Here is a 57,671-nt window from a genome sequence, read left to right on the forward strand (position 1 = left end):
AAGGTTATGCGCTACCAGCTGCGCTACATCCGCATCACGTTGCAAGGAGAGCGAAGAAGAATCTCAATTGCTCTCTTGCGGTGCGAAAGATACTTTAGCGTGCTTGTGCGATTGATTACAAATTACCAGGTGAACATCTGTATTGTGCCTGTGGGCGTAGGGCTAAAGACCAACCTTTGATGCCTCTGAATCGCAACGATGTCATTTATTCGCTTTCGTGGGTTGGTTACTGGGGGCTATCGAGTCGCTATCGTCATGGAGTTCCATCGGTGGGGTAATAAATCGTCGAACTGCGCAATCGCAAACGCAATGCAACCCAATTAGGGAAACTTCCAAAACGCGTGCTAACTTATTCCGCAGAGCAGCAAAGGCTTAGTGCTTTTCTGTCCGAGTCCCATAGCTCAGTGGAAGAGCGTTCCGTTCACACCGGAAAGGTCGCTGGTTCGAACCCAGTTGGGACTACCATTTAAAACCCCGGTCGACGCATCGTATAAAAACTGCGCGGCCGGGGTTTTGCTGTGTGACCTGAACTATATTCGTCCCTCTCGGGAACTTTTCTGGACTACCATCCGACAATAGGTATAAGGGCAGCGGTCAGACTACTGCTGTTCTTCTCGAACTGTCCCGCTTAAAGGAGTTGAACTGTTCTAGTGAGTCCCCGGGTCGCTTCAGGCGAAACGTTTCGGTTCTCAAAGTCGGGTTTCCGGCGTGCAGTAGCCGCTGCTGCGGCGCTTGTAGTCTTTGCAGGTGCGTCAGTTATTAATGCTGGCCCCGCGCATGCTCACGATTCCGTGCTGTCGTCTAACCCAGGCGACAAGCAGGTTCTCGATGAATTTCCGCACCACGTTTCTCTCAAGTTCTCCGGCAACCCCAAGAACAATTTCAACACCGTTGCAATTAGTGATGCAGATGCCAAGGAAGTCCTGTACTCCCACGAGCCAGAGGTAGTGGGTAATGAGGTCTCTTTGGATATCCCTGAGGATATTAATCCAGGCCCTGGTAACTACATCATTGGTTTCCAAATCACCTCCTCTGATGGTCACTCCACCCGAGGAAAGACCTCTTTTTCAGTGGCTGATCCGGATGCTGCTGGCGCAGCCGAAGCCGGGGCAGAATCTCGTCAGACCGGTGCGCACGCCGAGGAAACGAAGTCAATACCGCTATGGGCTTATGGCCTCGGTGGTGGACTCATCGTCATCATCGCCGCTGTCGTCATCGTTATTAATCGAAAGGCAAAATAGACACATGAAGCTCAATCGCACTGCAACTACACTGATCGCTGGTTCCGCAGCTCTGACCCTTGCTCTGGCAGGATGCTCGTCCGACGATAACACTGCTGCTGAGGTGACTGAGTCCGCAACCTCCGCTGCGACCGAAGCTACCTCTCAGATGGAGAAGAGTGATGCTGCTGTGCAGCTGGCCGATGCCTACATCAAGGAAAAGCCGGCTGACAAGGGCATGACCGCCATCTTCGGTACGCTGACCAACAACACCGATAAGGACATCAAGGTTTCCTCCTTCAAGCTTGAGGGGCTGAAGGAAGGCACGAAGTTCGAGCAGCACGATACCAAGGACGGCAAGATGTTCGAGGTGCCGGAAGGTTTGACGATTCCTGCTAATGGCGAACTCGTTCTCGAACCGGGTAGCACTCACTTCATGATCATGAACAATGATGAAGCTATGGATGTGGGAGCTGAGTACAAGCTCGTCATTGAGCTTTCCGACGGCTCTAGCATTACCCAGGACGTTGAGGTTCGTGTCCAGCCAGCAGGTGAAGAGGACTACGGTAATGACGGTGACCTGAACAACCCAGAGCACATGGGTGGCGGTGAGATGGATCACTCGGGCCACTAATTTTTGTGACAAGTTGATCAAGCAATCGTTCGTCGTAAAGCGGGCGTGAGCTCAGGTACGTCGAGGAATTGACTAGCTGAATCTAATGGTGGCAGAAGCGCTGGAGTTGGCAGGTTATTGCAGCATATGCAACGAACTCCGGCGCTTTTCTTTTTCCGAAAAAGGTTTTCGATACGGTCGAATTGGATAGGCCAGTGGTTGCGTTGAAGCTATTGAAAAGTTGGCGGATCCCCAGCCATCTCATGTGTTCCAGTTCGAAGTAATCAGAAAGGTAAGAGTGCACAAAATGTCCGAAGGCTTTTCCAGAAGGCGTTTTCTTGGCGGGCTCGGCACCGCCGCAGGAGCCTCAGCGCTCGCCCTGGGGGCGCCGGAAGCCCAGGCGATTGGGTTGGAACGTCCACAGGAAGAGCCACCGAAACCGCCTTTGCAGACAGCAACCGTACCTTTTGATGGCGCTCACCAGGCGGGGATTGCGACGCCCGCACAGGCGAATCTATGGCTAATAGCCTTCAACGTGAAGAAGGGGGTCGATCGCAATCGCCTCCAAAACCTCATGCGTGCCTGGACGGATGACGCCCGCCGAATGACAGCCGGCAAGGCTACTCGAACGGATTTGGAACCCGAGCTCATGGGGAGTCCGGCCAATCTGACTATCACAGTTGGATATGGGGAGAATTTCTTCACAATCATCGATAGGGAAGACCAGAAGCCTGAGTGGCTGGGAGATCTGCCAAAGTACGTTAACGATGAGCTCCGCCCGGAGTGGAACGGCGGAGACCTGTGCCTGCAGATTTGTGCGGACGACCCAGTAATGGTCTCCCATGCGGCCCGAATGATGATCCGAAATGCAGGTTCTTATTTGGATGTTCACTGGGTGCAAGCTGGTTTCCAGCACGCCAATGGTTCTACGCAGGAAGGCGAGACCCCGCGCAATCTCTTCGGTCAGAAGGACGGTACGGTCAACCCGCGCACTCGTGAAGAATTCGACAAGCAGGTGTGGATTGATAGTGGTCCGGATTGGTTGCGGGGCGGTACAGCGATGGTTGTCCGCCGTATCGAAATGGATATTCCAGGCTGGGATGTGTTGGACCGCGAAAGCCGCACTGTTATTACCGGCCGAGATATCGGCACCGGCGCGCCAATTGGAGGTAAGGACGAGTTTGAGACCGTCGACCTGGCGAAGACTGATGAATATGGTCTGCCTCTGACGGATCCGAACAGCCATGTTGCGCTGTCAATGCCTCCGAAAGAGAAACCTAATCAGCGGATTCTGCGACGGGTCTACAACTATGACCTGCCACCGGAACCGAATGGTCGATTCGAGACCAACACCGGCCTGGTATTCATTTGTTTCCAGAAGGACCCGTTGGAGCAGTTCAATCCGATCCAAGAGCGGCTGTCCAAGAACGACCGTCTCAATCAGTGGATTTTCCACATTGGATCCGCCGTGTTTGTTATGCCACGAGGAACTTCTGAGGAGGAGTACTGGGCCCAGGACCTTTTCGAGGCCTGAGTTTTGACCGTGCGGTAAAGTGTGTGAACGACTGACGAAGGTCACCAGGTATGTGATTTTCGAAGACACTTTGAAAAGGAGTACACGCACGCCGTGTCAGAAGAATTTGCAACCCCAGCACCGTTTTCCGTGCCCGCAGGAGTTTCTGCGGGCGAGGCGATGAGAGACCTGGGTTTCCCGAACAAGGGCGTTGACGCCATCGTTTGTGTCCGCGACCCTGAAGGCAATTTGAAGGATCTGTCCTTTAAGCCAGAAGTGGAAACCGTCTTCGAGCCCGTTCCGGCGAATACTCCGGACGGTCGCGATGTCATCCGCCACTCTGCGACTCACGTGATGGCTCAGGCCGTGCAGTTGGAGTTCCCTGGGACGAAGCTGGGCATTGGCCCTGCCATCGACAATGGTTTCTACTACGACTTCCGTGTCGATGAGCCTTTCTCGCCGGAGGATCTCAAGCGCATCGAAAAGCGTATGAAGAAGATCATCAAGTCTGGTCAGCGATTCGAGCGCTTCGCGTTCGAGTCTGCCGATCAGGCGCAGGAAGCGCTTGCCGACGAGCCGTATAAGCTCGAGCTGATTGTTGAAAAGTCGGCCGGCAAGGTGGCCGAAGATGATGAGGCCAATGTCGACGTCGGTGGTGCAGGCACGACCTTGACCGGCTACCGCAACGTCAATCCGCGTACCGGTGAGACCGAGTGGTTTGATCTTTGCCGCGGCCCGCACGTGCCGACCACCCGCTACATCCCTGCTTTTAAGATCATGCGTTCTTCCGCTGCGTACTGGCGGGGTGACCAATCTCGAGATAACCTGCAGCGTGTTTACGGCACTGCGTGGGAGTCCAAGGAAGCGTTAGACGAGTACCTCGACCGCATGCTCGAGGCTGAGAAGCGCGATCACCGCCGTTTGGGCTCCGAGCTGGATTTGTTCAGCTTCCCGGATGAGATTGGTTCTGGTTTCCCGGTATTCCATGTCAAGGGTGGCATCATCCGCAACGAGATGGAGCAGCACTCCCGTCGCCGTCATATCGAAGCGGGCTATGACTTTGTGAACACGCCGCACGTAACTAAGGGTGACTTGTTCAAGAAGTCTGGTCACCTGGACTTCTACGCGGATGGCATGTTCCCGCCGATGCAGCTCGACGGCGAATATGACGAACACGGCAACTGCACCAAGGCTCCGCAGGACTACTACGTCAAGCCGATGAACTGCCCGATGCACAACCTCATTTTCGCATCGCGTGGTCGCAGCTACCGTGAACTTCCGATTCGTATGTTCGAGTTCGGCACCGTCTACCGCTACGAGAAATCAGGCGTTATCCACGGTCTTACCCGAGCCCGTGGCTTTACGCAGGACGATGCCCACATCTACTGCACCGAGGATCAGCTGGAAGAAGAGCTCACTAATGTCCTCGACTTCATCATTTCGCTTCTGCGTGACTACGGCCTGGATGACTTCTACCTGGAGCTGTCTACGAAGGACGAAAAGAAGTTCGTCGGCTCGGATGAAATTTGGGAGAAGTCCACAGCTATTCTTCAGCGCGTTGCAGATGCTTCTGGCCTCGAGCTCGTTCCTGATCCGGGCGGAGCCGCTTTCTATGGTCCGAAGATTTCCGTCCAAGCCCGCGATGCCATCGGCCGTACTTGGCAGATGTCGACGGTACAGCTCGACTTCAACCTGCCGGAGCGCTTCGAGCTCGAGTACACCGCACCTGACGGAACCAAGAAGCGCCCGATTATGATTCACCGTGCGCTTTTCGGCTCCATCGAACGTTTCTTTGGCGTCCTATTGGAGCACTACGCAGGTGCTTTCCCGGCTTGGCTGGCTCCGGAACAGGTTGTTGGTATTCCGGTTGCGGATGACTGTATCCCACACCTGGAGGACTTTGCTGTACAGCTGAAGTCTCGTGGCATCCGCGTCCACGTGGATACGTCCGATGACCGCATGCAGAAGAAGATTCGCAACCACACCCAGGCCAAGGTTCCGTTCATGATTCTGGCTGGTGCCCGCGACATTGAGGCAGGCGCCGTCAGCTTCCGGTTCCTCGATGGTACCCAGATTAACGGGGTGGCAGTTGAGAAGGCTGTGGACATCATCTGTGATTGGGTTGCTTCGCGGAATAACGAACAGCCGAACAAGGAGAATGTCTCTGCTCTCTAGAGGTCGTTAACGCTCTCTAATTCGACCGCGTTGTTTTAACTGGTGAACCACGCGTGGTAATCCAAAGAAGTTGACCGCGAGGTCGTAAACTACAGCAGAGAAATATATGTGGTCGGGGCTCGAATGGGGTCCCGGCCACGCAACGAAGGGGATGGCAGTGAATCAGTCGGGAAGTGAAGAGTTGCCTCCGCAGCAGCAGGGCAATGCCGGCCAGCAGGAATCGTCTGATGGCGTATACGTCGACAGCGGTTACGGCGAACCGGATCGGCTCACGCGCTTATGGGCACCCTACCGGCTGGACTACATCGTCAAGCGTGGTGTGCATAACTCCAAGCCATCTCGTAACCCCTTCGTTGATTTGCCGAAGCAAAGCGATGAGGAAGCACTCATTATCGCTCGCGGCGAGTGGGTGTACGCCGTTTTGAATCTGTTCCCGTACAACCCAGGGCACCTCATGGTGGTTCCATATCGCGAAGTCGCCAACCTTGAGGACTTGACCGACGAAGAAACAGCCGAGATGATGCGATTTGCCAAGCATGCGGTTCGTACTCTCAAATCGGTTTCGCGCCCGCACGCCGTCAATGTAGGTTTCAACTTAGGCAAGGCCTCCGGCGGTTCGGTCGCCGATCACCTGCATATGCACGTCGTACCGCGCTGGTCGGGTGACAGCAATTTTATGACCGTGATCGATGGCACCAAAGTGTTACCGCAGGCTCTTCGTCAGACTCGCGAGTTGCTTGCCGACGGCTGGCGTGCCCTTAATCAAGAGGATGGGGCAGCATGCTGAGTGTCCGTGGCAGGGCTCCAATCCGCCCAGTAGTTGAACCGATTGCCGCTGCACTTTTGCGGGTCGGCATTAGCCCGAACACGGTCACCCTGGTGGGAACGGTAGTTTCCGTTCTGCTTGCGGTAATCCTGATTCCTACCAACCATCTTTTCGCAGCTGCGGTGTCAATCGCTATTTTCACTGCTTTTGACCTGCTCGATGGCACGATGGCCAGACTTCGAGGGCAGGGAACGAAATACGGAGCGACGCTGGATGCTTCCTGTGACCGCATTACGGATGCTGCACTGTTCGGGGCGATAGCGTATTGGGTGGTGTATCACCATGACGCGGATTCAGTGCTGCTTATTCTGACACTGATCACTATGGGATCTTCCCAGGTCATTTCCTACGTTAAGGCTCGGGCAGAAGCTAGCGGCCTCAAGGTCAACGGCGGTCTCGTCGAACGTGCGGAGCGCCTGATTATCGGTCTAATCGGCATTGGGCTTCAGGGGCTTGGCGTGGACTATGCCCTCTACGTCGCAATGTGGCTCCTGGCGATTGGGTCGGTATTCACCGTCATTCAGCGCTTGTACATGGTGGCTAAGCAGCCAGGAGCGTTGGATCCCATCGCCCCGCCAGAAGGCGCAGCTGATAGTTCATCTATCAACCCTGACTCTGCTACGAAGTCCACGGGTTCGGCTGATTCCAACAACTAAAGGAGGATACGATGACTAGTTTCTTCCTGCCTCGCTCGAAAGATGATTTCGTTGCGCTCGGCTATATGGCCGGGTGGAAGATTTTTGGTCTGCTGCCGGAACGCGTGGCCTACCGCATCGGCAACATAGCTGCCGATCGGGTAGCAGCAAATCCCACGACGACCCGCCAGCTTCGCAAGAACCTGGCTCGCGTTATGGGCTGTCCGCCTGAGGAAGTGCCGCAAGGGCTTATTCGGGCTTCCATGCGTTCCTATCTACGCTATTGGGTGGAGGCATTCCGGTTGCCCTCCATCGCCTCTCCAGAGCTGGCAGACACGGTCGAATCCACCAGCGATGGGCTCGAACGAGTTGCTGAGGCCCTCGAGGCCGGAGATTCCATCGTCATCCCACTGCCGCATTCTGGTAACTGGGATATGGCAGGTATGTGGCTCGTTTCCCGCCATGGCCGGTTCAGTACCGTGGCGGAACGGCTGAAGCCAGAGGTGCTTTACGACGCTTTCGTGGAGTACCGCGAATCCCTCGGATTCCACATTCTCCCGCTTACCGGTGGCAAACCCGCGATGCCGGAACTGCAGAAGCGATTGGAAGACGGTGGCGTTGTGTGCCTGCTGTCTGATCGTGACTTCGGCGGCCACGGGGTCCCGGTCACTTTTTTCGGCGAGCAGACGACAATGCCGGTCGGCGCGGCAAAGCTGGCACAGGACACGGGCGCTCGGCTTATGCCCGCGGGCCTGTCCTACACGCGCGATGGTTGGCGCTTTGTAGCGCATCCATTCGTGCCGACTGAGGGGCGCAATCTAGCTGACATTGTCCAAGACATCGCTACTGTTTTTGAATCTGATATTGCTCAGCATCCAGCGGATTGGCACATGATGCAGCCACTGTGGCCAGCGGATAAGAAGAGGTCAAAGTAGCCGTGCGAATCGGAATGGTGTGCCCGTACTCGTTCGATGTCCCAGGAGGGGTTCAAGCTCACGCGATTGACTTGTGTGAGGAGTTTATCCGTCGCGGCCACGAGGTCAGTCTTATCGGCCCAGCTAGCGCGCAGGCGGACGTGCCGGATTTCGTTGTTCGAGGTGGTGCCGCCATCCCGATTCCGTATAACGGCTCGGTCGCTCGGCTATCTTTTGGTCCCCGCACCAGCCGTCGAGTCCGCACATGGATTGAGGAGGGTAGCTTCGACATTCTTCATATCCATGAGCCGAATTCGCCCAGTTTTTCAATGCTGTCGTTAGTAAACTCGGTCGGGCCGATTGTCGCGACCTATCACTCTGCGGCGACGGACTCCCTAGCATTGAAGTTGGCCACGCCATTTTTGCGGAAGTACCTTGAACGCATTCGGGGAGGCATCGCTGTCTCGGAAGTGGCTCGTCGCTGGCAGGTTGAGCAACTCGGCGGCGACCCGGTTCTCATTCCCAATGGTGTCCGTGTTGGAGATTTCGAGTCCTGCCCGGCCGCCTCATCGTTGCCTGAGATTCCGCCACGGCGTGAAGGGGTCTATCGGCTTGTCTTCCTCGGACGCTTCGACGAATCTCGTAAGGGCTTTGACGTCTTGCTCGACGCGTTGCCAACAATACGTGCGGAGATTCCACAGCTTGAGGTCTGTGTCGTTGGTGATGGTGATATCGCGGCAGCTCGTCGTAAAGCGGGCAGAAACGCAGATGTCCTGCATTTCGTCGGCAGACTGTCGGAGGATGCTAAGGCGTCAATACTCGCCGATGCGGATGCGTACATTGCCCCGCAGCGTGGTGGGGAGAGTTTCGGCATCGTGCTGGTAGAGGCGATGGCGGCGGGTGCGCCGGTGATCTCCAGCGACATCGATGCGTTCAAACTCGTGCTTGACGACGGCCATTACGGGCTTCACTTTGAAAACGGTAACTCCGCAGACCTTGCGGATGCAGTCGTACGCCTTTTGACGCAGCCAAAGTTGGGGGAGGAGCTTCGCGCACTCGGGCATAAGCGGGCTTGGGAGTATGACTGGTCGCAGGTCGCCGACGGCGTTCTGCGTGTGTACGATACGGTGCGCATGGATGGCGAAAAGGTCGTCATTGCGCCATAGAGATTTCCGTCGTGGCAGCTGATTAAACGCAGCGGAGTGAAAGTGGGTTTTCGGTGGACGTAACCGTTCCAATCTGGGTCGTTGTCCTAGTCATTGCGCTGATTGTCGTACTCGTTGGCGGTTTGGTGGCTTCATCGACAGCGACGCGTTTGAACCGTATGCACATTCGCACGGACTTGGCGCGTTCTTCACTGGAAGCGGCGTTGGGGCGAAGGGCCGCAGTCGCTCGTGCCGCCTACCCGGAACTCGCCGGCGTAGTGACGAAGGTGGAAGCCACACCACTTAGAGCCAACAACACTGGACAGCGCGCAGACGTGGAAAACGAACTGACTAGGAAAATTGTGGCGCTCTATGAGGAACAGCCCGTGGACCGAACGATGGCAATTGAGCTTTCTGACGCCCACACGCGGCTCGAGCTCGCCCGCCGTTTCTACAATGATGCGGTGACGGATACGAAAGCACTGCGAGCCAGGCCGCTAGTACGCGCGCTGCGGCTGGCGGGCACTGCACCCGAACCGGAATATTTCGATGTTGCAGACGGACTGACAACTGCTTAATTGTGGGAAAATTCGCTGTTGTGCTGGAAGTTCGCCGTGTTTTGTGACTCAATGAACAGCACTGTCTAGTTCAGGCGTTATAGTGTTAAACGACTACAAACGGTCACATTCACCAGTTTTATTAGGGAAGTAGGGTTCGTTGAGCACGGTTGAGAACAACTCCGGGCAGGGCACCGCACGCGTGAAGCGCGGTTTCGCTGAGATGATGAAGGGCGGCGTCATTATGGACGTCGTTACGCCGGAGCAGGCCAAGATCGCTGAAGATGCCGGCGCAACTGCCGTGATGGCGCTGGAGCGTGTCCCCGCCGATATTCGCGCAGAGGGTGGCGTGTCGCGTATGTCTGACCCGGACATGATCGAGGGCATTATCAATGCCGTCTCCATTCCGGTTATGGCCAAGGCCCGAATCGGCCACTTTGTTGAGGCACAGGTTCTGCAGTCCCTCGGTGTTGACTTCATTGACGAGTCCGAGGTTCTGACCCCGGCCGATTACTCGAACCACATCGACAAGTTCGAATTCACCGTGCCTTTCGTCTGTGGTGCGACCAACCTGGGTGAGGCTCTGCGCCGCATCAACGAGGGCGCTGCCATGATTCGCTCCAAGGGCGAGGCCGGTACCGGTGATGTCTCCAACGCTGTGACTCACATGCGCACCATCCGCGCTGAAATTAACCGTCTGCGTTCTATGGCTCCGGACGAGCTCTATGTTGCCGCCAAGGAGCTGCAGGCACCGTACGAGCTGGTACGCGAGGTCGCTGAGACCGGTAAGTTGCCAGTCGTGCTGTTCACCGCAGGAGGCATTGCAACTCCGGCTGACGCTGCAATGATGATGCAGCTCGGTGCCGAGGGTGTCTTTGTTGGTTCCGGTATCTTCAAGTCCGGTGATCCGGAGAAGCGCGCCAAGGCTATCGTCCAGGCAACCCAGCACTACGATGATCCGAAGGTCATCGCTGATGTCTCCCGCGGTCTCGGCGAGGCAATGGTCGGCATCAACGTCGACGAGATTCCGCAGCCGCACCGACTCGCTGAGCGTGGCTGGTAAAAATGGCTAACATCCGCGAGGTATTAGATCTGGAGCAGATTGACCGGGACATTTTCCGTGGCCCAGTCATTAAGTCAATCCTGCAGCGCACTTTCGGTGGCCAAGTTGCCGGCCAGTCCCTCGTCGCGGCGACGCGCACGGTGGGTAATACCTTCGCGGTGAACTCCCTCCACGCCTACTTTGTAGGCCCGGGCCGCCCCCATATCCCGACGGTGTACATGGTCAAGCGTATTCGCGACGGCCGGTCTTTCTGCCACCGATCCGTCGAAGCTGTGCAAGATGGCCGTACGATTTTCGTCATGCAGGTCAGCTTCCACCGCAAGGGGGATGAGGGACTCGAGCACTCTGACGTGATGCGCAAGGTGCCAAATCCTGAAGATGTGGTCACCGACACCTCTGAGATGACGAACACCCGCCGCCTGCTTATGCGCGAGTGGGCGGATTGGGATATCCGGGTAGTGCCGGATGATCAGTTCGAACACAACAAGTACACCCCGTCCCAGCAGTTGGTGTGGTTCCGGTGCAAGGATCGCCTGCCGGATAACGAGACCTTCCATGTCTGCACGCTGGCGTACATGTCGGATATGACGTTGCTGTCATCGGCACTCGTTCCACATCCAGGCGTTGAGGTCCAGGAAGCCAGCCTCGACCACGCTATGTGGTTTATGCGTCCGTTCCGTGCGGATGAATGGCTGCTCTACGACCAGATTTCGCCATCGGCGCACGCGGGTCGCGCATTGACTCACGGTCGCATCTTTAACCAAAAGGGCGAGCTCGTGGCCGTCGTCACGCAGGAAGGGCTGACCCGAAGCCTGGCCCCGGGTGTCGAGCCCGTGCCAGTGGCGACGAACTTCGATGCTCGCAGTGAGAACCTAGATTAATGACACAGGAAACAATCGGTATCCTCGCTCTTCAGGGCAACGTTGCCGAACACGGATATGTTCTCGACCAGCTCGGCGTGCCGCACCGAAAGGTGCGCTTGCCGCGCGATCTCGAAGGGCTTAATGGCCTTATTTTGCCCGGCGGCGAATCAACGACCATGAGCAAGTTGATGGTCTTCAATGAGCTTGAAGATCCGCTGCGGGAAGCCCTCCGCGATGGCCTTCCGGCATACGGCACCTGCGCAGGCATGATTTTGCTTGCCGACGAAGTGCTCGATACCCGTCCGGATGCCGTTAGCCTGGGAGCGATTGACATCACCGTCCGTCGTAACGCATTTGGGCGGCAAGTGGATTCCTTCGAAACTGACTTGGATATTCCGCAGCTGGCGATTGGCGGTGACCAGCCGCCTGTGCACGCCGCCTTTATTCGTGCTCCGTGGGTCGAGCGTGTCGGTGATGATGTTGAGGTGCTAGCGCGGGTGCCAGAATCGGCTGGAGAGACCGCAGGTACAGTGGTCGGAGTACGGCAGGGGTCTGCGATGGCCACCAGCTTTCACCCGGAGTCGACGGGGGAGACGCGGCTCCACGAGTTCTTTTTGCGAGAGCTTGTCGGCATTTAAATCCCCGGTTTGTATAATGAACACTTGACGAATTCCCATCTACATGGGTATTGACGAGAGGAATGGTAGGAACTAGCACATGGCGGGTCATTCAAAATGGGCAACCACAAAGCACAAGAAGGCTGCTAATGACGCCAAGCGCGCCAAAGAGTGGGCAAAGATGATCAAGAACATCGAGGTCGCGGCTCGTACCGGCGGCGGTGATCCTGCTGGTAACCCCACCCTCGATGACATGATTAAGAAGGCCAAGAAGGCCTCGGTTCCCAACGACAACATTGAGCGTGCCCGCAAGCGTGGTTCCGGCGAGGAGTCCGGCGGTGCTGACTGGGAGACCATTGTCTACGAAGGCTATGCACCTGGTGGCGTCGCTTTGATTGTGGAGTGCCTGACGGATAACCGTAACCGTGCTGCTTCCGATGTGCGCTCGGCGTTCAACAAGAACAACGGCAACATGGCGGACAACGGCGCCGTGGCGTACCTCTTCGAAAAGAAGGGTGTCGTCGAGTTGCCGAAGGGCGAGCTGACCGAGGATGACCTGCTCATGGCGGTTCTCGATGCCGGTGCAGAGGAAGTCAACGACCTGGGTGAAAAGTTCGAGGTTGTCTCCGCCTTTACCGATCTGATGAATGTCCGCACCGCTCTTGTCGATGCCGAAATGGAGTACGACTCCGCAGATCAGGACTACCGCGCTTCTACCACAGTCGCTCTCGATGCTGACGGCGCACGCAAGCTCTTCCGTCTGATTGACGCTCTCGAAGAGTCCGACGACGTGCAGAACGTCTACTCGAACGCCGACATCAGCGACGAGGTTATCGCCGAACTCGAAGACTAGGCGTTTGCTTGGCGACGGTTCCGCTGACCGGCTTCCCGGCGTTAAAGGATGCTCGTGCAGGGTAGTCTGCAGCGCTGAATTGCGCGGCGAGCTGGTGTGAATGGAAGATCCCCATCGGAGAGTCGTCCGATGGGGATTTTTTTGGGGGGAGAGAGACAGACAGAGTCAAAGAGTGTGTCTGATCCTCAGGATAGCGACTGGTCAGAGCCCGCCTGCGGGTAGCTCCACACCCTGGGGTTAAGGAGAAAAACTGACAACCCGACACACTGGCAACCTCAAAAAATTACGGGCTGCGCGTGTGAATACGGCTGCAAATGTGAAACTGTGCAGGTTTATGTCACTTTCAGACGATTTTTCAGGTCATTTTTGTCATAAACGCAGTCAGTAACTCGCATTGGGGTAAGTAGCGAAGGGTGCCCGCCCGCCGACGCGCCGGTCGACACGCCAGGCGGACATATTTTTGTCTATTAAACCGATTTTGGTTTCTGAAAGTTTTAGTTGAACCGTTTTAGGAGAACCACTGAGTCGGAGGTCCGGCCATCAGCAACAGTGTGAAGACCACGACGAGAACAATGAGGATGACGAATGCCGAGATAAACGGGCGGCGAATAATCATCGCGAGTGCCCACTCGAAAATGTCCTGTGGCTCCTCGGATTCGTCGGTAAAGCGCCAGGGCCGATCCAAGAGGCCTGCCTTCAGGGTGTTTCGTTCAAACGGATAGGTTGCGAATGGAATGATAGAAGAGGCGAGGCCGATGACACCGCGGCCAAAGCTCCACTGCTGGTTGATCCACACCATGATGGTGGTGACTACGTAGCACAGGAACGTAAAACCGTGGATGCCGCCGAAGATGGTGGTGGCGATGTCAGTGACTTTGAACAGGTACTTCAGTGCCAGCCCCAAGAGCAGCAGAGCCCACGTGACCATTTCAGCTGCAGCGAGAACGCCGTAGAGCTTCTTCGGTGAATTCATGGTGTTAAACCTATCAGAATCAACGGTTGGTACCCCGTGTAGCTACGATACAAACAGCTGTTCGAAATGTGGTATTAGTGGAGAGGTGAATTATCGAGCTGGATCTCTGCGGGTGATGGGTATCGACCCTGGCCTTACTCGTTGTGGTCTCTCCATTGCGGAAGGTGCTCAGGGCAGGAAAGTCATTCCCATTGCGGTGGGGGTCGCCCGCACACCAACCACGGCATCGTTGGAGGATCGTCTTCTACGGCTTTCCAATGCCGTGGAGCAGTGGATGGATGAGTACGAGCCGGACGTGGTTGCGATGGAACGGGTATTCGAGCGCGGCAATGTGTCCACCGTAATGCAGACTGCGCACGCGGTTGGTGTCCTTGTCCTCGCTGCGGCGAGACGCGGTTTGGAAGTGCATATGTACACGCCGTCGGAGGTAAAGAAGGCGCTTACCGGCAACGGTCGGGCTGATAAGAAGCAGATGACCATGATGGTGACGAGAATCCTCGGGTTGGAAACTCCGCCAAAACCTGCGGACGCAGCGGATGCGTTGGCCATCGCTATCTGCCACTGTTGGCGTGGTCCGGTTCTGCAACGCCAGCGCGACACCTTGGCTGCGCTTGCTAAGCAACACGAGGAGCGGGAGTTGGAGCTTTCTCGCCGTGAGAATCCCTCGCGGTAGGGGAGCCTGCTAGAGCACACTTGTGAGTTCGGCGTTTATCTCGGTGTCTTTCGGGAAGCCGTAGTGAAAGGAATTGTGAGAAGTGATTGCATCTCTACGCGGTGAGGTTATCGATCTCGGTGCGGACTATTGCGTTATCGAGTGCGGTGGTGTCGGGCATTTGGTCACCATTACGGGCAGGTTAGCTTCTCAGTTGGTGAGGCATGAGCAGACTTTCATGTTGACCACAATGGCGGTTCGTGAAGATGCGATTACGCTTTTTGGTTTTGCCAACTCGCAGGAACGTGAGATGTTTGCGCTCTTGCGCACTGTCTCAACAGTGGGGCCAAAAGTAGCGATGTCTGTTCTATCGGTACTGTCGCCGGCCGAGATTGCCAATGCGGTTGCCTCAAAGAATGCCAAGGCCCTCCAGGCGGCTAACGGCGTCGGCAAGCGATTGGCGGAGCGCCTGTTGGTTGAGTTGAAGGATAAGGTCGAGGTTTTCGCGGATAGGGCGGTATCCCAGCCGGAGGAAGCTGCAAGCGGAGCAGCGCCTGGCATTGTTTTGAAGGCAGATCTGGATCAGGTCGTTGGTGCTTTGGTCGGGCTTGGGTTCCCGGAAGCTGATGCGAATGAGGCAGCGGAGACTGTTGTTCGGATTGATCCGACCTTGGATACATCAATGGCGCTGAAGGCGGCGCTAAAGACATTGGGCGAAAAGTAAATCCAGGTCGAGGACCTGCAGCTACATTGATGATGAAAAATGGCAGTGCACTAGGATGAGGGGACTATGAGCGATATCGAGCGCACGGAGTTTAACGTGTCGGGCAATCCCTTCAGGGACTCTTTAGATGGAGCAGCCAACGACCATTTTGGCGGTGGGGGAAATGGTGCACAACGTGATGTCGATGCCCGCGCTCAGGTCGAGGAAGTCGATGCGGAATCGAACCTGCGACCAAAGTCGTTAGGGGAGTTTATCGGCCAACCCAAGGTCCGCGAGCAGCTGGATTTGGTGCTCTCCGGGGCACGGGGACGAAATGTGACTCCGGACCACATTCTGCTGTCGGGACCTCCCGGCCTGGGTAAGACCACCATGGCCATGATTATTGCGCAGGAGATGGGGTCGTCCCTGCGAATGACGTCCGGTCCGGCGCTTATTCGCGCTGGCGATTTGGCAGCAATGCTATCGAACCTGCTCGAGGGCGATGTACTCTTCATTGACGAGATCCACCGCATTGCCAGGCCCGTGGAGGAAATGCTCTACATGGCAATGGAAGATTTCCGTATTGATGTCATCGTGGGCAAGGGGCCTGGAGCTACGTCAATTCCACTCGAGATTCCACCTTTTACGCTGGTAGGCGCAACGACGCGCTCGGGTATGCTGACTGGCCCACTGCGTGACCGTTTCGGTTTCACTGCGCAGATGGAGTTCTACGAGGTCGAGGATCTGACAAAGGTGGTTACCCGTGCCGCTGGGATCCTCGGGGTGGATATCAGCCCAGAGGCTGCAGTGGAGATTGCCTCGCGTTCGCGAGGTACCCCGCGAATTGCCAACCGCCTACTGCGTCGCGTTCGCGATTTCGCAGATGTTCACTCCGGTGGCGTTATTGATCTTGGTGCGGCCAAGGCGGCGTTGATTGTCTTCGATGTCGATGAGCTTGGGCTGGACCGCTTGGACCGCGCAGTGCTGACTGCCCTGGTCAAGGGGCACGGTGGCGGCCCGGTGGGCGTGAATTCCCTGGCGCTGGCAGTCGGTGAGGAGCCCTCGACTGTGGAAGAAGTGTGCGAGCCCTACTTGGTCCGTGCCGGGATGATTGCGCGTACATCGCGCGGACGTGTTGCAACTGCCCGAGCATGGCGGCACTTGGGGTTGCAGCCTCCGGAGGGAACTATCGGAGAATAGCTTTCTCATCGACCTGGCCGGGGCAGTGTGGAATTGCTAGCTGGCAATTCGTTAAACTCGGCAGACATGGATCAAACTATTCTCCTCCTACTTATTTTCTTGTTCCTGGCGCTGCCAATTTGGCAGATCATCAAGCAGAACAAGCAGGTGCGCACCATTCGGGACATGCAGGATAAGTTGGCCCCGGGCGCAGAGGTCATCACCGGTTCCGGTATGCATGGTGTGGTCGTTGATACGACCGAAACAACCGTCGACCTGATTATCGCTGACGGCATCGTGACCCGTTGGGAAAAGGGCGCCATTGCCCGCAACCTCACCACCGGTACCGGAGCTAGCTACGCTCACCGTGATCGACGTGGCCGTGTTTCCGATGCGCCAGATGACCACGTCGGCGATGTCCAAGAAATCACCGGCCACGGTCCGGATGACAATGCCGCTTCGGACATCAATGAGCAGGTCGAGAACCCGAATACTCCGAGTAACTCGGATAACACGGGTACAGACGGTTCCACTTCCACCGAAAAGCAGTAGCAGTTTTTTGCACGCCCACGCCCTGCTGGTTTGCATGCATCCAAGCTGTAGCGTGCGCCGTGGGGTTAGCGGGCGCGTCCCAGGTTTCGCCGTCGGCAAGCGTGGGCAAGATTTTCACTAAATAGGTACAAGTCAAAACCGGCGCACTACGCTAAATCGGTTATTCTCTAGCGGTTGGTGTTTATAGCTTTGCTTAGCGACGCCCGCAATGCCTCTTCCTGGTATCGCGCGATTTCGCGGTGCGGTTATAGACCTGCGTTTCTACCCGAAGCGCTTAAGTACCTAAACGTCACGATTCAGGAGACTTTGCTTTGAACAGCAAATCCAGATCCGGTGCGAATACATTCAAGAGGAACTGGCCGCAGTGGCTGTTGGCACTGTTTGTTGGCTTCCTCATCCTTACGTACGCACTCGTCTTTTTCACCGGCGGCGGATCAGCCAAGCCAAAGTTGGGCATCGACTTGCAGGGTGGTACCCGAGTAACCTTGGTGCCGCAGGGCGAAAAGCCGACGCGCGATCAGCTGGACCAGGCTCGCAAGATTCTGGAGAACCGCGTAAACGGCATGGGCGTCAGCGGCGCTCAAGTTGTCACCGACGGTGACACGCTGGTCATTACCGTGCCGGGTGAAGACTCACAGGAGGCGCGTACGCTCGGCCAGACTTCGCAGCTCTTCTTCCGTCCGGTAGAACAGCCCACCCAGGGCCCTGATGAAGCTGCCTTTGGCGAGGTAGTTAAGAAGACTGCTGAAGATTGGGTGTCAGTCGGTGTCCTGTCGAAGGAGGACGCCGCCAAGCGTGTTGATGACCTCTACAAGGACATGAACGAAACGCAGAAGCGTGCAATTGATGCCTTCAAGGAACAGAACCCAGATCAGCCGGTTCCCGAGGAGCTGTCCAAGTCGCTGGGCGAGGCCCCGAAGTTGGACGCAACAGCTCCGGCAAAGCCGGCGAACTCAATTGAAGCGGCCGAGCTGCGTACGAAGGTTCGTGACGTGCTGTTGGCGACTCGCCAGTCCGAAGACCCAACGACACAGTTTGCAGCCGCTGCGCTGATGACCTGCGATAACCGCGATGCAGTTGATCCGCTACAGGGTGCCGATGACCCGGCCAAGCCGCTGGTGACCTGTGCGCCCGAAGGCGGTAAAGCCATCTTCCTGGGCAAGGCTCCGCTGTTGATTGGGCAGGAGGACGAGGCCAAGGGCCAGCGTCTGTCCGGCGACGCTATTGATACCAATGCGCCGATTAACGGTGGTTACGATCAGCAGTCTGGTCAGATTCAGGTCTCCTTTAGCTTCAAGTCCGGGAAGAATGACACCGGCGCTCGCACATGGACCAAGTTGACCAATGACTACCTGCAGCGGCAGGTCGCTATCGTGTTGGACTCGAAGGTCATTTCCGCCCCGGTGATTCAGGAGGCAACCCCAGTTGGTTCTGCCACCCGCATCACGGGCGACTTCTCAATCGACGAGGCACAGGGGCTGGCCAATAACCTGCGTTATGGTGCACTGCCGCTGTCGTTCGCAGGTGAGGACGGCGAGCCGGGCGGCACCACCACGACTATCCCGGCCATGCTTGGTTCGGCTTCCTTGGAAGCCGGTCTGCTTGCCGGCATTATCGGTATCGCCCTGATTGTCGTCTACGCGATTGCTCTCTACCGCGGCCTGGGCGTGATTTCGCTGGTTTCGCTGGCAGCAGCTGGAGCGATGGTCTACGGCGTCCTTGTCCTTCTTGGTCGTTGGATTGGCTACTCGCTCGATCTCGCTGGCATCGCCGGTATCATCATCTCCATCGGTGTAACGGCTGACTCCTTCATCGTCTTCTTCGAACGCATTAAGGACGAAATCCGCGCGGGTAGAACTTTCCGCTCCGCGGTTCCGCACGCTTGGCGACGAGCACGGCGCACCATCCTTTCGGGTAACTTTGTGTCCATCATTGCGGCTGTGGTTCTTTACATCCTGGCCGTTGGCGATGTCCGCGGTTTCGCATTCACACTTGGTCTCTCCACAGCATTCGACATTGTGACGGCTTTCCTCGTGACTGCGCCGTTGGTCATCCTGGCTACTCGTAAGTGGCCAGCTTTGTCCAAGCCGTCGATGAACGGCTTCGGCTCGGTCATGGAGATTGCACAGAGGAATAAGACTGTAGCTGCCGGTAAGAAGGCCGGAGCCTCCGATGCCTCCGCCAGTACGGCTGCCGACACCGGTGCAGCTCACTCCAGCGCGAATGAGGGGAAGTAGGAATCCATGAATACTACTCAGACGAATCCGGCGCTAATCACTGAGCCAGAAAGCGTGAAAGACGACTCCTTCTTCCGCCGCCTCTACACCGGCGAGGGTGGAATCAACATCGTCGGCAAGCGGAAGCGCTGGTACCAGATTGCCGTCGCCATCATCGTTGTTGCTTTCGCAGCGATGCTGATTCGCGGGTTCAGCTTCGGTATCGACTTCGAGGGCGGTACCAAGATGACTATGCCGCCGGCCTCAGTGACAACTGAGCAGGCCGAGGAGGTTTTCACTGAGGCGACCGGCGTGAAGCCGGAGCTGGTGCAAATTATCGGTTCTGGTGAGGGCCGAATCCTGGAGATCACCTCTGAGAAGCTGACTCAGGACGAGATTAATAGTGCTCGTATCGCGTTGAATGATGCATTCAAGCCCGTCGATGTACAGGGGCAGCAGACCCCGGATGCCATTGGTGACTCGACCGTGTCGGAGTCGTGGGGCTCTTCGATTACCAACCGAATGCTGCTGGCTGCAGTGGTGTTCCTGGGTCTGGTGTTCATCTACATCACCATTCACTTCGAGCGCGACATGGCCATTGCCGCAATTCTCGCCCTGGTTGTGGATGCAATCGTGATTATGGGCATCTACGCGCTCATTGGTCTTGACGTCACCCCGGCAACCATTATCGGCTTGCTGACAGTGCTGTCGTTCTCCCTGTACGACACCGTCGTGGTTTTCGACAAGGTCGACGAGAACACGGCAGGCTATCGTTCATCGACCCGTAGAAGTTACGCCGAGTTGGTGAACCTGGCGGTCAACCAAACCATCATGCGTTCTATCAACACCACGGTGTCGACGCTCCTGCCAATCCTGGCACTGATGGTCATCGCCGTGGGCATGCTAGGGGTCGGAACGCTGAAGGACCTTGCACTCGTTCAGCTCATCGGCATTATTCAAGGTACGTTCTCTTCGATCTTCCTGGCTTCGTCGCTGTTGGTGTCTCTTAAGTCGCGGCAGCGTGAATACCGCAAGCATGAAGAGGCGGTACTGTCTGCCCGCGCAAAGGCATCTGAGGGAGCCGGTTCGGGCACCGATTCCGCCACCACTGATGTTGCGGAGGACTCGGGCTCGAAGGAGCCGTCGGCAAGCGAGATGGAGCAGTCGACGCCGAAACGAACGGTGACGACTCCGAAGCTTGAGGGCGATGAAGACAAGCCGCTGTCCTGGCGTCCGGGGCAGTAGGAGGTAGCGCCTCCCAGTGGTTCGGGTGAAACTACTTTAAAAGCGCATTGTGCGGGTATCGTTGACAGGTACCCGCACTTTTTCTTTTCGCCGAAAAGGAGCTTAAACCTGTGTCGTATGCACACGCGCGTGAGGCATTAGCCGATCAGATTCGGTTCGTGCCCGATTTTCCAGTTGAGGGCGTACTCTTCGAGGACCTGACGCCGGCGCTTGCCGACGCCACGACGTTCGCCCTGATTGTGGACGAGATTTCCGCCAAGGTGGAAGAGTTCGGGGCTGATGTTATAGGCAGCCTAGATGCGCGTGGATTCCTGCTGGGTTCTGCGGTGGCGTACAAGCTTGGACTGGGAGTGCTCGCTATTCGTAAGAAGGGTAAGCTACCACCGCCTGTGCTGACCGAGACCTATGAACTGGAATATGGTACGGCCGCGCTTGAGATTCCGGCTAGTGGGTTTGAGCTGAAGGGCAAGAAGGCCGTACTTGTCGACGATGTGTTGGCAACTGGTGGCACCCTGTGTGCAGCTCGCGCCCTGCTGGAGACCGCTGGTGTCGAGGTAACCGGGCTGTGCACCGTGCTGGAGGTTGAAGGCCTGGGAGCTCGGGAGAAGCTTGCTGATCTGCCTTTGTACGTGGTTAATAAGGGGTGAATGAGTCATGGCTGAAGGGCCCGCACGCCGTTATGGTGCCCGCCTAGCGCGAAGCCTTACCGGCAACAGAACGAAAATCCGCCCGGTGCTAGATCCCCTTGTCGCGGTGCATCGACAGGTGCATCCGCGCGCAGATTTGGCTGTGCTTCAGCGTGCCTACGATACCGCCGAGCGCCTTCACGACGGCGTGTACCGGAAATCCGGCGAGCCATACATCACTCACCCGCTTGCAGTCGCCACTATTGCCGCCGAGATCGGCATGGATACCACCACGCTGGTGGCAGCGCTGCTACATGACACGGTCGAAGATACCGATTACACGCTGGAGGACCTGGAGCGGGACTTCGGCCCAGAAGTCGCACGACTGGTCGACGGTGTGACCAAATTGGATAAGGTCGCGTTGGGCTCCGCCGCCGAGGCAGAGACCGTGCGAAAGATGATTATCGCCATGAGCCAGGACCCGCGCGTGCTGGTTATCAAGGTGGCTGACCGGCTGCATAACATGCGCACAATGCGCTTCCTGCCGCCGGAAAAGCAGGCTAAGAAGGCCCGTGAGACCCTCGAGGTGATTGCACCGCTGGCGCATCGTTTGGGAATGGCCAGCGTGAAGTGGGAGTTGGAAGATCTCTCCTTCGCCATTTTGTACCCGAAGAAGTACGACGAGATTGTGCGTTTGGTCGCAGATCGAGCGCCGCAGCGGGACCGGTACATCCAGGAAGTCTCCGAGATGATTCAGAAGGATCTGAAGGAGTCTCACATTGCTGCTGAGGTACAGGGCAGGCCGAAGCACTACTGGTCGATTTATCAGAAGATGATTGTCCGCGGCCATGAGTTCGACGAGATTTTTGACCTGGTCGGACTTCGAGTTCTGGTGGACACGACCAAGGATTGCTATGCCGCGATGGGTGCCGTCCACTCGCTGTTCAAACCTATGCCGGGGCGATTCAAGGACTATATTTCCGCGCCGCGTTTCGGGGTTTACCAGTCGTTGCACACAACGGTCATCGGTCCAGGTGGCTCCCCGCTAGAAGTGCAGATTCGCACCCATGAGATGCACTACAACGCTGAGTACGGCATTGCCGCACACTGGCGCTACAAGGAAACCAAGGGCTCTCACAAGGGAGATTCCGCCGAAGTCGATCAGATGGCGTGGATGCGTCAGCTGCTGGATTGGCAGCGGGAGGCCGCAGATCCTAACGAGTTCCTGGACTCCCTGCGCTATGACCTCTCAGTCACTGAAATTTTTGCGTTCACACCTAAGGGCGATGTCATCACATTGCCTGCGGACTCCACGCCGGTCGACTTTGCCTACGCGGTCCATACTGAAGTAGGTCACCGATGTATTGGTGCCAAAGTCAACGGCAAGCTAGTGGCGTTGGAATCACCGCTAAAAACTGGCGACCGCGTCGAGATTTTCACGTCCAAGGATGCCGATTCCGGTCCGTCTAAGGACTGGGAGAAGTTTGTTAAAACTCCACGTGCGCGGGCAAAGATCCGTCAGTGGTTTGCCAAAGAGCGCCGCGAGGAGGCACTCGATGCCGGCCGTGACGCACTGGCTGCAGAGGTACAGCGCGGCGGTCTGCCGATGCACCGCCTGTTCACTCCGGCGTCCATCAAGCAGATTGCCTCCGAGCTGCACTATGCGGATGTCGATGCGCTCTATACCGCTATCGGTAAGGGGCAGGTCTCAGCGCAGCATGTGACTCACCGGCTGATGGCGCAGTTCTCGAGCGCGGACGATGCCGAAGAGCAGTTGGTCTCCCGCACGCCAATTTCAAAGATGAACGTGCACAACACTCCGCGCCGCGCTGACAGCACGGGTGTGTTGGTAGAAGGCAGCGCGGATATGGCCGCTAAGCTTGCCAAATGCTGTACGCCTGTGCCGGGCGATGCCATCTTTGGCTTCGTCACCCGCGGCGGTGGGGTCAGTGTGCACCGTACGGACTGCACTAATGCGGAGAAGCTGCACCAGGAGCCGGAGCGCATTATCGAGGTCTCCTGGGCAACAGATTCCTCCGGTGCGGTCTTCATGGTTACGGTGCAAATCGAAGCACTTGACCGTCATGGACTGCTCTCGGAGATTACTCGCGTCTTCTCCGATCAGAAGGTCTCAATCCTGTCGACGTCCTCCCATACCTCCGATGACCGCGTTGCCGTAATGCGTTTTAGCTTCGAGGTTTCGGACACTAAGCAGATGGGCTATATCTTCAACATTCTGCGCGGTGTCGAGGGAGTCTTCGATGTCTACCGCATTACTTCTGGTCAGTAGGCGGTTTAGCAGCCCATCGATATGTGAAAAAGGATGAGGCCGCGTAGGTATTAAAACAGGGCCAAGGTGAAACACCTTGGCCCTGTTTTTGATTAATTTCTGAATCAGTCAGTTGAGTCAGCTACTTGACTTCCGCCTTCTCAATACGGACTTCCTTAGCTGGCTTACCGTCAGAGGTACCGCCGCCCTCGATACCGTTCTTCGCAATGTCCGCAACCGTCTTGGTGCCCTCGTCAGTCATGGAGCCAAGCACGGTGTACTGCGGAGGCAGCTGAGAATCTGCCCAGTTGAGGAAGAACTGGCTGCCGTTGGCATCTGGGTCGCTCGGGTTTGCCATGGCGATAGAGCCCTTCGGGTACACCAACGGGGTATTCTGATCCAGACCAGAATCCTTGACCGGCCATTCGCCAGCGAACTTGAAGCCCGGGCCGCCGGTACCGGTACCAGTCGGGTCGCCACACTGCAGAACGTTCAGGCCACCACCGGTAATACGGTGGCACACAGTGTCATTGAAGTAGTCGGACTTGGCCATGTGCTCAATTGCATTGACGCCGCAAGGTGAAATAGCGCGGTCCAGCTCCATCGGAATGTCGCCCTGGTTAGTCTTCAGGGTGATGGTTACAGTGCCAGTGGCGGGAACGTTGTCGGTAGCTGGCTTATCTATGTCCTTCGATGCCTCGCCATCATCCGGGTAGTCACAGGTCACGGTTTCCGGAAGTGGGGAAGAGCGCTTCATTGGAACCTTTTCACCGCTGACAGGAGTAGCTGTCAGAGCTGCAGGTTCGACTGGAGTCGTGGATTCATCAGCGGCCTCATTGTCGTCAGCGCCGCCAGCCGTGGTCAGCAAGTAGATGCCGCCACCGATAAAGAGCAGGATAGCCAAGGTAGTTACGACAACGCCCAGTGGCTTCAGCTTCTCGGCACGTGCACGGCGCTTAAGTTCGCGCTCGAGCGTCCGCATCGCATCTTTGCGCCTTTGCTCATTATTGGCCACTAGTCTTTCTCCGTATCTGTTAGTCATCTATTGCTGGTGACGGAACACCAGCGGACGATTTTGCCCATTGATAGTGACCGCATTTGAAGTAACAGCTCAGTCGGTCACCGTCGCGTACACAATCGACCATTATGCCCGGGATTGCTTCCCATTTGCGAGATGACAGGCCAACGAGCAAGGGGAAAGGTGCTCTCTTCCCGTTGTTGGAAGGCGCAAATAGCCTGCCGGGGGCTGTACACAATCGTTACAATGGAGCGCCATGGAGATATTTGGTTTTGCAGCCGGCCCTTTTCAAACCAACTGCTACGTGGCAACAGGCGCTCCGGAAATGGACGGCCTGTCCACCCCATGCGTCATTGTTGACCCGGGCATGGGGGCGTTCGAGGTAGTACGCGGCGAGGTTGAGAAGCGAGATTGGAAGCCGGAAGCAATTCTGCTGACCCATGGTCATATCGACCATGTCCGCGATGTCGTGGAGGCCTCCGACTTCTGGGATATCCCCGTCTTCATTCACGAAAGCGACAATGTGTTGCTGGCCAATCCGAAGCTCGGCGGTTCTTCTTTCGGACACCTCTTTGACATCGATTCTATGCAGGCTTATACGGAAGCCGATTTCTTCGAGGATGGCGACGAAGTAAAGTGGGCAGGGTTGAATTTCGAAGTCATTCACGCTCCGGGTCACTCTCCGGGATGCGTGATGCTGCGCGCTTCCGATGGGGAAGATGAGATTGTCTTCAGCGGGGACGTCCTCTTTAAGGGGGCTATCGGTCGCGTAGATTTGCCGGGCAGTAGTCCGGAGCACATGCAGCAGTCGTTGAAGGATAAGGTCCTCCCGCTGGCGGATGACCTCATGATTCTTCCGGGCCATGGCTCCGCATCGTCGATAGGCGAGGAGCGCGCGACCAACCCGTTCCTGCAAAACCTCACCTAGCCTGGCTGACACGTCGTGAGAGTTGGCAGGTAGAGTTAGCGGGGTGAACTCTAGCCAGAAGCCAAAGAAGTTGAAGCCATTCTCCGCGCCCAAGGGCGTGCCGGATTACGTCCCGCCGGTCTCCCGCGAATTCGAGGCGGTGCGAAACTCATTCCAGCACCGCGCACGACTTGCGGGCTATGAGCACATTGAGCTGCCAATTTTCGAGGAAACCGGGCTTTTTGCACGTGGCGTAGGTGAATCGACGGACGTCGTCACCAAGGAGATGTACACGTTCGCCGACCGCGGCGACCGTTCGGTCACCCTGCGCCCGGAGGGTACCGCGGGCGTGATGCGCGCGGTCATTGAGCACAATTTGGACCGCGGTCAGTTGCCGGTCAAGCTTTCCTACGCGGGGCCATTCTTCCGCTATGAACGCCCGCAGGCAGGCCGTTACCGTCAGTTGCAGCAGGTGGGCGTAGAGGCAATCGGCGTCGATGATCCTGCGCTGGACGCTGAAGTCATCGCGCTTGCCGACGCATGCTTCCGCGGTATCGGGCTCGAAGGCTTCCGCCTTGAACTGACAAGCCTTGGCGACAACACCTGCCGCCCTGAATATCGCGCTAAGCTGCAGGAGTTCTTGTTTGACCTGCCTCTGGATGAGGAAACGCGCCACCGTGCAAACATCAACCCGCTGCGCGTTCTCGACGATAAGCGACCGGAAATGCAGGAAATGCTTGCCGACGCGCCGCTGATGCTGGACCACCTTTCTGACAGCGCTCGCGGTCACTTTGAAGCTGTGACTGGACTGTTGGATGACATGAAGGTGCCCTATGTCATCAATCCTCGAATGGTGCGCGGACTGGACTACTACACCAAGACGTGCTTCGAGTTTGTTCACGACGGCCTTGGTGCTCAGTCGGGTATCGGTGGCGGTGGTCGCTACGACGGGCTGATGGCGCAGCTAGGCGGCCAAGAGCTGTCTGGAATTGGCTTTGGTTTGGGTGTGGATCGCGCGCTGCTCGCACTGGAAGCAGAGGGCAAGCAGGCCAGCGATGGTCGACGCGTCGATGTGTATGGTGTTGCGCTCGGTGAAGAAGCCGCTCACGCTATGGCGGTGCAGATCAATAAGCTGCGCCAAGCGGGTATCCGCGCAGATATGTCCTACGGCGGCCGCGGTCTGAAGGGCGCGATGAAGGGTGCCGATCGCGCTGGAGCCCGATTTGCGTTGGTCCTCGGCGAGTCTGAATTGGCCGCGGGCGAGGTTCAGCTGAAGAACCTTGAGTCCCACGAGCAGCACGCAGTCGCCCTAGATGCACTGGTTCAGGAGTTGCAGTCGCGCATCTAGGAAACGCGCATTTGTTGAGTGCGGAGTCTAGCTGTAGACGCCGCGCTCGAGAGTGTCGCACTGAGACATCTTTCCTGACTTGTAGCCGGTGAGGAATGCCTTCGTACGCTGCTCGGCCGAGCCGTGGGTCCAGGAGTCCGGTTGAACACCACCGCCGGAATGCTGCTGGATGGTGTCATCGCCAATGGCCTTCGTAGTTTTGAGGGCATCGGCAACTTGCTCGTCGGAAAGCGGTTCGAGGATTGCGTCCGGCCCCTTGTCCGCGTAATGAGCCCAGATACCCGCGTAGCAGTCGGCCTGCAGCTCGATCTTTACAGCGTCGGAATCGGGGCCCGGTTCGTTGTAGTTACTGCGGCCGAGTGTGCCCTCCAACCTTTGGATATGGTGGGCGAATTCGTGGGCCACGACGTATTCCTGTGCGAGCGGTCCGTTGCCTCCGCCCATGCGCTCCAGGGTGCTAAAGAACTCCGTGTCGAAGTAGGCCGTTTGATCGGCGGGGCAGTAGAACGGGCCGGTGGACGAGGACGCTGCGCCGCAGCCCGACTGAGTGGAGCCTTCAAAGAGGACTAAGCCTGGGTTCGTGTACTCGATGCCGGCCTGTGCGGGGAGTTGTTCTTCCCAGACTCGGTCGACCGAAATACCGGTGAATTCCATCCGGCAATCGATGCGGCTGTTGGCATCTTCGCCGGTCTTGCATGGATCCTCGCCAGGGGACTGCTGTGCAGTCTGCGAGGACTGGTTGTTCTGGGCACCTGTCAGCTGTCCCAATTGTCCCGGGTCGCCGCCGAGAAGTAAGTACAGGCCGATGAGGACAAGGCCGCCGATACCGCCACCGCCTACGGCGATAGCGCGGCCACCACCCGAGCGTCGCTCGGCACGAGCCGAGCTCTTTTGGAAGTCATTCCGGAAGGTCATAGGAGTAAGACTATTGCATAAGGTGCGGAAAACGGGCCATTGAATAGCGCTGCGTCATAGTATCCGCATGTAAATCAACGTCAGGATCTACGGAGAACTTTGTCTAAGTGAGTACATGAAGCCCGAGGTAGGCCCAAGGCGATGACCGGTAATAAGCAAAATAGCCGGGGTCTTCTTCTCACCTTTCTGGCTTCAAGGTAGACTACACGGACGAAACCGCTATCCACAGCGTTAATCCCTATAGCACCAATTTTGGAAGGACCAATTCGCAGTGCTTCGTACGCATCTTGCCGGAGACCTCCGCGCTGACCTCGCCGGCAGCACAGTAACCCTGACCGGTTGGGTAGGACGCCGCCGTGACCATGGTGGCGTGATCTTCATCGACATGCGTGACCGCTCCGGTTACGCCCAGGTTGTGTTCCGCAACAGCGAAGTTGCTGAGCGTGCACACCACCTGCGCAGCGAATACTGCATTCAGGTCACCGGTGTCGTTGAGAAGCGCCCGGAGGGCTCCGAAAACCCGAACCTGGCATCGGGTGAAATTGAGGTCAATGTTACGGAGCTGACCATCCTCAACGAGTCGGCGGCATTGCCGTTCCAGCTCGAGGATGTTGGAACTTCTGGCACTGTCGGCGAGGAAGCCCGCCTGAAGTACCGCTACCTAGACCTACGCCGTGAAGGCCCGGCCAAGATTATGCGTCTCCGTGCGGCTGTCAACCGCGCAGCCCGTAAGGTGCTGGACAGCCACGACTTCACCGAAATCGAGACCCCGACGTTGACTCGCTCTACGCCGGAAGGTGCTCGTGACTTCGTGGTGCCGGCTCGTTTGAAGCCGGGCACTTTCTACGCACTGCCGCAGTCCCCTCAGTTGTTCAAGCAGCTGCTTATGGTCGCTGGCATGGAGCGCTACTACCAGATCGCCCGCTGCTACCGAGATGAGGACTTCCGCGCTGACCGCCAGCCGGAGTTCACTCAGCTCGACGTTGAGATGAGCTTCGCCGAGCAGGACGATGTCATTGCGCTGGCAGAAGAGATTCTGGTTGCTATCTTCGCCGAGGCCGGTGTCACTGTTCAGACCCCGATTCCACGCATGACCTTCAAGGAGGCCATGGAGAAGTACGGTTCTGACAAGCCGGACCTGCGCTTCGACATTCCGCTGGTGGAGTGCACCGAGTTCTTCAAGGACACCACTTTCCGTGTCTTCCAGAACGATTACGTCGGTGCAGTTGTTATGGACGGTGGCGCATCGCAGCCTCGTCGTCAGCTCGACGCTTGGCAGGATTGGGCCCGCCAGCGCGGCGCAAAGGGCTTGGCCTACATCCTTGTTGGGGAGGACGGCACTCTGGGCGGCCCGGTTGCCAAGAACATTACTGACGCAGAGCGTGAAGGCATCGCGGCGCACGTAGGCGCGAAGCCGGGTGACTGCATCTTCTTCGCTGCAGGTGACGCTAAGAGCTCCCGTGCACTGCTGGGTGCTGCTCGTGGAGAGATTGCCAAGAAGCTCGGCCTTATCAAGGAAGGCGACTGGGCATTCACCTGGGTCGTCGACGCACCGTTGTTCGAGCCGGCTGCCGACGCTACCGCTTCCGGTGACGTTGCCCTGGGCCACTCGCAGTGGACTGCTGTGCACCACGCCTTCACCTCGCCGAAGCCAGAGCACATGGATACCTTCGACAAGGATCCTGGCAACGCACTGGCTTACGCCTACGACATCGTCTGCAACGGTAACGAAATTGGTGGCGGCTCCATTCGTATTCACCGCCCAGATGTCCAGAAGCGCGTCTTCGATGTTATGGGCATCGGCGAAGAAGAGGCACAGGAGCAGTTCGGCTTCCTGCTGGATGCCTTCCAGTACGGCGCTCCGCCGCACGGTGGTATCGCATTCGGTTGGGACCGTATCGTTTCCCTGCTGGCCGGCGTTGACTCGATTCGCGAAGTTATCGCCTTCCCGAAGTCCGGTGGCGGCGTTGATCCGTTGACTGACGCCCCGACTCCGATTACCGCTCAGCAGCGCAAGGAGACCGGTATCGACTTCAAGCCGAAGCCAAAGCAGAAGGCAGACGGCGTTAAGGCAGCAGCCGACGCAGGCGACAGCAAGTAAACAAAGAAATCACATTGCGAGGAATGTGATCTGTCACTCCAGCGTGAACAGCGCGAGTGGCGCCAATTCCTCCTAACCAAGGCGTTACTGGCCACAACGCAACATCCGTATCGCCTGACTGAAACTGGCTCATTGAAAGGGCATTCAATGGAGTACTCGGACGACGCTGCAGCAGAAGTTGACAGCGTAGTTAAAGATGCAGAGACACTGCTTTCCGCACGATTCGGCGGCACTCCAGTGTTGTCGGATCCAGAAGTACTTACAGGTCAGTCAAACGCTCTTGTTGTCCGCGTACGGGTCGCCACAAATCCCTTTATGCAGGAACGCACGGTCGTCGTAAAGCAAATTCCTACGACGACTGAAGGCGTCGATCCCGCCGTTTTACGGGAAGTCGTGGCGTACCAGTTCATCAATACACTGCCTGACGACGTCCGCCCGGGGCCTCAGCTTCTTGCTTACGATGTTTCAAAGCAGCTATTGGTTCTCAGCGACGTCGGTGTCGTGGACACTCTTGCGGACGTACTCTTTCGTGGCGATGAAGAGCGACGATTGCGCGCATTCCGCAGCCTCGGCGCTTCGCTGGGTCGGATGCATATTCACACGCATACTCGTGAAGAGGGATTTGAGACCCTGCGTCGTCGTATGTGGGTGAAGAACAAGGTCGATCGCGAGGCTCTCGAGGCGCGTGACCACGGCATTGTGTCGGGGATTCGCTTTGGTATGCGAGCTGTCGAGGGGTCCGGCATTCCTGTTCCCGACGCTGTGCGCTCTTTCGGTGAGGATGCTGCTCGTCGAATTGAGAAGGGCACGCATAGGGCGTTTACTCCGTTTGACCTCGCCCCGGACAACATTCTGCTGGCGGATAAGGTCCAGTTCCTCGACTATGAGTGGGCTGGTTACCGCGATGTCATCTTCGACGTGGCCAGCGTCGTCGCAGGCTTCCCGCTGCACGTTTTCGTGGAGCGTCCATCGGAGGCAGAGGTCGACGTGTTTGTCCGTGCCTGGATGGAAGAGATTCGTGACCATTGGTATCGCGGCACGAGCGACCGCCGTTTGATGGCGTTCATCGCTGCGGCGTTGCTCGGTTGGTTTTTCATCTCCGCAACGGTTTCCTTCTTCGGTTCTCCAAAACAAGCGCTGTGGGTGGGGCATGAAGGACGCACGGACCTGAAGCCGGAAGTTGGCGGCTCAGCACTGGAGCGGCGCGACATGGCTAACACGGCTCGCGCGATTGCACAGTTCGCCCATAAGTGTGAGGACGATCGTGCCGACGAGCTGGAACAGTTCGCGCATGCAGTCATCGATTTCTTAGAGCAAGAGGAAGGCTAGGGCACACGTGGCGGATCCGAATAAGCTGCCGTCAGGCGGTGCAAACGGCTCCGCCGATGACGCTCCAGGGCTTTTCGACGAGCCTTCGGTCGCCGGACCTACAGCGGCCAAGAGCCAAGGTCGGAGTGCGGGGCCAGCAAGCACTGGCCTGAACTCCGATGCGAGCGCCTATTTTCACCCAGGTGCACACGCGCCGTTGGCGGTTCGGATGCGACCGCGAAACCTCGATGAAGTCGTTGGTCAAGACCACCTGTTAGCCCCCGGAGCACCGTTGCGCCGTCTGGTCGAAGGTGGCGGCGACACCTCCGTTATTTTGTTTGGCCCTCCCGGAACTGGCAAGACCACTCTCGCCAGTTTGATTTCCGCGGCGACTGGACGACACTTTGAAGCGCTTTCCGCGCTTAATGCCGGGGTAAAGGAAGTGCGTGCGGTTATCGACACTGCTCGTCGCACGCTCGTTAACCAGGGCATTCAAACGGTGCTCTTCATCGACGAGGTGCACCGTTTTTCCAAGACCCAGCAGGATGCCCTGTTGGGTGCCGTGGAAAACCGGATTGTCCTTCTCGTCGCGGCAACGACGGAAAACCCATCCTTCTCAGTGGTGTCCCCGCTGCTCAGTCGGTCACTGCTGTTGCAGTTGCAGTCACTGGACGACGAAGCCGTCGGCACGCTCATTGATCGAGCACTTACCGATGAGCGCGGCCTGAATGGTCGCGTCAGTATGACAGACGATGCACGTAAACAGCTCATTGCGCTGGCAGCTGGTGATGCTCGTCGTTCCCTCACGTACCTCGAGGCAGCCGCAGAAGCCGTCGCCGATGGTGAGCAGATTACCGCTGAGTCGCTTGCCAATTCGATCAACAGAGCCGTGGTTCGCTATGACCGCGACGGCGACCAGCATTACGACGTCACCAGCGCGTTTATTAAGTCCGTTCGCGGATCTGATGTCGATGCTGCCCTGCATTACCTGGCGCGGATGATTGAGGGTGGGGAAGACCCTCGGTTTATTGCCCGCCGAATCGTTATTCTGGCCAGCGAAGACATCGGTATGGCCGACCCGACAGCTCTGCAAACCGCCGTCGCCGCGGCGCAGGCAGTTGCCTTGATAGGGATGCCGGAAGCCCGGCTGACGCTGGCGCAGGCCACGATTCACTTGGCAACAGCACCGAAGTCGAATTCGGTCATAAGCGCAATCGACGGGGCATTGAAGGATGTTCGTTCCGGGAAGACCGGACCGGTGCCACCACATTTGCGGGACGGACATTACAGCGGGGCTAAGGACCTTGGTCACGCGGTGGACTATATCTACCCGCACAATGACCCCATGGGTGTCGTCGCCCAACAGTATCCACCAGATCAGTTGGTGGGCACTGATTATTTCGTCCCATCCAATCACGGTCGTGAAAACGGCATGGCTGAATACCTCGGACGCATTCGCCGAATTATCCGGGGGAGCCGCCGGAAATCGAAGTAGGCGAGATCGGTCGGAATCTACGGGGTGCCGGTGGGGTGGTTTTAAAGTTGCTCGAACCGAGCGGGTAGACTGCTAGTTTTGTATTAAACATCTCGGACGCTCGACGTGAAACGAGGAAGTAGAACACCGTGCAGACTCATGAAATTCGAAATCGCTTCATCCAGCATTTCGTAAAGGCGGGACACACCGAGGTCCCCAGTGCCTCCCTGGTTTTGGATGACCCGAACCTGCTGTTCGTTAATGCCGGCATGGTGCCGTTCAAGCCCTACTTCCTCGGCAATGAGACTCCGGACTTCTCCACCGCGACCTCAATTCAGAAGTGCGTGCGCACACTGGACATTGAAGAGGTGGGTATCACCACCCGCCACAACACCTTCTTCCAGATGGCGGGTAACTTCTCCTTCGGAAATTACTTCAAGGAAGGTGCCATCACTCATGCATGGAGCCTTCTGACTGGTGCTGTTGAGGACGGCGGCTTTGGCATCCCGGCTGAGAAGCTGTGGGTGACGGTTTTCCTCGATGACGATGAGGCCCATGACATCTGGCACGAGAAGGTTGGTGTGCCGGAAGAGCGCATTCAGCGCCGAGGCATGGCGGACAACTACTGGTCCATGGGTGTGCCTGGCCCGTGTGGCCCGTGTTCAGAGATTTTCTACGACCGCGGCCCGGAGTACGGTGCTGACGGTGGCCCAGAGGCGGACGAGGATCGCTACATCGAGATTTGGAACCTCGTCTTCATGGAAAACGAGCGTGGCGAAGGAACAGGCAAGGACTCTTTCGAGATTCTTGGCCCACTGCCGAAGAAGAACATCGATACCGGTATGGGCATCGAGCGCGTTGCTTTCCTGCTACAGGGTGTCGACAACGTCTACGAAACCGATCTGCTGCGTCCGGTTATCGACGAAGCTGAGCGGCTCACCGGTTCGAAGTACAGCTCCAACCACCAGGACAACATCCGTTTCCGCGTCATCGCCGACCACAGCCGCACCGGCTTGATGCTGATGCTCGACGGTGTCACCCCCTCGAACTCCGATCGTGGCTATATCCTGCGTCGCCTGCTGCGCCGCATCATCCGCTCTGCGCGTCTGCTCGGCGCTAACGGTCCAGTGCTGGAGAAGCTGATTGGTATTGCGGCCGAGACCATGACCCCGTCGTACCCAGAGATCGCGGAGAACTGGAACCGTATTCGCCGCGTCGCCGTCGCCGAGGAAAAGACCTTCACCAAGACTCTGTCCGCCGGTGAGGAGCTGTTCGAACGTGCTGCCACCAAGGCCAAGGCAGAGGGTAAAACCGTTCTATCCGGTCACGACGCCTTCACCCTGCATGACACCCACGGCTTCCCAATCGACCTGACCATCGAGATGGCCGAAGAGGCCGGCCTGACCATCGACCGCGAGGAATTCGATCGCGAGATGGCTGAGCAGCGTGCGCGCGCAAAGGCCGACAGCCAGGCAAAGAAGCAGTCTCACACCGACCTGCATGTCTACCGCGAGTTCATCGATGAACACCCGACGTCCTTCACTGGTTACGATCGGCTTGCCGACGAATCCACGATTCTTGGCATCATTGCCGATGGCCAGAAGCAGTCGTTTGCCGCAGAGGGCGATGAGATTGAGGTTATCCTCGATCGCACTCCGCTCTACGCCGAGGCCGGCGGTCAGCTGGCTGACCGTGGTCGTATCGTGACTGATTCCGGCGCTGTGGTCCACATCAACGATGTTCAAAAGGTGGGCAAGAAGCTGTGGCTGCACAAAGGCATTGTCACCGCTGGTGAATTCACTCCGGGTGTCTCCGCTGAAGCTTTGGTCGACGAGCAGTGGCGTCACGGTGCTCGTCAGGCGCACACTGCAACTCACTTGATTCACGGTGCTCTGCGTCAGGTACTGGGGGATACTGCAACTCAGGCTGGTTCCATGAATAAGCCGGGCTACCTCCGTTTCGACTTCAAGTACGGTGAGCAGCTCACACCGGAACAGCTCCGTGAGATTGAGCAGATCACCAATGAGGCTGTCGACAACGACTGGGCTGTCAATACTGCCGAGATGCCTTTGGAAGAGGCCAAGGCAGCTGGTGCCATGGCATTGTTCAACGAGAACTACGGCGACATCGTCCGCGTTGTCGAGGTCGGTGGCCCGTTCTCAATTGAGCTGTGTGGCGGTACCCACGTTTCGCATTCTTCGCAGATTGGTCCGGTAGCTGTGCTGGGCGAGTCCTCGGTCGGATCGGGCGTGCGCCGTATTGAGGCTTACTCGGGTATGGATTCCTTCCGCTACCTGTCCACCGAGCGTCTCCTGGCTGAACGACTGGCCACTGAATTCAAGGCTCCTTCTGCTGAGCTGCCAGACCGCATTGCAGCACTGGCTGAAAAGCTCAAGGCTGCAGAGAAGCAGCTCGCTGATTTCAAGGCCGGACAGCTGCTGGCCAATGCCGCGTCTCACCTGGAGTCCGCTCGCACCATCGGCGATGTCACCTACCTCGGCCTTAAGCTTCCCGACGGTACGGAGATGAAGGACATCCGTTCGCTGGCTAATGACTTGGCGAAGCGCCTTGCGGATCGCCCAAGCGTCATTGCGTTGATTTCCAACGCTGGCGGCAAGGTTCCGTTTGTGGCCTCGGTTTCGGATGAAGCCGTCAATCGCGGTATTAAGGCCGGCGATTTGGTGAAGCTGATGGGCGCTGAGGTCGGCGGCAAGGGCGGCGGTAAACCGGCAATGGCACAGGGCTCCGGCTCTGATGCTTCCGGAATCGACGCAGCATTGGCCGCGGTTGAGGCCGAACTGTCCAAGTAGCCAATTAACGGCTGTGCTATCGGAAGAGCAGTAAACAATGGCTAAGCCCCGTATTGATACCCCCGGTCAGGATGATCCTGGTCGGGGTCGACGGCTCGGAATCGACGTCGGCGATGTCCGCGTTGGCGTCGCGGTCTCTGACCCCGACTGTATCCTGGCGACCCCGGTTGAAACAGTCACTCGAGCAACGGGGCGAAAAGATCCTGACGGGCCGGATATTGACCGGCTCGTGGAACTTGCCACTGAACTTGAGGTCGTCGAGATTGTTCTCGGCATGCCCCTCATGCTCGACGGCTCGTTCGGGACTTCTGCGCGGAAAGCTACTGACGTTGGATTCCGGCTGCAGCGCCGACTCGGTGACCGAGTCGTAGTGCATTACGCCGACGAGCGGATGACGACGGTAATGGCCCAATCACGGCTGCACGCAGCAGGTATTGATGTTAAGTCCGGGCGGAAGATTATTGACCAGGTTGCGGCAGTAGAAATTCTGCAGTCCTGGTTGGACAGACGGGCAAAAGCTTTGGACGGAAATACCGACTAAGGGGGCACACAAAAGTTACCGAAAGGTGACAATTCACCCACCTTTGCGCAATTATTAAGTGTGTAATACCTAAGCACGTTTGTCGCGTGCATAGGATTTGAAAAGTTGAAGTGGCGATTCACACCTACAATGCAACCTAGTGCTACGACTTCGTCGTAAAGCTATGTCGCACCAGTCGTTATCAGTCGCGTGTCGTACCCGAACGGGAAGACTCCTTGCTGATACCGATGGGAGAGTGAGCTGCATTCGAGGAGATTATTGATGAGTAAAGACGCGCAGACTGCGCGCCGCACTGATAGCGGCGGTGCCGACCGGGACCGCGCTGGTGCTCGCAGCGGTGGGACAAAGTCTCGAGTTCGTCACCGCCAAACGGCAGTGGCAATCAATGTGACTTCTGTCCTGTTATGCGTGTTGGTCCTCGGAGTGATTGGCCTCGTCTGGAACCGTGGCGGCATTGTTGACGATTACGATGGCAAAGCTGAGGGTCCATTGACGATTGTTGAGGTCAGTGAAGGCACGTCACTTACTGATTTGTCCAACCAGTTGGTGGAAAGCGGCGTCGTCAAGTCTTCCCGTGCGTTCATCCAGGCCGCGAATGAGAACTCTCATTCAAGTGAATTGCAGCCTGGTTTCTACCGACTCCATCAGCGGATGAAGGCCGACGAGACCGTCGAGGCTCTTCTGGATGTCGAAAATCAGGTCGGTACCGTTGACATTCCGACTGGCGCCCGTTTCGCCGATACCCGCATTGTGTCCTCATCGGATGTACGTAAGGGAATTTTCTCGCTTATTTCTGAGGCCACTTGTGTTGAAGACAATGACTGCGTATCCAAGGCCGATCTCGAACGTGCTGCTGGCGAGGCCGATTTGGCCGCGCTGGGTGTTCCAGAATGGGCACGGGACGCGGTAGCTGCGCGTGGCAACGACCCTCGTCGTCTTGAGGGACTCATTACGCCGGGTATTCATCACCTTGACCCGCAGCAGACGCCCGAACAGATGCTTGCAAAATTGGTCAAGGAATCGGTGAAGAATTATGAGGACACGGGTCTCATGGCTTCAGCGGACATGGTTGGTCTTACTCCATACGAGCTGATTACCGCAGCTTCTTTGATCCAGATGGAGGCGCCAGATGGCAACTTCGATAAGGTCGCTCGCGTTATTCTCAACCGTCTCGACGAACCGATGCAGCTGCAGTTCGACTCGACAGTCAACTACGACCTGCCAGATCAGGAAATCGCAACCACGGATGAGGACCGCGCGCGAAAGACCGCGTGGAACACCTACGCCAAGGAGGGGCTGCCGGAAACCCCCATTGCTTCGCCCTCCATCGAGGCGATTCGTGCCATGGAAAATCCGGCTGACGGCACCTGGCTGTACTTTGTCACGGTGGACAAGGAAGGAAATACTGTCTTTAGCACGACCTTCGAAGAGCACGAGGCCGCTATCGACGAGTCACGCAACAATGGCGTGCTGGATTCCAACCGCTAAGAGGTAGAACTCCTATGCCTATAACTCATCGCGCAGCCGTGCTGGGAGATCCGATTGATCACTCGTACTCGCCGGCTATTCACAACGCCGGTTACCGCGCTGCGGGAATGAATGACTGGCACTATGACCGCATCCGATGCAACGCCGAAGAGCTTGCCGACGTCGTTGGTGGCGCAGACCCCAGTTTCCAGGGGTTTTCCGTCACGATGCCCGGCAAGTTTGCCGCGCTGGACTTCGCCGATGAAGGCAGTGAGCGCGCGAGGCTCATTGGTTCAGCGAACACTCTGGTCCGTCGCGATTCGGATTGGTTTGCCGACAACACCGATGGCGACGGCGTACTGGGAGCACTGCGCGAGATAGACTGCACGAACGCACCACGTGGCCGCGCCGTTGTTGTTGGTGCCGGTGGCACAGCACGGCCGGCACTTTGGGCGCTGTCGCAGCTGGGGGTCAATCATGTGACCGTGGTAGCGCGCTCCGAGCGCGCATATGACATTGAACCATTAGCTGCCGCGCTGGGGATGGAATTTGTTTGGGTGACTTTTGATGTTCCAAACCTGGCAGATATTGCTGGTAATGCCGACGTGCTGGTCTCTACGGTGCCGTCAGCCGCAATTGAGTCGGTTGCTGGCTACCTCGCTCGAGCACCGAAGATTCTCGACGTCATTTACAATCCCTGGCCAACCCCACTTGTGAAAGCAGCGGAACGCGGAGGGACACAGGCGGTCGGTGGATTGTCCATGTTGCTACATCAAGCGGTGGGACAGTTTGAGCAGTTTACTGGACGCACTCCCGATGTCGAGGCGATGCGTGCAGCGCTGCCGAACTAGCTCACAACCGTTACAATCCCAAAGTTATGGGGTGGGGAATAACTGAGATAGGGCTGTCTCCGATTGGACAGCACAGGATTGCCCCGGTCTACCTTGACCGGGTTTTCTATTTCCTAGTCGTGATGCTTGTACTCGGCTGGGGCGGTATTGGCTGCTGGTTGGATGTGACTCGGCGAAGACTACCGAACTGGTGGTTAGTGCTAGGGGCAGTGGGTCTGATAGCAACCACTGGAATGGTGCTCCAGCAAAAGAGCACCTTGGCTGACAATCTCGCCAGTGCAGTCGCAGCCATAGGAACAGGAATAGGCCTCTGGTTTGGCCTCTATGTAGCAGTCTTCATCTTCAACCCACGCTCTATGGGGGCTGGAGATGTGAAGCTCGCAGCAATTCTCGGGGGCGGTGTCGGTCTGGTATCGGGCGAGCCAGTGGCGACAGCAATTTGGATTGCAGTGGCAATTCTGTTGGCTGCCGGACTCACTCTCCTCATGGCAGGAGTCACCGCGGGAAAGCGGGGCTGGGGTGACCGTCGTAAAGCAAAAACAGCGCCTGTACCGGCGAGCGTGCCTCATGGGCCTGCGATGCTTGCAGCAACCGCCATTGTGTGGGGGATAAGCGGAGGGTACCTACAAGTCCCCTGAAGCGGTAGACCAGGGGCGATGAAATGGGGCATATTTGAAACTTGTATGCCCCCAAATGCACAAGAAGTACGGCAAACGTGACATTATGATACCTATGCTTCGTTGGACTACCGCGGGTGAATCTCACGGCAAAGCGCTTATCGCTCTCGTAGAAGGCGCGCCAGCCGGACTTCCCCTGACTACAGATGACGTATCACGCCACCTCGCACGCCGCCGCCTCGGCTATGGTCGCGGGGCGCGAATGAAGTTTGAGGCTGATGAGGTCACCCTGCTGACTGGCATTCGACATGGTGAGACGCTGGGATCGCCGATTGGCATTATGGTCGGCAACTCCGAATGGCCCAAGTGGACTGAGGTCATGAGCCCGGATCCAGTTGACCCAGTTGTTTTGGATACAGCTCGTGGCGCCACCTTAACCCGCCCGCGCCCGGGGCATGCCGATTTCAACGGCATGCTGAAGTACAACCACACCGATGCTCGAAACATCCTGGAGCGTTCATCGGCTCGCGAGACTGCAGCACGTGTGGCGGCATCGGTTGTTGCACGCTTAATTCTGCGTGAGACTCTCGGTGTGGAAGTTGTCAGCCACGTTATTTCCATCGGTCGTTCGGAGCCCTACGAGGGGCCACTGCCGACCTTCGCTGATCAGGACAAGATTGACGAGTCGCCAGTGCGTGCATTCTCCGCAGCTGCGGAGGAGTCGATGATTGACGAAATCAAGGCCGCCAAGAAGCAGGGCGACACCCTCGGTGGCATCGTCGAGGTCGTTGTCCACGGTCTGCCGGTGGGTCTGGGATCGCACATTTCCGGTGATGCCCGTCTGGATTCGCAGCTTGCGGCTGCCTTGATGGGAATTCAGTCCGTCAAGGGCGTGGAGATCGGCGACGGTTTTGAGGAAGCCCGTCGCCGTGGCACCGAGGCTCACGATGAAATGGTGCGTACCGACGACGGCGTGGATCGGGAAACTAACCGCGCCGGTGGCCTGGAGGGTGGCATGACTAATGCTCAACCTCTCGTTGTGCGTGCTGCGATGAAACCAATTTCGACCGTTCCGCGTGCGCTGAAGACCGTCGATATGGCCAGCGGCGATGCAGCTACCGCAATCCACCAGCGCTCTGATGTCTGCGCGGTCCCGGCCGGCGGTGTTGTCGCAGAGGCAATGGTCGCGCTGGTACTGGCGCGTGCAGTGATGGAAAAGTTCGGCGGCGATAGCCTGGAGGAAACCAAGCGTAACGTTGAGGGCTACTTGGAGCAGACTCGACGTCGCCTTGATTGGAAATAGCGCCACAGTCGCGCACACGAAGAAGGGTAAAACGAGGGGAATGTCCGTTCCTACTATTGTCCTTGTCGGACCGCCCGGATCGGGAAAGTCCACCATCGGTCGTCGACTGTCTCGTGCATTGAGCACAAGACTCACCGATACCGATGAGATGATTGAACAGCGCATGGGCAAGACTTGTGGGGAAGTCTTTTCCGAGCTGGGAGAGCCGGAATTCCGCCGTATCGAGGAACAAATCGTGGCGGAGGCTCTGACCCACGACGGAATCGTCTCACTTGGCGGTGGTGCCGTGATTTCGCAGGCGACCCGTGACCTGCTGGCAGACCATAACGTCGTCTACCTCGAGATCAGCATTGCAGAGGGGGTCCGTCGTACAGCGGGTAACAATTCGCGCCCGGTGCTCCAGGCGGATGACCCTGAGGCTCATTACCGCGCGCTCTATGAGGCTCGCCGAGCTTTTTACGAAGATGCAGCCACTTTCAAGGTGCGTTCCGACGAACGTTCCCCGCAGCGCGTTGTGGCCGAGATCCTCAGCTACCTCGATGAAACCTGCGACGAGGCTTAACTGGCGACTCTTAAAAGGCGGCAGCTAATCACTGCCGTATAACCAGCAACTCCATACATTTCTTACGCTAACGACTAGGGACTGACAATGAACTCAACCCGCACAATCCGTGTTGAAGGCCCATCCCCGTACACGGTAGCCATGGGGCATGGACTCACCGAGCAGATTGCGGAGGCCGCTACGTTTGCCTCCCAGGTTGCGGTGATTCACCAGGAGAGCGTTCAAGAGCTGAGCTTCGGCGTCATCAAGGCTCTGGCGGACAAAGGAGTCGACGCCTTTAGCATCCAGGTTCCGGATGCGGAGGAGGGCAAGACGCTCGCAGTTGCTGAAACAGTTTGGGACACTTTTGGTGAACGCGGTCTGGGCCGGCGTGACGCGGTAATCGCGATTGGCGGCGGTGCAGCTACAGACTTCGGTGGATTCGTCGCCGCCGCGTGGATGCGTGGAGTGAAGGTTATCCAGGTCCCGACGACGCTGCTCGGCATGGTCGACGCAGCTGTCGGCGGTAAGACCGGTATCAACACTGCAGCCGGCAAGAACCTGGTCGGCGCTTTCCACGAGCCTGCCGCGGTGTTCTGTGACCTTGATGTCCTGCGCACCTTGCCGAAGGCCGAGCTGATCGCGGGCTCGGCAGAGATTATCAAGGCCGGATTTATCGCGGACACGAAGATTCTCGATCTTTACGAGGCAAACCCGCAGGCCTGCCTCGATGTTGACGGTGACCTGCCAGAACTGGTCGAGCGCGCGATTGCTGTCAAGGCACGCGTTGTCGCTGAGGATCTGAAGGAATCTGGCCTCCGTGAGATCCTGAACTATGGCCACACTTTCGGTCATGCCGTTGAGCACTTTGAAAACTACCGCTGGCGCCATGGCCATGCCGTAGCTGTAGGCATGGTTTATGTTGCCGAGCTGGCCAAGATCACCGGACATATTGATCAGGAACTCGTAGACCGCCACCGTCGCATCCTAGAGTCCATTGGTCTGCCAACGACCTACCAGACAGGTCGTTTTACCGAGCTCTACGATGCGATGACCAGGGATAAGAAGAACCGCGACGGTGCGATCCGATTCGTTATTCTAGAAAACCCCGGTGAAACAGCCCGTCTTGAAGGCCCGGGAATGGATGACCTCGAGCGTGCATACGAACTGCTCTGCAACAATGGGCACGCCGCATCGGAGGAGTCAGCCCGCTCATGACCTCTCTTCGCGCAGCAACTGATGCCACAGCGGCGATTCCGACCGTGCTTGTTCTGAACGGCCCGAACCTCGATCGTCTGGGCAAGCGTCAGCCAGAAATTTACGGTGCCACTACTTTGGCCGATGTCGAATCTGAACTTCGCACCCTAGCCAAGGAGCTTGGCGTCGTGGTGGATTGCCGCCAATCCAACTATGAAGGTCAACTCATCGAGTGGGTTCACGAAGCTGCCGACTACGGTTGGCCAGTCATTATCAATCCAGGGGGGTTGACACACACCTCCGTCGCCCTACGTGACGCGCTTGCCGAAATTGCCGACGGCGCGGGCTTCCACGAGGTCCATATTTCAAACATTCACGCCCGGGAGGAGTTTCGGCACCACTCGTACCTGTCGGCGCTTGCCGCGGGCGTTATCGTCGGATGCGGAACTGATGGGTATTCCATGGCACTGAGAAGGGTGAGTACGAAACTATGACAGATATCTCCACGAACTACGCCGCCCGCCGAGCCGCTCTTATCGACGCATTGTCCGACAACGACTGCGACGGTTTCCTCACAGTCGATCCGACGCATGTTGGTTGGCTTACAGGTTTCCACGGCTCGAATGCTGGTTTGATTGTTGCGGCCAGTGGGGAAGCGCTGCTTTCCACCGACGGCCGCTATACGGTTCAGGCTGGCAAACAGGCACCGGACGTGGAGTTACTCACCGCCCGCAACACCGGCGTGGCACTCGTCGGTCAATGCCGAAAGCTGGATATCTCGCGTCTTGGTGTTGAATCTGAGTTCCTCACTATGGCCGCTTATCAAGAGCTAGAGGATGCCCGGCCACAGGCACTCGAGCTGGTATCGACTACGGGCGTCGTCTCTAAACTGCGGGAGGTCAAGTCCGATACAGAACTCGTCGCTCTGCGCCACGTCGCTGACATCGCGGTCCGCGCATTCGAGGACTTGCTTCACGACGGCATCGTGGTCGCCGGCCGCACGGAGCGCGAAGTCGCCGCAGAGTTGGAGTACCGCATGCGCATGCATGGCGCCGATCGGCCAAGCTTCGACACGATTGTCGCGAGCGGCCCGAATTCCGCCAAGCCACACCACGGAGCGGAAGATCGCGTAATCGAGGCAGGTGACCTGGTCACTATTGACTTTGGCGCCTTTGCCGGGGGCTACAACTCAGATATGACACGTACCCTCTTTGCCGGTGAGGCGGGAACGTCGTCAAGCGAAAACGATCCGAACAATACGTCGTCAGATTTGGACGGCGCGATTGTTGCCGGGGTGGAGTTCGCAGACGAGAAGGCCCGAGAGATTTACAATGTCGTGCTGGAAGCCCAGCTGGCTGGCGTAAAAGCGGCCGTGCCAGGGGCTAATGTTGTGGCTGTAGACGCAGCATGCCGGGACATTATTGAAAAGGCTGGTTATGGGGAGCACTTCGTTCATTCCACCGGCCACGGAATCGGTATTGAGGTGCATGAGGCTCCATTTGCTGCTCGCACCGGCAAGGGGAAGTTGGCAGCTGGCATGACGTTGACCATCGAGCCTGGTATTTATGTGCCGGGGTTCGGCGGTGTGCGCATCGAAGATACGTTGATTATCACCGACACCGAGCCGGAAATTATTACGCAGCTGCCGAAACCGCGAGCCTAACATCACGGCGTTTTATTTTTCTCTCGATGAGATACGGAGTATCGTGGTTTCGTCAGAGAGCTTTTTAACAATTTCAGGAGAGTTTAGTTGGCTACCACCGCAGATTTTAAAAACGGTCTAGTTATCAAGCACGACAATAAGCTTCAGCAGATCGTGGAGTTCCAGCACGTCAAGCCAGGTAAGGGTCCGGCATTCGTCCGCACCAAGCTGAAGGACGTTCTGACCGGCAAGGTTGTTGACAAGACTTTCAACGCTGGCGTCAAGATTGAGACTGCTACCGTCGACCGCCGCGACATGACGTACCTGTACCACGACGGTGAAGGATACGTCTTCATGGACGACAAGACCTACGACCAGATTTCCATCCTGGACGCTCAGATGCCGGAGGGTGCTAAGTTCCTGCTTCCGGAAACCACCTGCCAGGTGTCCTTCCATGAGGGCAACGTTCTTTTCGCTGAAATGCCTGTTTCGGTTGAACTGAAGGTTGAGCAGACCGACCCGGGTCTGCAGGGCGACCGCTCCACCGGTGGCACCAAGCCGGCAACTTTGGAGACTGGCGCTGAGATTCAGGTGCCGCTGTTCATCGAAACCGGCGACGTACTGAAGGTCGACACCCGTGACGGCTCCTACCTGTCCCGCGTCAACCACTAATTCCCTCATCTAGTTCACCCTTTTGTTGAGAGCGATACATACACATCCATGACTGAAAAGGATCACAAGTCCGTCGAGACCCCGGATGCGCAGGAGTCCGCGAAAGTTCGCGAACCTAACTACAAGCGCCACGGCGCGCGCTACCGTGCGCGCCGTCGTGCGGTAGATCTGCTATTTGAGGCCGAGCAGCGAGGCGTCGACGTCGTCAAGCTTCTTGAAGAGCGGCTGGAAATGGTCCGTAATCCCGATTTGGATGTGAACCCAATTGCGGAGTACACCGAGCAGATCGTGCGCGGTGTAGCTGCGGAAATTATCGGTATCGACTCGACGATTTCTTCGTACCTGACGGAGGAGTGGCCGCTGCGTCGCCTACCGGCAGTCGACCGTGCTATTTTGCGTCTTTCCACCTGGGAGCTGTTCTACAACTCCGACGTGCCTCCGCGTGTGGCCGTGGTGGAAGGCGTTGAGCTGGCATCGGAATACTCCACTGATGTGGCGGCACCGTACATCAACGCAGTTCTCGATGCCGAGGCCAAGATTGCCGACCAGGCACGCCTGGCAGCAGCAGCTGTTAGCACTTCGGTGGGCGAGTCCCAGTTCGACGAGGCTATTCAGGCACAGGCTGCTGCAAATGAGGAAGCTGACAAGGCACTGGCTGACTCCGATGAGATGGCTAAGATTACCGGCCTGGACATGAGCGATATTGCCAAGCTGGTGGCTGAAGACGTGGCTAAGAGCGAGAACGGGTCCTAGCCAATCAAAGCGGCCGGGCTCACTGCGAGCCGATCACAGTCGGTTCTCGCGGATTGTCTGAAACTCCAAGTCCCTTTTTTGGGGGCTTGGAGTTTTGTTGCATTTAGAGGCAATTTAAGTGTGAGTGCTATTCTGGTCAGCGGAAGTTTGCACCGCGACCGTAGTTGCGGGTCACGCAAACTGATAATCAAATATCCACAATCAAGACATCCTTTAACGGACCGCACTGAGAGGCGGGGAAGGAGGTCACGATGAGCGAAGGAACGCCGCAAACAACCGAGCTGCTCAATGCAGACGAAGTTGCACGTACCATCGCGCGCATCGCGCACCAAATTATTGAAAAAACTGCGCTGGATAGCCCAAATGCTGGGCGCGTAGTTCTCCTCGGCATTCCATCTGGTGGCGTACCGCTGGCGGAGAAGCTAGCCGATTTGATTGAACAGTTCTCCGGCATTCGCCCGGAAACTGGATCGCTTGATATCACCCTGTACAGGGATGACTTGCGCAAGGGCCCGCACCGCGCCCTGCAGCCCACGAACATTCCAAACTCCGGAATCGACGGCACCACCGTTGTTCTCGTAGACGATGTCCTCTTCTCAGGTCGCACGATTCGCGCCGCACTCGACGCTATTGCTGACATCGGTCGCCCACGAGTAATTCAGCTTGCAGTGCTGGTTGATCGTGGTCATCGTCAACTACCAATTCGCGCCGATTACGTCGGTAAGAATCTGCCAACTTCCCGCGACGAAGACGTCGATGTGCTGGTAGAGGCACTTGACGGCCGTGACGCGGTTATTCTCACCCGGGCGGAGGAACAGTGAAACACCTGATTAGCATTGCGGATTTGACCAAGGATGAAATTGTCGGCCTGATGGATGAGGCCGATCGTTTCAAGGAGGTCATCCGCGGTCGGGAAATTAAGAAGCTGCCGACCCTGCGTGGCCGCACTATTTACAACCTCTTTTACGAGAATTCCACGCGTACCCGCTCTTCTTTTGAGACTGCGGGTAAGTGGATGAGCGCCGATGTTATTAATATCTCGGCTTCCTCTTCCTCTGTGAAGAAAGGCGAGAGTCTGAAAGACACCGCGCTGACTTTGGATGCTATCGGCGGCGATGCCATCGTCGTTAGGCACCCATCGTCGGGCGCGGCACAGCTGATCGTCAAGTGGACTGAGGAATTTGGCAACGGCCCATCGATCATCAACGCGGGTGACGGAAAGCACCAGCACCCGACGCAGGCTCTCCTGGACGCGGTGACGTTGCGTCAGCGCCTCGGTGGAATTGAGGGGCGCAAGGTCGTCATCGTTGGCGATATTTTGCATTCTCGCGTCGCTCGCTCTAACGCCGATCTGCTGAGCAAGCTCGGCGCCGAGGTCGTGTTCGTCGCGCCACCGACGCTGCTGCCGTTTGGCATCGAGACCTGGCCGGTGCGTGTTGCCTACCGCATGGAAGACGAGATCCGCGATGCTGATGCCGTGATGATGCTCCGCGTTCAGCAGGAGCGCATGAACGGAGGCTTCTTCCCATCCCATCGCGAATACGCCACTCGCTACGGGCTGTCGAAGGCTCGCGAGAAGATGCTTCGCGACGACTGCATTGTGATGCACCCAGGCCCGATGCTTCGTGGCATGGAAATTAACGATGCCGTCGCTGATTTGCCGCGCACTGCCGTGCTGCAGCAGGTAGCCAACGGTGTCCACGTCCGCATGGCAGTTCTTTTCACACTGCTGACCTCAGGTGTTTCCACCAACTTGGAAGGGCAGGCATAAATGTCGAATCGCAATGAGTATGACGAAGCCTCGTACCCCGAGGTAGGACCATTGGCAGCACCCGCACGGGGACAGCTGCTGCTGAAGGGTGTGCGTCCCTACGGTGAAGGCGAAGACGTCGACGTCTTGATCGAAGATGGCGTTATCGCTGAGATTGGAGAAAATCTCACGGCCGAGGACGGGGTAGAGGTCCTGGAGTTCGACTCCCTCGTTCTCTTGCCAGGCCTGGTTGACATCCATGTGCACCTGCGGGAGCCGGGTCGTGAAGATACGGAAACCCTGGCCACTGGTTCCGCTGCCGCAGCACGCGGTGGTTTCACCGCAGTGTTCACTATGGCCAATACCGCGCCGGTAACCGATGACCCCTCGATTGCTGAGTCGGTGTGGCTCAAGGGCCAGGCGCTGAACCTCTGCGACGTTCACCCGGTCGGATCCATTACTAAGGGGCTGAAGGGCGAGACGCTGACTGAGTTCGGCATGATGGCAGACTCGCAGGCGAAGGTACGCATGTTCTCCGATGACGGTAAGTGCGTTGACAATCCGCTGATTATGCGCCGCGCGATTGAATACGCCCGCGGCGAAGACGTATTGCTGGCGCAGCACTGCGAAGATCCGCGTCTGACCGCAGATGCATCGGCTCACGAAGGTCCGACCGCCGCACGACTCGGCCTGACCGGGTGGCCGCGCGTAGCTGAGGAGTCCATCGTGGCCCGAGATGCCATTATGGCTCGCGACTACGGCGGACGCATGCACATCTGCCACGCTTCCACCGAAGGCACGGTTGAGCTGGTCAAGTGGGCAAAGGAGCATGATATTCCGCTGACCGCCGAGGTTACCCCGCATCACCTGATTCTCACCGATGAGAAGTTGGAGACCTACGACGGCGTCTACCGCGTCAATCCGCCGCTGCGTGAGCAGCGCGACACCCTGGCTCTGCGTCAGGCTCTGATTGACGGGATCATTGACTGTGTCGCTACCGACCACGCTCCGCACGGCTCTGAAGAAAAGTGCTGCGAGTTCGAGCACGCTAAGCCCGGCATGCTTGGTCTGGAGACCTCGATGCCAATCATCGCCGAAGAATTCGTTTTGAAGGGCGATTGTGATTGGCGCTGGCTGGCCAAGGTCATGAGTGAGCGTCCCGCTCAAATCGTGAAGCTACCGGGGCACGGCCGTCCGATTGCTGTCGGTGAGCCTGCCAACCTGACCGTTGTTGACCCGGGCAAAAAGTGGACGGTCCGCGGCGAAGACCTGGCGTCGAAGTCTGAGAACACTCCATATGAGGAAATGGAGATGGCCGTGTCCGTGGCAGCTACCGTGCTGCGCGGTAAGGTGACCGCTCTTAACGGAGAGGTCGCTGGATAATATTCATGTCAACGCATAAACATTCACATGCGTCCCGTATGATTAATGTAAATTCCTCGCACGCTACCCAACTGAAAGGCAATAACGTGAGCAACGAGTCGCAGGCCGCGGCCGCTACAGCGGCAGTCCTGGTATTGGCAGATGGCCGAGTGTTCCGCGGACGCGGTTTCGGCGCCACCGGTACAACCCTGGGTGAGGCAGTTTTTACCACCGCTATGACGGGCTACCAGGAAACCCTGACGGACCCGTCCTACCACCGCCAGCTGATTGTGGCTACCGCACCACAGATCGGCAACACCGGTTGGAACGATGAGGACTACGAGTCCCGCGGAAACAAGATTTGGGCAGCTGGCTTTATTATCCGCGATTTGTCGCGCATTCCCTCCAACTGGCGCTCGGAGCGCAGCTTGGAAGATGAACTGAAGGCACAGGGCATCATCGGTATCCGCCAGATTGATACCCGCGCGCTGGTTCGCCATTTGCGCGACAATGGCTCGATTGCCGCTGGTATTTTTTCCGGTGAGGACGCACAGCAGCCCGTCGATAAGCTGGTGGAAATCGTTCGCGCTCAGCCTGCGATGAAGGGCGCGGACCTGGCTCGCGAGGTCAGCACCGATGAGGCCTATGTCGTGGAACCACAGGGGGAGAAGAAGGCACGTGTTGTGGCCTACGACCTGGGCATCAAGTCCAACACCCCGCGTGAGCTGGCTAAGCGTGGCCTGGAAGTCGTAGTTGTTCCGGCTAACACTCCGTACGAAGATATTAAGAAGGAATACCAGCCGGACGGTGTCTTCTTGTCCAACGGCCCGGGTGACCCGGCAACTGCTGATGAAATGGTTGCGGTCGCCAAGGCTGCCCTCGATGACGGCATGCCGCTATTCGGTATCTGCTTCGGTAACCAGATTCTTGGTCGCGCACTCGGCCTGAATACCTACAAGCTGGTCTTCGGTCACCGCGGCGTCAATGTTCCGGTGAAAGACCACCGCACTGGCCGTATTTTTATCACCGCTCAGAACCACGGTTTCGCACTTGAAGGCAAGGCCGGCGAGAGTTTCGATACCCCGTGGGGCGAGGCAGAGGTTACGCACAACTGCCTTAACGACGACGTCGTGGAAGGTGTCGCACTGAAGAACGGCATGGCCTTTTCTGTGCAGTACCACCCGGAGTCCGCAGCCGGCCCGCACGATGCGCACTCTCTCTTTGATGACTTCCTGGCGCTGATCCAGAAGGTCGATTTCAACAAGTCCGCAACCGGAAACTCGAACAAGTAGGAAAGGGCTAAGGGACCTAACACCATGCCACGTCGTACAGACATCAACCACGTACTGGTTATCGGCTCCGGCCCGATTGTTATCGGTCAGGCCTGCGAGTTCGACTACTCCGGCACCCAGGCTTGCCGCGTGCTGCGCGAAGAGGGCCTGAGAGTCACGCTGGTCAACTCCAACCCGGCAACGATTATGACTGACCCGGAGTTCGCAGACTCCACCTATATCGAGCCGATTGAAACCAAGTACATCGAAAAGATCCTGGCCAAGGAAGCTGCAGAGGGCAACCCGATTGACGCTGTCCTGGCAACTCTCGGTGGCCAGACTGCACTGAACGCAGCTATTCAGCTGGACCGCGAGGGCATTCTGGAGAAGTACGATGTCGAGCTGATTGGTGCTGATATTCCGGCCATTCAGCGCGGTGAGGATCGCCAGATGTTCAAGGACATCGTCGCCAAGATTGGTGGCGAATCCGCTCGTTCCCGCGTCTGCCACAACATGGAAGAAGTCCATGAGACTGTTGCAGAGCTCGGTCTTCCGGTCGTTGTTCGCCCGTCGTTCACCATGGGCGGTCTGGGTTCCGGTCTGGCCTTCAACCAGGAAGACCTCGACCGTATTGCAGGTGGCGGCCTGGCCGCATCGCCCGAGGCCAATGTTCTGATCGAGGAGTCCATCCTCGGCTGGAAGGAATTTGAGCTCGAGCTCATGCGCGATGGCGACGACAACGTTGTCGTGGTCTGCTCCATTGAAAACGTTGATGCCCTCGGTGTCCACACTGGTGACTCGGTGACTGTCGCTCCGTCGATGACTCTGACCGACCGCGAGTTCCAGACCATGCGTGACCAGGGCATCGCAATTCTGCGTGAGGTCGGCGTTGACACCGGTGGCTGTAACATCCAGTTCGCCATCAACCCGAATGACGGCCGCATCATCACCATTGAGATGAACCCGCGCGTCTCCCGCTCGTCGGCGCTTGCTTCCAAGGCAACTGGTTTCCCGATTGCAAAGATTGCTGCCAAGCTGGCTATCGGCTACACCCTTGATGAGATCACCAACGACATCACCGGTGAAACCCCGGCAGCGTTTGAGCCGGTGCAGGATTACGTGATTGTCAAGGCTCCACGCTTTGCTTTCGAGAAGTTCCCAGGTGCTGACGATACGCTGACCACCACCATGAAGTCCGTCGGTGAGGCCATGGCTATCGGCCGTAACTACATCGGCGCGCTCGGTAAGGTCATGCGTTCGCTGGAGAACAAGCCAGCTGGTTTCTGGACTGTTCCGGATGAGGACTTTGCAGGTGAGCGCGCAAACGATGTCAACGCTGTCCTTGAGGACCTGAAGCGTCCGACTGAAGGTCGCATCTACGACGTTGAGCTGGCTCAGCGTCTGGGTGCTTCCATCGAGCAGATCCACGAAGCTTCCGGCCTGGATCCGTGGTTTATCGCCGAGATGGAAAACCTGCAGGATATCCGCAAGGAGCTTATCGACGCTCCGGTGCTGACCTCCGACCTGCTGCGTGAGGCTAAGTACTGGGGACTGTCCGACGCCCAGATTGCTGCGCTGCGTCCGGAATTGGCCGGGGAAGACGGCGTGCGCGAGCTGCGCTGGCGCCTGAACATCCACCCCGTATTCAAGACTGTCGATACCTGCTCCGCCGAGTTCGAAGCACAGACTCCGTACCACTACTCGGCATACGAGCTGGACCCGGCTGCTGAGTCCGAGGTCGCCCCGCAGACCGAAAAGGAAAAGGTCATCATCCTCGGTTCCGGTCCTAACCGCATCGGCCAGGGTATTGAGTTCGACTACTCCTGTGTCCACGCGGCGCTCGAGCTCTCCCGGGTTGGGTACGAGACCGTCATGGTCAACTGCAACCCGGAAACGGTTTCCACCGACTACGACACCGCAGATCGCCTCTACTTCGAGCCGTTGACTTTCGAGGATGTCCTCGAGGTCTACCACGCTGAGAGCCAGTCCGGAAAGGTCGCAGGCGTCATTGTTCAGCTCGGTGGCCAGACCCCGCTGGGCCTGGCGGAGCGTCTGCAGGCCGCAGGTGTTCCGATTGTCGGCACTAGCCCAGAGGCAATCGACCTGGCTGAGGACCGCGGTGAGTTCGGCAAGGTGCTGGCTGAGGCCAAGCTGCCGGCGCCGGAGTTCGGTACCGCCACCTCCTTCGCAGAAGCTCGCCAGGTTGCCGCTGGTATCGGTTACCCGGTGCTGGTCCGTCCGTCCTACGTCCTCGGCGGCCGTGGCATGGAAATCGTCTACGATGAGGCCACTCTGGAGGACTACATCAACCGCGCTACCGAGCTGTCCAATGAGCACCCGGTACTGGTTGACCGCTTCCTGGACAGCGCCATCGAGATTGATGTTGATGCACTGTGTGATGGGGAAGAGGTCTACCTCGGCGGCGTTATGGAGCACATCGAGGAAGCCGGTATTCACTCCGGCGACTCCGCGTGTGCGCTGCCTCCGATGACTCTGTCTGCAGGCATCATCGACAAGGTGCGTGAATCCACCAAGGCACTGGCACACGGCATCGGTGTCAAGGGCCTGATGAACGTTCAGTACGCACTCAAGGACGAGACGCTCTACGTCATCGAGGCCAACCCGCGTGCATCTCGTACCGTACCGTTTGTCTCCAAGGCAACCTCAGTTCCGCTGGCTAAGGCCGCGTCCCGCGTCATGATGGGCGCTACTATCGCGGAACTGCGCGAAGAGGGCATGATTCCGTCCAACTTCGACGGCGGCTCTCTGCCTGCTGACGCTCCGATTGCGGTTAAGGAAGCCGTCCTGCCGTTCAACCGCTTCCGCGACTTCGAGGGCCGCGCTCTCGACAGTCTGCTGAGCCCGGAGATGAAGTCCACCGGTGAAGTCATGGGCCTGGCCGACAACTTTGGTGCCGCTTTCGCCAAGGGCGAGCTGGCCGGTTTCGGTGAGCTGCCGACCGAGGGCACGATCTTCGTCTCGCTGGCCAACCGCGATAAGCGCACTCTGGTCTTCCCGATCCTCACGCTGGCGGATATGGGATTCCGCATCCTGGCAACGGAGGGTACGGCCGGTATGCTGCGCCGCAACGGTGTTGAGTGTGAGGTCGTCGCAAAGCGTACGACTGATTCCGAAGCACCGACGGACGAGCGCGACATCGTCGACATGATTCGCGACGGTGAGGTTGACATCATTATCAACACCCCGTCCGGTTCTGCTGGCGCACGCTCTGACGGATATGAGATTCGCGCTGCTGCTGTGAGCCAGGGCGTAACTTGTGTGACCACCGCTCAGGGGGCCGTCGCCGCACTGCAGGGCATTCTGGCACTGCGCAACGGTGAGATGAGCGTTAAGGCTCTGCAGGAACTCCACCCGGCAGAGTTGGCTGCTCAGGAGCAGGCCTAACATGACCGCGAAGGCTGAAGGTTCCGCAGTGCGGACAGTCAAAGGTTTCGGCGATCGCCTCAGCGAGGTTGTCGCCGAGCGCGGTCGGCTCTGCGTGGGCATCGACCCGCACCCGGGGCTGCTGGATGCCTGGCAGTTGCCGCATTCGGCTGACGGTCTAGAGCGTTTTGCCGCCACATGCGTCGAGGCGTTCGGTGACATCGTTGCCGTCGTCAAGCCCCAGGTGGCGTTCTTTGAAGCCTACGGTTCCAAGGGCTTTGCCGTCCTGGAGCGGACGTTGGCAGATCTGAAGGACGCCGGTGCGCTGTCGATTGCAGATGCCAAGCGGGGCGATATCGGTTCGACGATGGCTGCATACGCTGATGCCTGGCTGTCGGATAGCTCGCCGCTAGCCGCCGACGCACTGACGGTATCTCCGTACCTTGGGTTCGGTGCTCTTGATCCGGCGTTTTCGTTGGCGTTGGAGAACGGACGCGGCCTGTTCGTGCTGGCCGCAACGTCCAATCCGGAAGGTGCGTCCGTACAGAAGGCGACGGTTTCGGGTGAGAGTCTGGCTCAGACCATGGTCAACCAGGCAGCCGCTATTAATGCCCGCCAGATTGACGCTGGTGCAAAGGCGGGCAGCATCGGCGTTGTTGTTGGCGCAACGCTTGACGACGCCCCGGTGCTCAGTGACCTGCGCGGTCCCATTCTCATGCCCGGTGTGGGAGCTCAGGGTGGAACCCCGGCCGATGTAGATCGTCTGGCAGGGGAATCCAAGGGGCTTGCACTGCCAAATATTTCGCGTGCAATTCTCTCCGCTGGGTCTGATCCTGCTGCGCTGCGGCGCGCAACTATTGAAGCTGCGGCTCCGTTCCTATCCGAGAGTTAGCAGCGAATCGACGATTTGGCAGAGGCCCGCAGGGCGCACCTCATAGAACAGTTGCCCCTGCGGGCTTCTTCCGTACCTAGCTGCCGAGATTATCCTAATGAGCCTCAGGTGGCGGCGGAGTAGGTATAGGCAAGTTACTGTGACGATTCCTGGGAGATTTCGTACAAAAACCGTGGTCAATTTCCATTCTCCTGGGCAAACGGTGCTACAATCGCCGGAGTTGGTTGACCACGACCGAAAGGTGGGGCGGATAAAGCCCTGGTGTCATTTTTATCGACACCCCGTCAGCATTTGCCTCAACAACCGGTAAGTGCGGTACGGTCTCCAATCGTTAAGCACGGTGTCGTTGCCTGCCCTTGGTGGACGCGAGGCTCGTGCAAGTAAATAAGAAACTAACCAATCTATTTTTACGGAGGAACACGTGGCCCTTCCGCAGTTGACCCCGGAGCAGCGTGCAGCAGCACTCGAGAAGGCAGCTCAGGCCCGCAAGGTACGCGCAGAGCTCAAGGACAAGCTGAAGCGTGGCGCTATCGACCTGCCAGAGGTTCTCAAGCAGGCTGACGAGAACGAGATCATCGGCAAGATGAAGGTCTCCGCTCTGCTCGAGGCTCTGCCGAAGGTCGGCAAGGTCAAGGCACAGGACATCATGAATGACCTGGAGATTGCTCAGACCCGCCGCCTGCGTGGCCTGGGTGACCGTCAGCGTCGCGCTCTGCTGGAGCGCTTCGGCTACGCAGTGGAGGACTAGTCGCAGTGGCCGGGAATGAAAACGGTCAGCTGGTAGTCCTTGCCGGCCCTGCCGGTGTGGGAAAATCCACTGTTGTCAGTCGGCTCCGTGCCGAGGTTCCCGGACTGTACTTCAGCGTTTCCATGACCACCCGCGCCGCACGGCCGGGTGAGGTCGATGGCCGCGACTATTTCTTCGTGACCCCGGAGAAGTTCCAACAGCATATTGATGCAGGAGAGATGCTCGAGTGGGCTGAAATCCACGGTGGTCTGCAGCGTTCTGGAACGCCGCGTGGCCCGGTGGATAAAGCTCTCGCCGAGGGACGTCCGGTACTCGTTGAGGTGGATCTGGCGGGAGCCCGCTCCATCCGTAAGGTAGCGCCGAATGCTCACCTGCTGTTCTTGGCTCCGCCAAGCTGGGAGATTCTCGTCAGCAGGCTCACTGGTCGTGGCACGGAAACCGAGGCGCAAGTCAAGCGTCGCCTGGAAACCGCGCGAGTGGAAATGGATGCTCAGCACGAATTCGATGAGGTTGTTGTCAACGACAATGTCGATGATGCTGTGGCGGCCATCGCTCAGGCGCTGACTACTGGCAAGTAACAGGGCGACTCCACATCATCGATAGTAGAAATCGTTTCCAAGCAATGGTGTTTCTATTGCTCCGACGGTTTCTATTGTCACCCCAGTAACTCACGTTCTATTGAGGAAAGATTTCTCGTGACCCAGGAAAATACCGCCACCGAGGCAGTGTTCGACCCGCCAATTGGTATTACCAATCCGCCGATCGATGAGCTGCTTGGTAAGGCTTCTTCGAAGTACGCTCTGGCTATCTTCGCTGCCAAGCGTGCACGCCAGATTAATGACTACTACCAGCAGATTGACGAAGGCATGCTGGAGTACGTTGGCCCGCTGGTTACTCCGGGGGTCGCTGAGAAGCCTCTGTCCATCGCTCTTCGTGAAATCAACGCTGGTCTGCTGGACCACACTGAGGGCTAGAGCATTTCCTTAAGGGGAGATATCTGTATGCATGCCGCCGGTAATGCTGACGTATCCGAATGTTTAAAGGTTGTCGTCGGGGTTGCCGGCGGCATCGCTGCATATAAGGCCGCACACGTTGTTCGTGGCTTCAAGGAACTCGGTCACGATGTTCGCGTCGTTCCCACCGAGTCCGCATTGAATTTTGTAGGTGCGGCTACTTTCGAGGCGCTGTCGGGGAACCCGGTGTCGACTACGGTTTTTGACGCAGTCGATGAAGTTCAGCATGTCCGCGTGGGGCAGGAGGCCGACCTCGTCGTCGTGGTTCCCGCGACTGCCGACTTTATGGCGCGTGCCGCACACGGGCGTGCCGACGACCTTCTCACCGCAACTTTGCTTGTGGCGACCTGCCCGGTGGTTCTGGCTCCTGCCATGCACACTGAGATGTGGAACCATCCAGCTACGCGCGATAATGTCGCGATTCTTCGTCGCCATGGCACTATTGTCCTCGATCCGGCCCATGGCCGTTTGACTGGTAAGGACACTGGTCCAGGTCGTCTGCCGGAGCCAGAGCAGATAGTTTCGCTGGCATTAGCGGCAGTCGAGAATCCGCGCCACTTCCGCCGCGACTTCGAGGGCGTGCGCTTCATGATTACTGCCGGTGGCACCCGTGAGGCTATCGACCCGGTACGTTTTATCGGCAACCACTCCTCAGGGCGTCAGGGCTTCGCGCTAGCTGAGATGGCAGCACAGCGTGGCGCTCAGGTCACTGTGGTGGCAGGACATACAGATCAGTTGCCGACACCGCTGGGCGCGAATGTTGTAAAGGTTGATTCCACTTTGGAGATGGCCAAGGCCGCCCACGAACACTCCAAGTTGGCCGATGTCTGCATTTTTGCCGCTGCCGTCGCCGACTTCCGTCCGGCATCGACCGCTGGGGCCAAGATGAAGAAGGGCGTCGCAGACGACGCTTTGAGCAACATCCAGCTCGTAGAAAACCCTGACATTCTGGCTACCACTGTGGAGCGGCGTAAAGCGGGCGAGATTCCGGCAACCACGACGATGGTGGGCTTTGCGGCTGAGACCGGCGACGAGACGACGACGCCACTCGAGCTTGCGAAGCAGAAAATTGTGCGCAAGGGCTGCGATTTGCTCATGTGTAACGACGTCTCAGGTGGGCAAACTTTCGGTGCGACGGACAATGTCGGATGGTTGCTGTCTCTCGATGGCGAGCAGTGGGACGTGCCGCGAGGCTCAAAGTTCTCGGTAGCCGGTTCGATTTTGGATGCAGTCTCCGAGCTGCGACAGGAACCTCAGCCAGCGGAGTAGCCGGTGCCTACTACGGCGACTGAACCGCTTGGTCTATAATTATCGAATCAAACGAAAACCCACGCCGCAGCGACATCGCAGGGCTGGGGAAATGATCTAGAAGAAAGTTGTACTGCTCGTGGCCTCTAATCTTCGGCTGTTTTCCAGTGAATCTGTTACCGAGGGGCACCCAGATAAGATTTGCGACTCGATTTCGGACTCCATCCTTGACGCTATGCTCGCGCAGGATTCTGCATCGATGGTCGCCGTTGAGACTGTGGTGACTACCGGTTTAGTCCATGTTGTTGGCGAAGTTCGCACGAAGAGCTACGTTGACATCCCCGGTATTGTCCGGAGTCGACTGAAGGAGATCGGTTTCGATTCTTCTGAAAAGGGCTTTGACGGCAAGACCTGCGGCGTCTCCGTTTCGATCGGTGAGCAGTCCTCAGATATTCACGACGGTGTGCACACTTCTCTGGAAGCACGCAGCTCTGATGGCGAAGTCGAAGCAGAAGATCTCAAGGGCGCTGGCGACCAGGGGCTGATGTTCGGCTACGCTACCAACGAAACTCCGGAGTACATGCCGCTACCGATTGCGCTGGCACACCGCCTGGCTCGCCGCTTGACGCAGGTACGCAAGGAAGGCATCGTCCCATCGCTTCGACCGGATGGTAAGACTCAGGTCACCTTCGCTTACGACGAAGACAATAACCCGGTGTACTTGGACACTGTTGTGGTGTCCACGCAGCACGACCCGGATGTGACCCAGGAGTGGATTACCGAGCAGATTAAGACTCACGTAGTCGATTGGGTGCTCGACGACGCTAACTTGCGCGAGCGCTTTGTTACCGAAGAATTGAATCTGCTGGTCAACCCGTCTGGCCAGTTTATTATCGGTGGCCCGATGGGCGATGCCGGCCTGACCGGCCGCAAGATTATCGTCGACACTTATGGCGGTATGGCTCGTCACGGTGGCGGCGCATTCTCGGGTAAGGACCCGTCAAAGGTGGACCGCTCCGGCGCTTATGCCACCCGTTGGGTTGCGAAGAATGCCGTGGCTGCGGGTCTGGCTGACCGCCTGGAGATTCAGGTCGCCTACGCTATCGGCCGCGCTCGCCCGGTAGGCCTT

51 protein-coding genes, 1 tRNA gene and 1 pseudogene (1 of these 53 only partly in view) are annotated in these 57,671 nt (G+C 57.7%); 50 read left to right on the top strand and 3 right to left on the bottom strand.

The genetic code is table 11. From position 1 onward, the window contains the following. Positions 1–390: 390 nt before the first annotated feature. The 14 genes from HMPREF2547_RS01565 (at position 391) to HMPREF2547_RS01630 (ending at position 12,994) form a co-directional block, all read left to right on the top strand. Positions 391–465 (top strand) — tRNA-Val (locus HMPREF2547_RS01565). A 185-nt stretch (positions 466–650) separates the two neighbouring features. Beyond that, entirely contained in the window at positions 651–1,241 is a 591-nt protein-coding gene (locus HMPREF2547_RS01570) for a copper resistance CopC family protein (RefSeq protein WP_049190805.1), read from the top strand. 4 nt (positions 1,242–1,245) lie between these two features. Beyond that, the gene (locus HMPREF2547_RS01575) at positions 1,246–1,854 is read left to right on the top strand and encodes a copper chaperone PCu(A)C (RefSeq protein WP_049190804.1); all 609 of its coding nucleotides are present in this window, start codon (positions 1,246–1,248) and stop codon (positions 1,852–1,854) included. 286 nt (positions 1,855–2,140) lie between these two features. Next, on the top strand, positions 2,141–3,367 hold the full coding sequence (locus HMPREF2547_RS01580) for a Dyp-type peroxidase (RefSeq protein ID WP_040361740.1): 1,227 nt from the start codon (positions 2,141–2,143) through the stop codon (positions 3,365–3,367). A gap of 159 nt (positions 3,368–3,526) precedes the next feature. Beyond that, the gene (gene thrS / locus HMPREF2547_RS01585) at positions 3,527–5,521 is read left to right on the top strand and encodes a threonine--tRNA ligase (protein WP_222865675.1); all 1,995 of its coding nucleotides are present in this window, start codon (positions 3,527–3,529) and stop codon (positions 5,519–5,521) included. A gap of 151 nt (positions 5,522–5,672) precedes the next feature. Next, on the top strand, positions 5,673–6,308 hold the full coding sequence (locus HMPREF2547_RS01590; protein ID WP_042388668.1) for an ATP adenylyltransferase: 636 nt from the start codon (positions 5,673–5,675) through the stop codon (positions 6,306–6,308). Further along, the gene (gene pgsA / locus HMPREF2547_RS01595) at positions 6,302–7,003 is read left to right on the top strand and encodes a phosphatidylinositol phosphate synthase (protein ID WP_049193676.1); all 702 of its coding nucleotides are present in this window, start codon (positions 6,302–6,304) and stop codon (positions 7,001–7,003) included. The genes HMPREF2547_RS01590 and pgsA overlap by 7 nt, the downstream gene beginning before the upstream one ends. Positions 7,004–7,014: 11 nt before the next feature. Next, a complete protein-coding gene (locus tag HMPREF2547_RS01600) occupies positions 7,015–7,917 on the top strand; it encodes a phosphatidylinositol mannoside acyltransferase (protein ID WP_070429454.1) in 903 nt (300 codons plus the stop codon). Between the two features lie 2 nt (positions 7,918–7,919). Next, positions 7,920–9,062 carry a glycosyltransferase family 4 protein gene (locus HMPREF2547_RS01605; protein WP_048731326.1) on the top strand — a complete coding sequence of 381 codons (1,143 nt, stop codon included), beginning with the start codon at positions 7,920–7,922 and terminating at the stop codon, positions 9,060–9,062. 53 nt (positions 9,063–9,115) lie between these two features. Continuing rightward, on the top strand, positions 9,116–9,619 hold the full coding sequence (locus tag HMPREF2547_RS01610) for an NUDIX hydrolase (RefSeq protein ID WP_070438343.1): 504 nt from the start codon (positions 9,116–9,118) through the stop codon (positions 9,617–9,619). 139 nt (positions 9,620–9,758) lie between these two features. Then, complete coding sequence (gene pdxS, locus HMPREF2547_RS01615) at positions 9,759–10,661, top strand: pyridoxal 5'-phosphate synthase lyase subunit PdxS (protein WP_049172998.1); 903 nt, start codon at positions 9,759–9,761, stop codon at positions 10,659–10,661. Positions 10,662–10,663: 2 nt separating this feature from the next. Continuing rightward, the gene (locus tag HMPREF2547_RS01620) at positions 10,664–11,542 is read left to right on the top strand and encodes an acyl-CoA thioesterase (protein WP_070601485.1); all 879 of its coding nucleotides are present in this window, start codon (positions 10,664–10,666) and stop codon (positions 11,540–11,542) included. Continuing rightward, the gene (gene pdxT, locus HMPREF2547_RS01625) at positions 11,542–12,162 is read left to right on the top strand and encodes a pyridoxal 5'-phosphate synthase glutaminase subunit PdxT (protein WP_070604536.1); all 621 of its coding nucleotides are present in this window, start codon (positions 11,542–11,544) and stop codon (positions 12,160–12,162) included. The genes HMPREF2547_RS01620 and pdxT overlap by 1 nt, the downstream gene beginning before the upstream one ends. A gap of 79 nt (positions 12,163–12,241) precedes the next feature. Beyond that, positions 12,242–12,994 (top strand): YebC/PmpR family DNA-binding transcriptional regulator, encoded by a 753-nt coding sequence (locus tag HMPREF2547_RS01630; protein WP_048731316.1) that lies wholly within the window; start codon positions 12,242–12,244, stop codon positions 12,992–12,994. 508 nt (positions 12,995–13,502) lie between these two features. Here HMPREF2547_RS01630 and HMPREF2547_RS01635 read toward each other — a convergent pair. Beyond that, positions 13,503–13,967 carry a DUF3817 domain-containing protein gene (locus HMPREF2547_RS01635; protein ID WP_049193684.1) on the bottom strand — a complete coding sequence of 155 codons (465 nt, stop codon included), beginning with the start codon at positions 13,965–13,967 and terminating at the stop codon, positions 13,503–13,505. 115 nt (positions 13,968–14,082) lie between these two features. On the opposite strand from HMPREF2547_RS01635, the gene ruvC reads away from it, so the two are divergent. The 8 genes from ruvC to HMPREF2547_RS01675 all read left to right on the top strand — a co-directional run bounded on the left by ruvC (position 14,083) and on the right by HMPREF2547_RS01675 (position 23,430). Next, complete coding sequence (gene ruvC / locus HMPREF2547_RS01640) at positions 14,083–14,640, top strand: crossover junction endodeoxyribonuclease RuvC (RefSeq protein WP_048731311.1); 558 nt, start codon at positions 14,083–14,085, stop codon at positions 14,638–14,640. 82 nt (positions 14,641–14,722) lie between these two features. Next, on the top strand, positions 14,723–15,343 hold the full coding sequence (gene ruvA / locus HMPREF2547_RS01645; RefSeq protein ID WP_048731308.1) for a Holliday junction branch migration protein RuvA: 621 nt from the start codon (positions 14,723–14,725) through the stop codon (positions 15,341–15,343). A 66-nt stretch (positions 15,344–15,409) separates the two neighbouring features. Then, positions 15,410–16,522 carry a Holliday junction branch migration DNA helicase RuvB gene (gene ruvB / locus HMPREF2547_RS01650; RefSeq protein WP_049190793.1) on the top strand — a complete coding sequence of 371 codons (1,113 nt, stop codon included), beginning with the start codon at positions 15,410–15,412 and terminating at the stop codon, positions 16,520–16,522. 66 nt (positions 16,523–16,588) lie between these two features. Further along, the gene (yajC, locus tag HMPREF2547_RS01655) at positions 16,589–17,053 is read left to right on the top strand and encodes a preprotein translocase subunit YajC (protein WP_049190818.1); all 465 of its coding nucleotides are present in this window, start codon (positions 16,589–16,591) and stop codon (positions 17,051–17,053) included. A gap of 311 nt (positions 17,054–17,364) precedes the next feature. Further along, on the top strand, positions 17,365–19,290 hold the full coding sequence (secD, locus tag HMPREF2547_RS01660) for a protein translocase subunit SecD (protein WP_049190792.1): 1,926 nt from the start codon (positions 17,365–17,367) through the stop codon (positions 19,288–19,290). Positions 19,291–19,296: 6 nt separating this feature from the next. Beyond that, positions 19,297–20,514 (top strand): protein translocase subunit SecF, encoded by a 1,218-nt coding sequence (secF, locus tag HMPREF2547_RS01665; RefSeq protein WP_070567154.1) that lies wholly within the window; start codon positions 19,297–19,299, stop codon positions 20,512–20,514. 110 nt (positions 20,515–20,624) lie between these two features. Continuing rightward, complete coding sequence (locus HMPREF2547_RS01670; protein ID WP_016422687.1) at positions 20,625–21,161, top strand: adenine phosphoribosyltransferase; 537 nt, start codon at positions 20,625–20,627, stop codon at positions 21,159–21,161. Positions 21,162–21,168: 7 nt separating this feature from the next. Further along, positions 21,169–23,430 (top strand): RelA/SpoT family protein, encoded by a 2,262-nt coding sequence (locus tag HMPREF2547_RS01675; RefSeq protein WP_016422688.1) that lies wholly within the window; start codon positions 21,169–21,171, stop codon positions 23,428–23,430. A 121-nt stretch (positions 23,431–23,551) separates the two neighbouring features. Here HMPREF2547_RS01675 and HMPREF2547_RS01680 read toward each other — a convergent pair whose 3' ends face one another. Then, complete coding sequence (locus tag HMPREF2547_RS01680) at positions 23,552–24,391, bottom strand: peptidylprolyl isomerase (protein ID WP_049190815.1); 840 nt, start codon at positions 24,389–24,391, stop codon at positions 23,552–23,554. A gap of 292 nt (positions 24,392–24,683) precedes the next feature. Here HMPREF2547_RS01680 and HMPREF2547_RS01685 point away from each other — a divergent pair, with 292 nt between their 5' ends. Both HMPREF2547_RS01685 and hisS read left to right on the top strand, forming a co-directional pair. After that, complete coding sequence (locus HMPREF2547_RS01685) at positions 24,684–25,355, top strand: MBL fold metallo-hydrolase (protein ID WP_070604538.1); 672 nt, start codon at positions 24,684–24,686, stop codon at positions 25,353–25,355. Positions 25,356–25,398: 43 nt separating this feature from the next. After that, entirely contained in the window at positions 25,399–26,682 is a 1,284-nt protein-coding gene (hisS, locus tag HMPREF2547_RS01690; RefSeq protein WP_016422691.1) for a histidine--tRNA ligase, read from the top strand. A gap of 27 nt (positions 26,683–26,709) precedes the next feature. On the opposite strand, the gene HMPREF2547_RS01695 is transcribed toward hisS, so the two are convergent. After that, positions 26,710–27,597: a KPN_02809 family neutral zinc metallopeptidase gene (locus HMPREF2547_RS01695; protein ID WP_016422692.1), complete on the bottom strand. Its 888-nt coding sequence runs from the start codon at positions 27,595–27,597 to the stop codon at positions 26,710–26,712. A 271-nt stretch (positions 27,598–27,868) separates the two neighbouring features. On the opposite strand from HMPREF2547_RS01695, the gene aspS reads away from it, so the two are divergent. From aspS to metK, 26 genes and pseudogenes are all read left to right on the top strand, one after another. After that, a complete protein-coding gene (gene aspS, locus HMPREF2547_RS01700) occupies positions 27,869–29,698 on the top strand; it encodes an aspartate--tRNA ligase (protein WP_016422693.1) in 1,830 nt (609 codons plus the stop codon). Positions 29,699–29,845: 147 nt separating this feature from the next. Then, entirely contained in the window at positions 29,846–31,027 is a 1,182-nt protein-coding gene (locus tag HMPREF2547_RS01705) for a phosphotransferase family protein (RefSeq protein ID WP_016422694.1), read from the top strand. 148 nt (positions 31,028–31,175) lie between these two features. Then, positions 31,176–32,501, top strand: a complete 1,326-nt coding sequence (locus tag HMPREF2547_RS01710) for a replication-associated recombination protein A (protein ID WP_224433708.1) — start codon at positions 31,176–31,178, stop codon at positions 32,499–32,501. A 128-nt stretch (positions 32,502–32,629) separates the two neighbouring features. Further along, entirely contained in the window at positions 32,630–35,290 is a 2,661-nt protein-coding gene (alaS, locus tag HMPREF2547_RS01715) for an alanine--tRNA ligase (protein ID WP_016422696.1), read from the top strand. A gap of 37 nt (positions 35,291–35,327) precedes the next feature. After that, the gene (gene ruvX / locus HMPREF2547_RS01720) at positions 35,328–35,831 is read left to right on the top strand and encodes a Holliday junction resolvase RuvX (protein ID WP_016422697.1); all 504 of its coding nucleotides are present in this window, start codon (positions 35,328–35,330) and stop codon (positions 35,829–35,831) included. Positions 35,832–36,092: 261 nt separating this feature from the next. Continuing rightward, complete coding sequence (gene mltG, locus HMPREF2547_RS01725) at positions 36,093–37,319, top strand: endolytic transglycosylase MltG (protein ID WP_070604540.1); 1,227 nt, start codon at positions 36,093–36,095, stop codon at positions 37,317–37,319. A gap of 14 nt (positions 37,320–37,333) precedes the next feature. Then, positions 37,334–38,149 carry a shikimate dehydrogenase gene (locus HMPREF2547_RS01730; protein ID WP_070604542.1) on the top strand — a complete coding sequence of 272 codons (816 nt, stop codon included), beginning with the start codon at positions 37,334–37,336 and terminating at the stop codon, positions 38,147–38,149. Positions 38,150–38,271: 122 nt separating this feature from the next. Next, the gene (locus HMPREF2547_RS01735) at positions 38,272–38,787 is read left to right on the top strand and encodes a prepilin peptidase (protein WP_224783722.1); all 516 of its coding nucleotides are present in this window, start codon (positions 38,272–38,274) and stop codon (positions 38,785–38,787) included. Positions 38,788–38,881: 94 nt separating this feature from the next. Then, positions 38,882–40,069, top strand: a complete 1,188-nt coding sequence (gene aroC / locus HMPREF2547_RS01740) for a chorismate synthase (RefSeq protein WP_187269731.1) — start codon at positions 38,882–38,884, stop codon at positions 40,067–40,069. A 40-nt stretch (positions 40,070–40,109) separates the two neighbouring features. Further along, positions 40,110–40,631, top strand: a complete 522-nt coding sequence (locus HMPREF2547_RS01745) for a shikimate kinase (RefSeq protein ID WP_048731844.1) — start codon at positions 40,110–40,112, stop codon at positions 40,629–40,631. Positions 40,632–40,718: 87 nt separating this feature from the next. Then, on the top strand, positions 40,719–41,828 hold the full coding sequence (gene aroB, locus HMPREF2547_RS01750) for a 3-dehydroquinate synthase (protein ID WP_069358704.1): 1,110 nt from the start codon (positions 40,719–40,721) through the stop codon (positions 41,826–41,828). Next, positions 41,825–42,301: a type II 3-dehydroquinate dehydratase gene (gene aroQ, locus HMPREF2547_RS01755; RefSeq protein WP_070604544.1), complete on the top strand. Its 477-nt coding sequence runs from the start codon at positions 41,825–41,827 to the stop codon at positions 42,299–42,301. Before aroB ends, aroQ begins: the two co-directional genes overlap by 4 nt. After that, positions 42,298–43,470, top strand: coding sequence for a M24 family metallopeptidase (locus tag HMPREF2547_RS01760; protein ID WP_049172962.1), 1,173 nt, complete (start codon positions 42,298–42,300; stop codon positions 43,468–43,470). The genes aroQ and HMPREF2547_RS01760 overlap by 4 nt, the downstream gene beginning before the upstream one ends. Before the next feature lie 87 nt (positions 43,471–43,557). After that, a complete protein-coding gene (gene efp, locus HMPREF2547_RS01765) occupies positions 43,558–44,121 on the top strand; it encodes an elongation factor P (RefSeq protein ID WP_016422706.1) in 564 nt (187 codons plus the stop codon). A 48-nt stretch (positions 44,122–44,169) separates the two neighbouring features. Then, positions 44,170–44,691: pseudogene (nusB, locus tag HMPREF2547_RS01770) on the top strand (transcription antitermination factor NusB); the annotation flags it as partial. Between the two features lie 434 nt (positions 44,692–45,125). Beyond that, positions 45,126–45,695, top strand: a complete 570-nt coding sequence (gene pyrR / locus HMPREF2547_RS01775) for a bifunctional pyr operon transcriptional regulator/uracil phosphoribosyltransferase PyrR (protein WP_016422708.1) — start codon at positions 45,126–45,128, stop codon at positions 45,693–45,695. Next, complete coding sequence (locus HMPREF2547_RS01780; protein ID WP_049190768.1) at positions 45,692–46,645, top strand: aspartate carbamoyltransferase catalytic subunit; 954 nt, start codon at positions 45,692–45,694, stop codon at positions 46,643–46,645. Before pyrR ends, HMPREF2547_RS01780 begins: the two co-directional genes overlap by 4 nt. Beyond that, the gene (locus HMPREF2547_RS01785; protein WP_016422710.1) at positions 46,646–48,007 is read left to right on the top strand and encodes a dihydroorotase; all 1,362 of its coding nucleotides are present in this window, start codon (positions 46,646–46,648) and stop codon (positions 48,005–48,007) included. It begins immediately after the preceding gene. 38 nt (positions 48,008–48,045) lie between these two features. After that, positions 48,046–49,278, top strand: coding sequence for a glutamine-hydrolyzing carbamoyl-phosphate synthase small subunit (gene carA / locus HMPREF2547_RS01790; protein ID WP_371259590.1), 1,233 nt, complete (start codon positions 48,046–48,048; stop codon positions 49,276–49,278). 24 nt (positions 49,279–49,302) lie between these two features. Further along, positions 49,303–52,662 (top strand): carbamoyl-phosphate synthase large subunit, encoded by a 3,360-nt coding sequence (gene carB, locus HMPREF2547_RS01795; RefSeq protein WP_070604548.1) that lies wholly within the window; start codon positions 49,303–49,305, stop codon positions 52,660–52,662. Between the two features lies 1 nt (position 52,663). Then, entirely contained in the window at positions 52,664–53,533 is an 870-nt protein-coding gene (pyrF, locus tag HMPREF2547_RS01800) for an orotidine-5'-phosphate decarboxylase (RefSeq protein WP_070604550.1), read from the top strand. Positions 53,534–53,954: 421 nt separating this feature from the next. After that, positions 53,955–54,281, top strand: a complete 327-nt coding sequence (gene mihF / locus HMPREF2547_RS01805) for an integration host factor, actinobacterial type (protein ID WP_016422714.1) — start codon at positions 53,955–53,957, stop codon at positions 54,279–54,281. A gap of 5 nt (positions 54,282–54,286) precedes the next feature. Continuing rightward, positions 54,287–54,859 carry a guanylate kinase gene (gmk, locus tag HMPREF2547_RS01810; RefSeq protein ID WP_070438382.1) on the top strand — a complete coding sequence of 191 codons (573 nt, stop codon included), beginning with the start codon at positions 54,287–54,289 and terminating at the stop codon, positions 54,857–54,859. Positions 54,860–54,976: 117 nt separating this feature from the next. Beyond that, entirely contained in the window at positions 54,977–55,255 is a 279-nt protein-coding gene (gene rpoZ / locus HMPREF2547_RS01815) for a DNA-directed RNA polymerase subunit omega (protein ID WP_005510796.1), read from the top strand. A 27-nt stretch (positions 55,256–55,282) separates the two neighbouring features. Continuing rightward, positions 55,283–56,563, top strand: coding sequence for a bifunctional phosphopantothenoylcysteine decarboxylase/phosphopantothenate--cysteine ligase CoaBC (gene coaBC, locus HMPREF2547_RS01820; RefSeq protein WP_070547083.1), 1,281 nt, complete (start codon positions 55,283–55,285; stop codon positions 56,561–56,563). 118 nt (positions 56,564–56,681) lie between these two features. Next, positions 56,682–57,671, top strand: the 5' portion of a protein-coding gene (gene metK / locus HMPREF2547_RS01825; RefSeq protein ID WP_070438390.1) for a methionine adenosyltransferase. The gene runs 228 nt beyond the window's last position; only the first 990 of its 1,218 coding nucleotides appear in the window; it begins with the start codon at positions 56,682–56,684; its stop codon lies beyond the right edge, outside the window.

Origin of the sequence: Corynebacterium sp. HMSC055G02, assembly GCF_001809065.1 — a bacterium.
In the GTDB taxonomy this organism is placed as follows: Bacteria; Actinomycetota; Actinomycetes; order Mycobacteriales; family Mycobacteriaceae; genus Corynebacterium; species Corynebacterium jeikeium_D.

What these genes read in the sequence shown, in the direction of transcription:
- HMPREF2547_RS01575 (WP_049190804.1), top strand. Translation starts at nt 1,246, where the DNA reads ATGAAGCTCAATCGCACTGCAACTACACTGATCGCTGGTTCCGCAGCT.
- HMPREF2547_RS01580 (WP_040361740.1), top strand. Translation starts at nt 2,141, where the DNA reads ATGTCCGAAGGCTTTTCCAGAAGGCGTTTTCTTGGCGGGCTCGGCACC.
- thrS (WP_222865675.1), top strand. Translation starts at nt 3,527, where the DNA reads ATGAGAGACCTGGGTTTCCCGAACAAGGGCGTTGACGCCATCGTTTGT.
- HMPREF2547_RS01590 (WP_042388668.1), top strand. Translation starts at nt 5,673, where the DNA reads ATGGCAGTGAATCAGTCGGGAAGTGAAGAGTTGCCTCCGCAGCAGCAG.
- pgsA (WP_049193676.1), top strand. Translation starts at nt 6,302, where the DNA reads ATGCTGAGTGTCCGTGGCAGGGCTCCAATCCGCCCAGTAGTTGAACCG.
- HMPREF2547_RS01600 (WP_070429454.1), top strand. Translation starts at nt 7,015, where the DNA reads ATGACTAGTTTCTTCCTGCCTCGCTCGAAAGATGATTTCGTTGCGCTC.
- HMPREF2547_RS01620 (WP_070601485.1), top strand. Translation starts at nt 10,664, where the DNA reads ATGGCTAACATCCGCGAGGTATTAGATCTGGAGCAGATTGACCGGGAC.
- pdxT (WP_070604536.1), top strand. Translation starts at nt 11,542, where the DNA reads ATGACACAGGAAACAATCGGTATCCTCGCTCTTCAGGGCAACGTTGCC.
- HMPREF2547_RS01630 (WP_048731316.1), top strand. Translation starts at nt 12,242, where the DNA reads ATGGCGGGTCATTCAAAATGGGCAACCACAAAGCACAAGAAGGCTGCT.
- HMPREF2547_RS01635 (WP_049193684.1), bottom strand. Translation starts at nt 13,967, where the DNA reads ATGAATTCACCGAAGAAGCTCTACGGCGTTCTCGCTGCAGCTGAAATG.
- ruvC (WP_048731311.1), top strand. Translation starts at nt 14,083, where the DNA reads ATGGGTATCGACCCTGGCCTTACTCGTTGTGGTCTCTCCATTGCGGAA.
- ruvB (WP_049190793.1), top strand. Translation starts at nt 15,410, where the DNA reads ATGAGCGATATCGAGCGCACGGAGTTTAACGTGTCGGGCAATCCCTTC.
- yajC (WP_049190818.1), top strand. Translation starts at nt 16,589, where the DNA reads ATGGATCAAACTATTCTCCTCCTACTTATTTTCTTGTTCCTGGCGCTG.
- secF (WP_070567154.1), top strand. Translation starts at nt 19,297, where the DNA reads ATGAATACTACTCAGACGAATCCGGCGCTAATCACTGAGCCAGAAAGC.
- HMPREF2547_RS01675 (WP_016422688.1), top strand. Translation starts at nt 21,169, where the DNA reads ATGGCTGAAGGGCCCGCACGCCGTTATGGTGCCCGCCTAGCGCGAAGC.
- HMPREF2547_RS01680 (WP_049190815.1), bottom strand. Translation starts at nt 24,391, where the DNA reads ATGCGGACGCTCGAGCGCGAACTTAAGCGCCGTGCACGTGCCGAGAAG.
- HMPREF2547_RS01685 (WP_070604538.1), top strand. Translation starts at nt 24,684, where the DNA reads ATGGAGATATTTGGTTTTGCAGCCGGCCCTTTTCAAACCAACTGCTAC.
- HMPREF2547_RS01695 (WP_016422692.1), bottom strand. Translation starts at nt 27,597, where the DNA reads ATGACCTTCCGGAATGACTTCCAAAAGAGCTCGGCTCGTGCCGAGCGA.
- HMPREF2547_RS01705 (WP_016422694.1), top strand. Translation starts at nt 29,846, where the DNA reads ATGGAGTACTCGGACGACGCTGCAGCAGAAGTTGACAGCGTAGTTAAA.
- ruvX (WP_016422697.1), top strand. Translation starts at nt 35,328, where the DNA reads ATGGCTAAGCCCCGTATTGATACCCCCGGTCAGGATGATCCTGGTCGG.
- mltG (WP_070604540.1), top strand. Translation starts at nt 36,093, where the DNA reads ATGAGTAAAGACGCGCAGACTGCGCGCCGCACTGATAGCGGCGGTGCC.
- HMPREF2547_RS01730 (WP_070604542.1), top strand. Translation starts at nt 37,334, where the DNA reads ATGCCTATAACTCATCGCGCAGCCGTGCTGGGAGATCCGATTGATCAC.
- HMPREF2547_RS01735 (WP_224783722.1), top strand. Translation starts at nt 38,272, where the DNA reads ATGCTTGTACTCGGCTGGGGCGGTATTGGCTGCTGGTTGGATGTGACT.
- aroC (WP_187269731.1), top strand. Translation starts at nt 38,882, where the DNA reads ATGCTTCGTTGGACTACCGCGGGTGAATCTCACGGCAAAGCGCTTATC.
- HMPREF2547_RS01745 (WP_048731844.1), top strand. Translation starts at nt 40,110, where the DNA reads ATGTCCGTTCCTACTATTGTCCTTGTCGGACCGCCCGGATCGGGAAAG.
- aroB (WP_069358704.1), top strand. Translation starts at nt 40,719, where the DNA reads ATGAACTCAACCCGCACAATCCGTGTTGAAGGCCCATCCCCGTACACG.
- aroQ (WP_070604544.1), top strand. Translation starts at nt 41,825, where the DNA reads ATGACCTCTCTTCGCGCAGCAACTGATGCCACAGCGGCGATTCCGACC.
- HMPREF2547_RS01760 (WP_049172962.1), top strand. Translation starts at nt 42,298, where the DNA reads ATGACAGATATCTCCACGAACTACGCCGCCCGCCGAGCCGCTCTTATC.
- pyrR (WP_016422708.1), top strand. Translation starts at nt 45,126, where the DNA reads ATGAGCGAAGGAACGCCGCAAACAACCGAGCTGCTCAATGCAGACGAA.
- HMPREF2547_RS01785 (WP_016422710.1), top strand. Translation starts at nt 46,646, where the DNA reads ATGTCGAATCGCAATGAGTATGACGAAGCCTCGTACCCCGAGGTAGGA.
- carA (WP_371259590.1), top strand. Translation starts at nt 48,046, where the DNA reads ATGATTAATGTAAATTCCTCGCACGCTACCCAACTGAAAGGCAATAAC.
- carB (WP_070604548.1), top strand. Translation starts at nt 49,303, where the DNA reads ATGCCACGTCGTACAGACATCAACCACGTACTGGTTATCGGCTCCGGC.
- pyrF (WP_070604550.1), top strand. Translation starts at nt 52,664, where the DNA reads ATGACCGCGAAGGCTGAAGGTTCCGCAGTGCGGACAGTCAAAGGTTTC.
- coaBC (WP_070547083.1), top strand. Translation starts at nt 55,283, where the DNA reads ATGCATGCCGCCGGTAATGCTGACGTATCCGAATGTTTAAAGGTTGTC.